Annotated in this window: 55 protein-coding genes and 2 tRNA genes (1 of these 57 running past the window's edge); 26 read left to right on the forward strand and 31 right to left on the reverse strand. The window is 67.0% G+C overall.

Annotation, left to right across the window (positions count from 1 at the left end):
• Positions 1–1,259 carry the 5' portion of a type II secretion system secretin GspD gene (gspD, locus tag ACU5AX_RS04375; RefSeq protein ID WP_446689813.1) on the reverse strand. 979 nt of this gene lie to the left of the window's left edge, so 1,259 of the gene's 2,238 nt are visible here — the first part of the coding sequence; it begins with the start codon at positions 1,257–1,259; the stop codon falls past the left edge of the window.
• Entirely contained in the window at positions 1,256–2,107 is an 852-nt protein-coding gene (locus ACU5AX_RS04380) for a type II secretion system protein N (protein ID WP_446689814.1), read from the reverse strand. Before ACU5AX_RS04380 ends, gspD begins: the two co-directional genes overlap by 4 nt.
• Before the next feature lie 137 nt (positions 2,108–2,244).
• On the opposite strand from ACU5AX_RS04380, the gene ACU5AX_RS04385 reads away from it, so the two are divergent.
• Entirely contained in the window at positions 2,245–2,901 is a 657-nt protein-coding gene (locus ACU5AX_RS04385) for a prolyl hydroxylase family protein (protein WP_446689815.1), read from the forward strand.
• Between the two features lie 43 nt (positions 2,902–2,944).
• Here the strand turns inward: ACU5AX_RS04385 and ACU5AX_RS04390 are convergent, their stop codons facing one another.
• A complete protein-coding gene (locus ACU5AX_RS04390) occupies positions 2,945–5,785 on the reverse strand; it encodes a TonB-dependent receptor domain-containing protein (protein WP_446689816.1) in 2,841 nt (946 codons plus the stop codon).
• Between the two features lie 94 nt (positions 5,786–5,879).
• Complete coding sequence (locus tag ACU5AX_RS04395; RefSeq protein WP_446689817.1) at positions 5,880–7,526, reverse strand: beta-helix domain-containing protein; 1,647 nt, start codon at positions 7,524–7,526, stop codon at positions 5,880–5,882.
• 237 nt (positions 7,527–7,763) lie between these two features.
• Between ACU5AX_RS04395 and ACU5AX_RS04400 the strand changes: the two genes are divergently transcribed.
• Positions 7,764–9,299: a cation:proton antiporter gene (locus ACU5AX_RS04400; protein ID WP_446689818.1), complete on the forward strand. Its 1,536-nt coding sequence runs from the start codon at positions 7,764–7,766 to the stop codon at positions 9,297–9,299.
• A gap of 77 nt (positions 9,300–9,376) precedes the next feature.
• Here ACU5AX_RS04400 and ACU5AX_RS04405 read toward each other — a convergent pair.
• From ACU5AX_RS04405 to lon, 3 genes are all read right to left on the reverse strand, one after another.
• Positions 9,377–9,451 (reverse strand) — tRNA-Val (locus ACU5AX_RS04405).
• A 63-nt stretch (positions 9,452–9,514) separates the two neighbouring features.
• A complete protein-coding gene (locus ACU5AX_RS04410; protein WP_198352581.1) occupies positions 9,515–9,787 on the reverse strand; it encodes an HU family DNA-binding protein in 273 nt (90 codons plus the stop codon).
• A 135-nt stretch (positions 9,788–9,922) separates the two neighbouring features.
• Positions 9,923–12,319 carry an endopeptidase La gene (gene lon / locus ACU5AX_RS04415; RefSeq protein ID WP_446689819.1) on the reverse strand — a complete coding sequence of 799 codons (2,397 nt, stop codon included), beginning with the start codon at positions 12,317–12,319 and terminating at the stop codon, positions 9,923–9,925.
• Between the two features lie 150 nt (positions 12,320–12,469).
• On the opposite strand from lon, the gene ACU5AX_RS04420 reads away from it, so the two are divergent.
• The 4 genes from ACU5AX_RS04420 (at position 12,470) to ACU5AX_RS04435 (ending at position 16,859) form a co-directional block, all read left to right on the forward strand.
• A complete protein-coding gene (locus ACU5AX_RS04420) occupies positions 12,470–14,188 on the forward strand; it encodes a M1 family metallopeptidase (protein WP_446689820.1) in 1,719 nt (572 codons plus the stop codon).
• Positions 14,189–14,329: 141 nt separating this feature from the next.
• Positions 14,330–16,051, forward strand: coding sequence for a M1 family metallopeptidase (locus tag ACU5AX_RS04425; protein WP_446689821.1), 1,722 nt, complete (start codon positions 14,330–14,332; stop codon positions 16,049–16,051).
• Positions 16,048–16,281 (forward strand): hypothetical protein, encoded by a 234-nt coding sequence (locus tag ACU5AX_RS04430; protein WP_198352577.1) that lies wholly within the window; start codon positions 16,048–16,050, stop codon positions 16,279–16,281. Before ACU5AX_RS04425 ends, ACU5AX_RS04430 begins: the two co-directional genes overlap by 4 nt.
• Positions 16,278–16,859, forward strand: coding sequence for a methyltransferase family protein (locus ACU5AX_RS04435; protein ID WP_446689822.1), 582 nt, complete (start codon positions 16,278–16,280; stop codon positions 16,857–16,859). Before ACU5AX_RS04430 ends, ACU5AX_RS04435 begins: the two co-directional genes overlap by 4 nt.
• A gap of 24 nt (positions 16,860–16,883) precedes the next feature.
• Here the strand turns inward: ACU5AX_RS04435 and ACU5AX_RS04440 are convergent, their stop codons facing one another.
• Entirely contained in the window at positions 16,884–17,951 is a 1,068-nt protein-coding gene (locus tag ACU5AX_RS04440) for a calcium:cation antiporter (protein WP_446689823.1), read from the reverse strand.
• Positions 17,952–18,258: 307 nt separating this feature from the next.
• On the opposite strand from ACU5AX_RS04440, the gene ACU5AX_RS04445 reads away from it, so the two are divergent.
• A complete protein-coding gene (locus ACU5AX_RS04445) occupies positions 18,259–19,116 on the forward strand; it encodes a manganese catalase family protein (protein WP_446689824.1) in 858 nt (285 codons plus the stop codon).
• A gap of 46 nt (positions 19,117–19,162) precedes the next feature.
• On the opposite strand, the gene ACU5AX_RS04450 is transcribed toward ACU5AX_RS04445, so the two are convergent.
• A complete protein-coding gene (locus ACU5AX_RS04450) occupies positions 19,163–19,717 on the reverse strand; it encodes a hypothetical protein (RefSeq protein ID WP_446689825.1) in 555 nt (184 codons plus the stop codon).
• A gap of 34 nt (positions 19,718–19,751) precedes the next feature.
• On the opposite strand from ACU5AX_RS04450, the gene ACU5AX_RS04455 reads away from it, so the two are divergent.
• A complete protein-coding gene (locus ACU5AX_RS04455; protein WP_446689826.1) occupies positions 19,752–19,925 on the forward strand; it encodes a hypothetical protein in 174 nt (57 codons plus the stop codon).
• A gap of 126 nt (positions 19,926–20,051) precedes the next feature.
• Here ACU5AX_RS04455 and clpX read toward each other — a convergent pair whose 3' ends face one another.
• The 5 genes from clpX to ACU5AX_RS04480 all read right to left on the reverse strand — a co-directional run bounded on the left by clpX (position 20,052) and on the right by ACU5AX_RS04480 (position 25,281).
• The gene (clpX, locus tag ACU5AX_RS04460; RefSeq protein ID WP_198352572.1) at positions 20,052–21,317 is read right to left on the reverse strand and encodes an ATP-dependent Clp protease ATP-binding subunit ClpX; all 1,266 of its coding nucleotides are present in this window, start codon (positions 21,315–21,317) and stop codon (positions 20,052–20,054) included.
• Between the two features lie 133 nt (positions 21,318–21,450).
• A complete protein-coding gene (locus ACU5AX_RS04465) occupies positions 21,451–22,140 on the reverse strand; it encodes an ATP-dependent Clp protease proteolytic subunit (protein WP_232473799.1) in 690 nt (229 codons plus the stop codon).
• A gap of 55 nt (positions 22,141–22,195) precedes the next feature.
• On the reverse strand, positions 22,196–23,128 hold the full coding sequence (locus tag ACU5AX_RS04470; RefSeq protein WP_446689827.1) for a glycosyltransferase family 2 protein: 933 nt from the start codon (positions 23,126–23,128) through the stop codon (positions 22,196–22,198).
• 306 nt (positions 23,129–23,434) lie between these two features.
• Positions 23,435–25,126, reverse strand: coding sequence for a trigger factor (gene tig, locus ACU5AX_RS04475; protein ID WP_446689828.1), 1,692 nt, complete (start codon positions 25,124–25,126; stop codon positions 23,435–23,437).
• 70 nt (positions 25,127–25,196) lie between these two features.
• Positions 25,197–25,281: transfer RNA gene (locus ACU5AX_RS04480), tRNA-Leu, on the reverse strand.
• A 109-nt stretch (positions 25,282–25,390) separates the two neighbouring features.
• On the opposite strand from ACU5AX_RS04480, the gene ACU5AX_RS04485 reads away from it, so the two are divergent.
• Positions 25,391–25,552, forward strand: a complete 162-nt coding sequence (locus ACU5AX_RS04485; RefSeq protein WP_446689829.1) for a hypothetical protein — start codon at positions 25,391–25,393, stop codon at positions 25,550–25,552.
• Positions 25,553–25,564: 12 nt separating this feature from the next.
• A complete protein-coding gene (locus ACU5AX_RS04490) occupies positions 25,565–25,813 on the forward strand; it encodes a hypothetical protein (protein ID WP_443024691.1) in 249 nt (82 codons plus the stop codon).
• Between the two features lie 219 nt (positions 25,814–26,032).
• On the opposite strand, the gene ACU5AX_RS04495 is transcribed toward ACU5AX_RS04490, so the two are convergent.
• From ACU5AX_RS04495 to ACU5AX_RS04530, 8 genes are all read right to left on the reverse strand, one after another.
• Positions 26,033–26,671 (reverse strand): hypothetical protein, encoded by a 639-nt coding sequence (locus tag ACU5AX_RS04495; RefSeq protein WP_446689830.1) that lies wholly within the window; start codon positions 26,669–26,671, stop codon positions 26,033–26,035.
• A complete protein-coding gene (locus ACU5AX_RS04500) occupies positions 26,668–27,918 on the reverse strand; it encodes a M48 family metallopeptidase (protein ID WP_446689831.1) in 1,251 nt (416 codons plus the stop codon). The genes ACU5AX_RS04495 and ACU5AX_RS04500 overlap by 4 nt, the downstream gene beginning before the upstream one ends.
• Positions 27,915–28,694: a hypothetical protein gene (locus tag ACU5AX_RS04505; RefSeq protein ID WP_446689832.1), complete on the reverse strand. Its 780-nt coding sequence runs from the start codon at positions 28,692–28,694 to the stop codon at positions 27,915–27,917. Before ACU5AX_RS04505 ends, ACU5AX_RS04500 begins: the two co-directional genes overlap by 4 nt.
• A gap of 199 nt (positions 28,695–28,893) precedes the next feature.
• The gene (locus ACU5AX_RS04510; protein ID WP_446690467.1) at positions 28,894–29,514 is read right to left on the reverse strand and encodes a peptidylprolyl isomerase; all 621 of its coding nucleotides are present in this window, start codon (positions 29,512–29,514) and stop codon (positions 28,894–28,896) included.
• Positions 29,515–29,546: 32 nt separating this feature from the next.
• Complete coding sequence (gene gatB, locus ACU5AX_RS04515) at positions 29,547–31,013, reverse strand: Asp-tRNA(Asn)/Glu-tRNA(Gln) amidotransferase subunit GatB (RefSeq protein ID WP_446689833.1); 1,467 nt, start codon at positions 31,011–31,013, stop codon at positions 29,547–29,549.
• A gap of 1 nt (position 31,014) precedes the next feature.
• Positions 31,015–32,499: an Asp-tRNA(Asn)/Glu-tRNA(Gln) amidotransferase subunit GatA gene (gatA, locus tag ACU5AX_RS04520; protein ID WP_446689834.1), complete on the reverse strand. Its 1,485-nt coding sequence runs from the start codon at positions 32,497–32,499 to the stop codon at positions 31,015–31,017.
• A 100-nt stretch (positions 32,500–32,599) separates the two neighbouring features.
• A complete protein-coding gene (gene gatC, locus ACU5AX_RS04525) occupies positions 32,600–32,902 on the reverse strand; it encodes an Asp-tRNA(Asn)/Glu-tRNA(Gln) amidotransferase subunit GatC (RefSeq protein WP_446689835.1) in 303 nt (100 codons plus the stop codon).
• 52 nt (positions 32,903–32,954) lie between these two features.
• Complete coding sequence (locus ACU5AX_RS04530; RefSeq protein WP_446689836.1) at positions 32,955–33,650, reverse strand: HAD family hydrolase; 696 nt, start codon at positions 33,648–33,650, stop codon at positions 32,955–32,957.
• Between the two features lie 103 nt (positions 33,651–33,753).
• Between ACU5AX_RS04530 and ACU5AX_RS04535 the strand changes: the two genes are divergently transcribed.
• The 5 genes from ACU5AX_RS04535 (at position 33,754) to ACU5AX_RS04555 (ending at position 38,956) form a co-directional block, all read left to right on the forward strand.
• Positions 33,754–34,893: a DUF3089 domain-containing protein gene (locus ACU5AX_RS04535; protein WP_446689837.1), complete on the forward strand. Its 1,140-nt coding sequence runs from the start codon at positions 33,754–33,756 to the stop codon at positions 34,891–34,893.
• Positions 34,890–35,351 carry a Holliday junction resolvase RuvX gene (gene ruvX, locus ACU5AX_RS04540; protein WP_446689838.1) on the forward strand — a complete coding sequence of 154 codons (462 nt, stop codon included), beginning with the start codon at positions 34,890–34,892 and terminating at the stop codon, positions 35,349–35,351. The genes ACU5AX_RS04535 and ruvX overlap by 4 nt, the downstream gene beginning before the upstream one ends.
• Positions 35,352–35,497: 146 nt before the next feature.
• Positions 35,498–36,565: an NAD(P)-dependent alcohol dehydrogenase gene (locus ACU5AX_RS04545; RefSeq protein ID WP_446689839.1), complete on the forward strand. Its 1,068-nt coding sequence runs from the start codon at positions 35,498–35,500 to the stop codon at positions 36,563–36,565.
• 190 nt (positions 36,566–36,755) lie between these two features.
• Positions 36,756–37,739 (forward strand): aspartate carbamoyltransferase catalytic subunit, encoded by a 984-nt coding sequence (locus ACU5AX_RS04550; RefSeq protein WP_446689840.1) that lies wholly within the window; start codon positions 36,756–36,758, stop codon positions 37,737–37,739.
• Positions 37,736–38,956 (forward strand): dihydroorotase, encoded by a 1,221-nt coding sequence (locus ACU5AX_RS04555; protein WP_446689841.1) that lies wholly within the window; start codon positions 37,736–37,738, stop codon positions 38,954–38,956. Before ACU5AX_RS04550 ends, ACU5AX_RS04555 begins: the two co-directional genes overlap by 4 nt.
• Before the next feature lie 34 nt (positions 38,957–38,990).
• Here the strand turns inward: ACU5AX_RS04555 and ACU5AX_RS04560 are convergent, their stop codons facing one another.
• The 3 genes from ACU5AX_RS04560 to ACU5AX_RS04570 are packed head-to-tail and all read right to left on the reverse strand — an operon-like array spanning position 38,991 to position 41,667.
• The gene (locus tag ACU5AX_RS04560) at positions 38,991–40,352 is read right to left on the reverse strand and encodes an SPOR domain-containing protein (RefSeq protein ID WP_446689842.1); all 1,362 of its coding nucleotides are present in this window, start codon (positions 40,350–40,352) and stop codon (positions 38,991–38,993) included.
• A gap of 20 nt (positions 40,353–40,372) precedes the next feature.
• Positions 40,373–40,921 (reverse strand): hypothetical protein, encoded by a 549-nt coding sequence (locus ACU5AX_RS04565; RefSeq protein ID WP_446689843.1) that lies wholly within the window; start codon positions 40,919–40,921, stop codon positions 40,373–40,375.
• A gap of 29 nt (positions 40,922–40,950) precedes the next feature.
• Positions 40,951–41,667, reverse strand: a complete 717-nt coding sequence (locus tag ACU5AX_RS04570; protein WP_198352553.1) for an AAA family ATPase — start codon at positions 41,665–41,667, stop codon at positions 40,951–40,953.
• A gap of 162 nt (positions 41,668–41,829) precedes the next feature.
• Here ACU5AX_RS04570 and ACU5AX_RS04575 point away from each other — a divergent pair, with 162 nt between their 5' ends.
• The gene (locus tag ACU5AX_RS04575) at positions 41,830–42,873 is read left to right on the forward strand and encodes an SPOR domain-containing protein (RefSeq protein WP_446689844.1); all 1,044 of its coding nucleotides are present in this window, start codon (positions 41,830–41,832) and stop codon (positions 42,871–42,873) included.
• Between the two features lie 19 nt (positions 42,874–42,892).
• Here ACU5AX_RS04575 and serB read toward each other — a convergent pair whose 3' ends face one another.
• The gene (serB, locus tag ACU5AX_RS04580) at positions 42,893–43,771 is read right to left on the reverse strand and encodes a phosphoserine phosphatase SerB (RefSeq protein ID WP_446690468.1); all 879 of its coding nucleotides are present in this window, start codon (positions 43,769–43,771) and stop codon (positions 42,893–42,895) included.
• Between serB and miaA the strand changes: the two genes are divergently transcribed.
• The 5 genes from miaA (at position 43,752) to ACU5AX_RS04605 (ending at position 48,996) form a co-directional block, all read left to right on the forward strand.
• Complete coding sequence (gene miaA, locus ACU5AX_RS04585; RefSeq protein WP_446689845.1) at positions 43,752–44,699, forward strand: tRNA (adenosine(37)-N6)-dimethylallyltransferase MiaA; 948 nt, start codon at positions 43,752–43,754, stop codon at positions 44,697–44,699. The genes serB and miaA overlap by 20 nt on opposite strands.
• A gap of 62 nt (positions 44,700–44,761) precedes the next feature.
• The gene (locus tag ACU5AX_RS04590; RefSeq protein ID WP_198352528.1) at positions 44,762–46,507 is read left to right on the forward strand and encodes an acetolactate synthase 3 large subunit; all 1,746 of its coding nucleotides are present in this window, start codon (positions 44,762–44,764) and stop codon (positions 46,505–46,507) included.
• A 95-nt stretch (positions 46,508–46,602) separates the two neighbouring features.
• On the forward strand, positions 46,603–47,118 hold the full coding sequence (gene ilvN, locus ACU5AX_RS04595; RefSeq protein ID WP_198352527.1) for an acetolactate synthase small subunit: 516 nt from the start codon (positions 46,603–46,605) through the stop codon (positions 47,116–47,118).
• A 100-nt stretch (positions 47,119–47,218) separates the two neighbouring features.
• Positions 47,219–48,238 (forward strand): ketol-acid reductoisomerase, encoded by a 1,020-nt coding sequence (ilvC, locus tag ACU5AX_RS04600; RefSeq protein WP_446689846.1) that lies wholly within the window; start codon positions 47,219–47,221, stop codon positions 48,236–48,238.
• Between the two features lie 143 nt (positions 48,239–48,381).
• A complete protein-coding gene (locus ACU5AX_RS04605; protein ID WP_198352525.1) occupies positions 48,382–48,996 on the forward strand; it encodes a YceI family protein in 615 nt (204 codons plus the stop codon).
• 27 nt (positions 48,997–49,023) lie between these two features.
• Here the strand turns inward: ACU5AX_RS04605 and ACU5AX_RS04610 are convergent, their stop codons facing one another.
• Entirely contained in the window at positions 49,024–49,416 is a 393-nt protein-coding gene (locus ACU5AX_RS04610) for a BLUF domain-containing protein (RefSeq protein WP_446689847.1), read from the reverse strand.
• A gap of 289 nt (positions 49,417–49,705) precedes the next feature.
• Here ACU5AX_RS04610 and leuA point away from each other — a divergent pair, with 289 nt between their 5' ends.
• Entirely contained in the window at positions 49,706–51,385 is a 1,680-nt protein-coding gene (gene leuA, locus ACU5AX_RS04615) for a 2-isopropylmalate synthase (protein WP_446689848.1), read from the forward strand.
• Between the two features lie 194 nt (positions 51,386–51,579).
• Positions 51,580–51,828, forward strand: a complete 249-nt coding sequence (locus tag ACU5AX_RS04620; RefSeq protein WP_443024690.1) for a DUF6894 family protein — start codon at positions 51,580–51,582, stop codon at positions 51,826–51,828.
• Positions 51,829–51,913: 85 nt separating this feature from the next.
• On the opposite strand, the gene ACU5AX_RS04625 is transcribed toward ACU5AX_RS04620, so the two are convergent.
• The 4 genes from ACU5AX_RS04625 to folE form a co-directional block, all read right to left on the reverse strand.
• Positions 51,914–52,258 (reverse strand): hypothetical protein, encoded by a 345-nt coding sequence (locus ACU5AX_RS04625; protein ID WP_446689849.1) that lies wholly within the window; start codon positions 52,256–52,258, stop codon positions 51,914–51,916.
• Positions 52,259–52,361: 103 nt separating this feature from the next.
• Positions 52,362–52,712: a dihydroneopterin aldolase gene (locus tag ACU5AX_RS04630; RefSeq protein WP_446689850.1), complete on the reverse strand. Its 351-nt coding sequence runs from the start codon at positions 52,710–52,712 to the stop codon at positions 52,362–52,364.
• Positions 52,705–53,490 (reverse strand): SDR family oxidoreductase, encoded by a 786-nt coding sequence (locus ACU5AX_RS04635; RefSeq protein WP_446689851.1) that lies wholly within the window; start codon positions 53,488–53,490, stop codon positions 52,705–52,707. Before ACU5AX_RS04635 ends, ACU5AX_RS04630 begins: the two co-directional genes overlap by 8 nt.
• Positions 53,487–54,116, reverse strand: coding sequence for a GTP cyclohydrolase I FolE (gene folE / locus ACU5AX_RS04640; protein ID WP_446689852.1), 630 nt, complete (start codon positions 54,114–54,116; stop codon positions 53,487–53,489). Before folE ends, ACU5AX_RS04635 begins: the two co-directional genes overlap by 4 nt.
• A gap of 175 nt (positions 54,117–54,291) precedes the next feature.
• Here folE and ACU5AX_RS04645 point away from each other — a divergent pair, with 175 nt between their 5' ends.
• The 3 genes from ACU5AX_RS04645 to ACU5AX_RS04655 all read left to right on the forward strand — a co-directional run bounded on the left by ACU5AX_RS04645 (position 54,292) and on the right by ACU5AX_RS04655 (position 55,178).
• On the forward strand, positions 54,292–54,498 hold the full coding sequence (locus ACU5AX_RS04645; protein ID WP_198352517.1) for a hypervirulence associated TUDOR domain-containing protein: 207 nt from the start codon (positions 54,292–54,294) through the stop codon (positions 54,496–54,498).
• A gap of 47 nt (positions 54,499–54,545) precedes the next feature.
• The gene (locus tag ACU5AX_RS04650) at positions 54,546–54,806 is read left to right on the forward strand and encodes an SWIB/MDM2 domain-containing protein (RefSeq protein ID WP_198352516.1); all 261 of its coding nucleotides are present in this window, start codon (positions 54,546–54,548) and stop codon (positions 54,804–54,806) included.
• Positions 54,807–54,947: 141 nt separating this feature from the next.
• Positions 54,948–55,178: a hypothetical protein gene (locus ACU5AX_RS04655; protein ID WP_446689853.1), complete on the forward strand. Its 231-nt coding sequence runs from the start codon at positions 54,948–54,950 to the stop codon at positions 55,176–55,178.
• Positions 55,179–55,569 lie beyond the last annotated feature (391 nt).

A 55,569-nucleotide genomic window follows, 5' to 3' on the forward strand; every position in this document is an offset into this window, starting at 1 on the left:
AACGCCCCGCCCGACGGATTGGCGAGGATGAACTGCGCGCCGAGCCGATTGACTGTGGCGTCGGACACCTCCGCGATGATGCCCTCGATGACCACCTGTTCACGGCGCGTGTCGAGCTGGCGCACCACTTCGGACAACTGGCGCTGGATGTCGGCGGGCGCGGCGATGACGATCGCATTGGCACCCTGGAAGCGGGTGACCACTGCGGCGGTCCGGCCACCCTGCGTGGTGATGGCGGGCTGACCGGTGCCGTTGCCCCCGGTGTTCGTCGATACCTGCGCGACGAGCGGCTGGGACAGCGACGGGCTGCTGGTCTGGCCCGTCACGCCGTTGGCACCGCTGCCGCTGCTGCTGAGCCCCGAGCCGGGCCGTGAGAATTGCGATGGCTGCGGCTGATCGGGCGTCTGGCCGACGAGCTGTTGCAGAACCGGTAGCAATTGCGCGGCATCGGCATTTTCGAGGAAGACGACCTTGATCTCGGTGCCGTTCTTCGCCTTCTGGTCGAGGTCGGCCGCGACCGCGGCGAGCCGCGCGACGGTCGAGGCATCGCCGCGGATGATGACGCTGTTCGAGCTGTCGACCGAGACCACCGAGGTGCCGACGGCACCCTGCCCCGTGCCGCCGGTGCCGCCCTGCCCGCCGGTCGCCGCGCCCGAGAGCCCCTGCAACGCCGCCGCGATCTCCTTGGCACTGGCATTCTTCAACGCGATGACGCGCGTCGTCGCGGTGTCGGCATCAACCCGGCGCAGGACTTCGCGGATGCGGCGGATATTGTCGGCAAAATCGACGATGACGAGGCTGTTGGCGCCCCGATTGGCGCTGACCGACCCTTGCGCGCTGACCAACGGCCGCACCGTCTCGATCGCCTGTTGCGCGTCGACCGCGCGCAGTCGGACGATCTCGGTCACCAGGCTGTTGCGATTGGCGCCGGCCAGGCCGACGCGGCTCGGCTGCGACGCAGCATTGTCGATCGGCTGGACGCGGAAGGCGCCGTTGCCGGTCGGCACCGCGACCAGTCCGTTGGCGCGCAGCGTCGACAGGAACGCCTCGAAATATTCGGAGCGGCTGAGCGGCCGGTCCGTGACCACCGTCACCTTGCCCTGCACCCGGCTGTCGATGATGAAGGTGCGCCCGGTCACCTTCGCCGCATCGGCGATGAAGGCACGAATGTCCGCGTCGCGCACGTTGAGCGTGGTCTGCGCGAGCAGCGCGGTCGGCGCGGCGAGCGCGAGAGCGGAAGCGAGGAAGACAGTCTTCATGATGCGGGTGCGACCGTGATGGCGAGGGGCAACGTCTGCGTGCCGCGCTCGACGGTGATGGGAATGTTGCCGCCGCGCGCGAAATCGGCGGCGACACGATCGATGTCCTGGGGTCCCGTCACCGGGCGGCCGCCGATCGCGGTGACGACGTCGCCCTCGCGCAGGCCGGCCGCGCGGAACAGCGCGCCGGTGCCCTGCGGCCGGACGACGAGACCGGACAGGCGCCCCGCGTCGATGCGCGGAATGAAGCCGATCTCGTTGCGCAACTGCCCCGCCTGGATCGCCGGAGGAGCCGCTGGGGCACCGATGCCCGCAGGCGGCGGACCGGAGCTGGCCGGGGTGCCGATCTGGGCTGGCGCGCCCGTCGACGGCGCATCGGCTTGGGTTAAAAACAAATCCTCCGCTGCCCCGCCGCGATCGATCGTGATGTGATCGAAGGCGACCGACTGCAGCTTGACGCCAGGCTGAATGTCCTCGCCAACGGAGATGCTCTTCTGGACGCCGTCGGGACCAGCGACGATTGCCGACCCGCGCCCCGATGCCTCGTCAACACGGATGCCGAACAGCGTCAGCTGCAGCGCGGTCACCGTCGCCGGCGCCGCCGCGCCGCCGCCCAGGCGAAAGAACGGATCGAAACTCGCCAGCACGTCCGCCGGCGCGCCCGGCACCATGAGTTCCGCCGGACGCCAATCGCCAAGCGGTGTCACCGGCGTCGCTAGCGTCCAGACGAACCGCGCGGTCTGCACCGCCAATCCGGCGAGCAACGCGAGTTCGGCAACGGAATAGACATTGACGACGGGCAGACGCCTGAACAGGCGGCGCGTGCGCGCGTCGAACTTTAAACGCATAAGGTTTCCCGGTCCCGAACCCTCGCCGTTAGGCATGCCATGTTACGTCGATGCGTCATAGTCCTCATCGCGACGAAACATGCGCAAGCAATGACGCACGGTTTGGCGGCGCCGCCGTAACGCGGTACGACAAGGGCATGGCTACGCAATCCCCGCCCGGCGCCGGCGTCGATCCCCGGCCGATCGCCGCCCATATCCTGTCGCACCCCGGCGTACAGAAGGTGCCCAGTCCCAAGCTCGATCTGTTCGTGGCGCGTGCCTTCCTGCCGGCCGATCTGTGCGCGGCGCTGATCACCCGGATCGACGCCGTGCGTCGCCCTTCGACGATCGCCGATCCCAATGGCGACAGCGCCTTCCGCACCAGCGAGACGGGTGACCTTGCCGCGACTTTGCCCGAGGTTCAGGACGTCGAGACGCGCCTTGCCATCTTCACCGGGCTGGACCCGGCGCACGGCGAGCCGTTGCAGGGACAACGCTATGCGGTGGGTCAGGAGTTCAAAGGCCATACCGACTATTTTGACCCGGACGGCGTCGATTTCGCGCGATACTGCGCGATAGCGGGCAACCGGACATGGACGGTGATGGTCTATCTCAACACGCCTGACGCCGGCGGCGCGACGCGGTTCAAGGCGGTCGACAAGACGATCCAGCCCGAGACCGGCAAACTGGTCGCCTGGAGCAACCGCCGTGCCGACGGCTCGCTCAACCCCGCCACCCTGCATCAGGGCATGAAGGTGCGCGCCGGCGTCAAATATGTGATCACCAAATGGTATCGGGAACGACCCTGGGGCTGATCGCACCCATTCCTCCCCGCTTGGCGGGGAGGATCATTGGCCCCTAAAACGTCGTGCTCACCCCGAGCGAGAACACACGGCCGAGGTTGTAGCGGTTGATGAACACCTCGCGGCCGTTGTCGAACGTCTGGCTCTCGCGATAGCGGGTGCGCGTCAGGTTGCGCGCCTCCGCCTTGAGCTCCCACTTGCCGCCGCCAAGGTCAAAGCCCTGGCGCATCACCATGTCGAGGCGGATGCCGGGATGTTCGACGATGTCGGGCTGGAACGCGTTGCCGCCTAGCAGCGACGGGCCGCGGTTGGTGACGCGGTCGCTGGCATAGTTGAACAGCAACGTGATTTGCGACAGCGAGGCGGTGTCCTCCAGCCCGACCTGGACGTTGACCAGATGGTCCGACTGACCGGTCAGCGGCGCGCCGTCGCGGAACAGCTTCGAGGCGAGGTTGAAGCCGGCGAGACAGCCGTTGACCGGCTGCGCACCCGGTGAAACGTCCGGGACACAGGTGTCGTTCGCGGTGATTTTCGACTTGGTATAGGTGTAGTTGGCGATGAACAGCGCGCGCCGGGTCGCGAAGAAGTCGCCGCCGAACACGTCCGCCAGCTTGACATATTTCTGCAGCTCGACCTCGCCGCCCCACAAGGTCGCCTTGGGCAGATAGGTGAAACCGGTCTGCAGCCGGTCGTCGGCTCCGGTGTAGAAGCCGACTTGCTCGATCGGACGATCGATCCGCTTGTAAAAACCCGCGGCGGTGACGCGCTGGTCGCGCGCAAAGAACCATTCGTAGCGCGCTTCGAGATTGTACAATTCGGAGTCGCGCAGCGCGGTATTGCCGAAGAACAGGCGATCGGAATCGGGATCGCGGAATTGCTGCGGCGCGAGCTCGCGGAACTGCGGGCGCGAGATCGTCTTGGCGAAGCTGGCACGCAGCTGCTGGTCCTGCGCGAAATTCCAGGTCAGCGTCGCGGCCGGCAGGAAATAATCGTTCTTCAGCCGCGTCGTCGCGCTCTTCACCGGCGTCACGCGCTCGTCACCGGTCTCGTAGCGCAGGCCGATCACCGCGCGCAGGCCGTCGAGCGCCTCCGCCTCCGCCTGCACGTAACCGGCATGGACGTCGAGCGACGCGTCGTAGCGATAGGCGCCGAGCGGCGTGTTGAACTGCAACTGGATCGTGCACGGAATCGTGTTCGCCGTCTGCGGACAGGCGTTGTTGATGACGTCCGGGCTCAGCAGATAGTCGGGGCGGTAGAGGTTGTAGGGATATTGCGGCGCAGTGCCGCCGCCCAGCGACGTCTGGTAGTTGAACTGGAGCCGCGACGAGGTGCGGTCCGTACCCTGGTAGAAATAGCCCGTGGACAGCGTGATCGGACGGTCGGCGTCAATCCGGTAGGAGGCATCCGCCTGCCCCGTCCACAGGTCCTCATTGAGTTCGCTGAAGATGATCGATGCGAAGGGCGTGAAGCGCTGCGTCACCTGATAGGCGCCGTCGCACTGGTAGCCGTCCGCCTGCTGTCCGCCGTCGCTGGTGATCGGCAGTCCGGTGGTGGTGCGGTTCGAGCAGAGATAGTCGAACTGCCGCTCGTACGGCGCATTGCGCTTCGAATTGGCGTAGGCGCCGCGCGCGTCGAGCTTGAATGCGTCGGTGATCTTGAACTCGCCAACCAGCTGGCTTTCGATCAGCTGGCGTTCGAACCAGCTGGTGTTCTGCTGGAAGCGCAGGCCCGACGGGTTGTTGTACAAGGTCGCCGCAGACCCGCGCGCCTGCTTCAGCGTGTCGTGGATATAGACATTGGTCCAGCGGATGGTGTTCTCGCCGAACTCGTAGCCAAGACCGATCAGCGCATTCGCCACCGCGCGATTGTCGGTGATCAGCGTACGAAAGTCGTTGCGCAGCGTGCCATCGGCGCTGACGCTGTCCTGCTGAGTGGTCAGGCGGGTGCGCCAGGTATTGCTGGCGCTGAGCGAGGCGATGACGCCGAGGCGCGAGCCGCCGAGGTCATAGACCGAGCCGCCGCTGATCTCTGCCGACCAATTCGCCGGCAGCTGGTTGTTGCGCTGGAGCAAGGTGGTCGACGCGTTGCTGAGCTGCGCGACCTGCGCCGCCGGGATCAGGCCCGATCCGTCCGGCGCGTTGCGGATGAAGGCCGGCACTTTGCGCGCGCCATCGTCATAGCCGATCCAGTCCGCGCCGCCGCCGTAATAGGTGTAGCCGAGCTCGCTGGTCGTCGCGTCGTCCGCCGCGATGCTGGCGCCGCCCGAGATGAAGTTCTTGTCGGGAATCGCCTTGGTGGTCAGGTTGATGACGCCGCCGCCGAATTCGCCAGGATAGTTTACCGAATAGGTCTTTTGAACCAAGGCCGAGCCGACGATCGTCGTCGGGAAGATGTCGAGCGGCACCGACCGGCGCAGCGGCTCCGGCGAGGGCAGCGGCGAACCATTGAGCAGCGACGAGGAATAGCGGTCGCCGAGACCGCGGACGTAGACGAAGCCGCCGCCGACCACCGATAGGCCGGTGACGCGGGTCAGCGCGCCCGCGATATCGCCCTCGCCTGTCCGCGCGATGTCGGCGCTCGACAGGACGGAGACGATCTGCGCGGTGGCGCGCACCGTGTTGGGAATGTTGCGGCCGACGACGACGATGTCGCCGAGATCGGGGGTGCCGCCGGGCACGGATACTTCGACCTGCTCCTGGTCCACCGCGGGATCGGCCGGCGCCTGATCCTGTGCCGTGCCGGTGGTGGAGGTGGTCGCAGGTGCGCTCTGTGCAGGCGGGGGCGTTGCCGGCGTCGGCGAGCCGGCGCCTCCGGCGGTCTGCGCCAGCACCGCCGGCGCCGTTAGAGTGGAAGACAGGAGAAGAAGCGAGGCGAAGGCGAGCCGCTGCTGGCGCATGACCGTGGTTTCCCGGTGCAAGGGGTCTTCAAACAGGCATCCGGGGCAGCGCTGCCGCCGCCCCGGACACCGCGTCGTCGAGGCGTAAGGCGCCTCAGCGGCCGTTGCAGGCGAAGTAGACCGAGTTGAACGACGGCGGACCGAAGTCCTGCAGCACGCTGTCCGCCGGGCGCACCGTCGTGCGGCCACCGCTGGTCTGTTCGCCGGCGATGATGTTGACGCAGGCGACGCTCGACGGCGTCTTCACCACGCCGTTGATGAAGCGCATGTCCGACCCGCCGCGCTGGCGGATCGCCGCCGGCGCGAGCGCGGTCTGGATGAAGGTGAAGTTGGCGTAGGTCGCAAAGGTGCGCGGCAGCAGGTCCTCGGCGTTGTTCGAGTCGATCTCGGTCGAGAAGCTATCGGCGGTCGCGCCGAGCACGCGCTGGGCGGCGACGATGAACTGCATGAAGCCGCGATAGCCATTGTCGATGTCGAAGCCGTCATCGTCGGCGCCGGTCACCGCGAAATATTTGATGTTGGTGGCGCCGCCGAACATCTCGACGCCGTCGTCGGCCGAATTGTGGCTCTGGACGTGGTCGATGATCGTGCCCGAGCCGGTGCCGCCGAGGGTCAGGCCCTGCAGCTCGTTGCCGTCACTGATCGCGATGCCCGAATAGCGGATCTGGACATAGGACATCTGACCCGAGGAATCGGTCGCGGTGGGGCCGCCGTAGAAACGGCCGGTGACGCCCTCGATCGCCTGTTCACAGGTCGTCGACGATCCGGCGGCGTTGTTCGGGCCGGTGCCCTGGCGGCAGACGCCGGTCGGCGCGCGGCCGAGCAGGATGATCCCGCCCCACTGGCCCTGCGTCGCGTCGGACACGCCGTTGGCCGACAAATTCTGCTGCGAGGTGAAGATGATCGGCGCGGTGGCGGTGCCGACCGCCTGGATCCGCGAGCCGCGGTTGACCAGCAGCAGGTCATTGGTCGATTCATTGGCGTTGGCGAAGATCACCACGCCCGGCTCGATCGTCAGCGTCACGCCCGAATTTGTACCAGTGGTGCCGACGTCGGAGCCGACCTCGGTCTGACCGGTGAATCGATAGGCGATACCGGGGATGCGCGGCAGCGTCAGGCTGGTGGTGATCGCCTGCGGGATGTCGCAGACCTTGAAGCCGCCGACGGTGGCGACATTGGCGCTGCCGGTGGTGGTGCCGGTCGGCGTCGCCGTGCCGGTCGGGCACGTCGCGCCCGATGCCAGCGTGCCGACCGCGGGCACCGCGGTGCAGCGCGCGCCGCTGCCGCCGAATTCGGCGGAAGTCGAGTTGCAGGTCCAGCCCTGGAAGCTGGTGTCGCTCGGCCCGTTGAACGCGCCGACGTAGTTGGTCGAGGTGAAGAAGCTGTTGATCGTCGACGGATCGGTCGCGGTGGCGAGCGAGGTCGCGCTGACCGGATAGACGCCGTTGATCGTGCTGCCGGTGCCGTTGACGTTGTTGTTGGTGCCGGTGTTGACGATCGCGAGCTGTTCGTCGGCGGTGACGGAGATGCCGTTGACCGCCGTGACCGCCGCGAATTGCGCGGCGGTGATCGCCGCGCTCGGTGCCGGGGTCGGCGAAGGCGTCGGGGTCGGCGCCGGCTGGATGATGGTGACGCTGCCGGCGCCCGGCGAAGCGACATTGTCGGCACCGCCGCAGCTCGCCAGCGCGGCAGCGGCCGTCGTGATCATCAGGAAATTGCCGAAGCGCGTCTTGCTCGCCATGATCGATAGCTCCCGGGTCGTATGTCGTTGATGGGCGGGCTATGCCCCTGACCGGCGGAAGAACCCCCTGCGCCGATCCCGTCCCGGCGGTTAGGCGTCCTAAATGACGTCAGCATGAGAATGGCGTTACGAAACAGTTGCGATTGCGTGACGTTTCAGTGACGGTGGCGCGGTTCGCTATTGTCCGGGGACCAAGGCACATTGGGTCGTGTGCATAGGTGAAGCGTTAGTCGAGCGATGGACGCCTTCGAATCGATCCTTGCGATGCTGGCAGGCGCGGTGCTGCTGCGCGGCCTGTCGCACCGGAGCGGCGTGCCCTTTCCGACCTTGCTCGCGGTTGCCGGCGCCTTGCTGGCCCTGGTCGCGGTCGAGCTGCCCTTTTCGCTCGACCCGTCGCTGGTGCTGGCGCTGTTCGTCGCGCCGATCCTGCTCGACGCGGCGTTTGACACATCGCCGCGCGACCTCAAGGCGAATTGGCGCGCGGTGCTGCAGCTGGTCGTGGTGGCGGTGGGTTTGACGACCATCGGTGTCGCCGCGGTGGCGCACTGGCTTGTGCCCGATCTATCGTGGGCAGCGGCGATCGCGCTTGGTGCCATCGTCGCGCCCCCCGACGCCGCAGCGGCGACCGCGGCCCTGCGCCAAGTTTCGCCGCCGCACCGGCTCAACGTCATCTTGGAAGGGGAATCGCTGCTCAACGACGCGTCGGCGCTGCTGATTTATCGACTGGCCGTGACCGCCGCAGTGTCGGGCGGGACGATCACCGCCGCGGCCATCGCACCGACCTTCCTCCTGTCCGTCGTCGGCAGCCTGGTCGCCGGCCCAGCAATCGCGCTGGTCTGGAGCCGTTTGACTCGCGACATCAGCGACGCGCCAAGTTCGATCATCCTCCAATTCGTCGCGACCTTCGGCGTCTGGGTAGTGGCGGAGAGCCTGCACCTGTCAGCCATCCTGACAGTCGTCACCTATGCGATGACGATCGCGCGTTCCGCCCCGGCCCGCACCCCGGCGCGGCTGCGCGTGCCGTCCTATGCCGTCTGGGACACGGCGGTCGTCGTCCTCACCGCGCTCGCCTTCGTGCTGATCGGCCTGCAGCTCGGCCCGGTGATCCGCCACGCGCCGCCCGGCGCGGTCGCGGAATGGAGCGTGGTCGCCGCCGCCGTCCTGGCGACCGTCATCGTGCTGCGCCTCATCTGGGTCTTCGGCTACAATCGCTGGCTATGGCTGCGCGGCGCCCGTGTCGCGGACGACAGCCATGCCGATTGGCGCAGTGGGATGATCATCGGCTGGGCGGGAATGCGCGGCATCGTCACCGTCGGCACTGCGCTGGCGCTACCCGCGGGCTTTCCGCATCGCGACCTGCTGCTGTTCGTGGCCTTCGCGGTGACGCTCGGCACCCTCGTCATCCAGGGGCTGACGCTGAAGCCGCTGGTCCGCTGGCTGGCGCTGGAGGACGACGGTCCTGTCGAGCGCGAGGTCCGGCTCGCGCGCGTCGCGCTGGCCGAGACCGGGCTTGCCGCGATCGACGGCGATGACAGCGACGAGGCCCGTGCGTTGCGCGACGAACTCCACATCGAATGCCGGACCGCCGCCGATGCCGAGGAGGGCGATGGTCGGGCGATCCTGCCGGCCAAGGTGCTGCGCCGACGCGTTTCGGAGGAACGGCGCGAGCGGCTACTGGCGCTACGCCGCGACGGCACGATCGGGGACGATGCCTTCCACCGGCTGGAGGAGGAACTCGACTTCGCCGATCTGGCGATCGAACAGCGCATCTGACGTTCTGCGCAGCCCCCGCGCCAGATGACCCAGCCAAACCAAAAAGCCCGCCGGTCCGAAGACCGGGCGGGCTGATATGGTGGGCGCGACAGGGATTGAACCTGTGACCCCACCCGTGTGAAGGGTGTGCTCTACCGCTGAGCTACGCGCCCGAAACTCTCGGGAAGCGGGCCTTTAGGCGGCGGGATGCCGCCTGTCCAGCCCGATCTTGTCGATCAGTTGACCGAATCCTTCAGGCCCTTGCCGGCCTTGAACTTCGGCTGATTCGACGCCTTGATCGTCATCGGCTCCTTGGTGCGCGGGTTGCGCCCGGTCGACGCCTTACGCTTCGACACGGAGAAGGTGCCGAAACCGACCAGGCGTACTTCGTCGCCCTTCTTCAGGCTGGCGGAAATCGCCTCGAATACGGCCTCGACCGCCTTGATCGCGTCGCTCTTGGCCAGGCCGGACGTGTCGGCGACCGTGGCGATCAGCTCCTGCTTGTTCATCGGAAAAACTGCCCCCTTGGAAACGGTAAGAATCGTGCGGCCAGGCCGAAAGACCAGTAAGGCCGTACGTACGGTACGAGTCAATGCCCCACCGGCCCGACGACCGATGGCGGCGATTGACGACAATCGTATTAATTAATGGTGCAATTCCCCTCCCGCGGGTGCGACCCCGGCCGGCGGCAGCGCGGCAAGCTCGTCCGCGTCGGTCCAGTCGATCGCCTCCAGCGGCTCGGTCAGCGCCAGGCGCAGCACCTCGTCGACATGGCTGACCGGCACGATGGTCAGCCCGTCCTTGATGTTCTGCGGAATGTCGGCGAGATCCTTCTCATTCTCCTGCGGGATCAGCACCGTCTCGATACCGCCGCGCAGCGCGGCGAGCAGCTTCTCCTTCAGCCCGCCGATCGGCAGCACACGACCGCGCAACGTCACCTCGCCGGTCATCGCCACATCCTTACGCACCGCGACGCCGGTCAGCGTCGAGACGATCGAGGTGACAAGGCCGATGCCTGCCGACGGGCCATCCTTCGGCACCGCCCCTTCGGGCAGGTGGATGTGGATGTCCTTGCGGTGGAACAGCGACGGCTTGATGCCATAGCTCGGGCTGCGCGCCTGGACGAAGCTGAAGGCGGCCTGGACCGATTCCTTCATCACGTCGCCCAGCTTGCCGGTGGTCTTCACCGCGCCCTTGCCCGGCACCGTCACGCTCTCGATCGTCAGCAGCTCGCCGCCGACCTCGGTCCAGGCGAGCCCGGTAACCGCGCCGATCTGATGCTCGGTCTCCGACAGTCCGTGACGAAACTTCTGCACCCCGGCGAATTCATGGAGGTTGTCGGGCGTGATCGTGACGTGCTCGCTCTTGCCCTCGAGGATCTGGCGCAACGCTTTGCGGGCAAGCTTGGCGATCTCCCGCTCCAGCGTCCGCACGCCGGCCTCGCGGGTATAGCGCTGGATCAGCGCGCGCAGCCCGTCATGGGTCAGCGTGAACTCGCCATCCTTCAGGCCATGCTCGCCGATCACCTTGGGCAGCAGGTGCCGCTCGGCGATCTCGACCTTCTCATCCTCCGTATAGCCCTCCAGCCGGATGATCTCCATCCGGTCGAGCAGCGGCTGCGGCAGGTTGAGCGTGTTGGCGGTGCAGACGAACATCACGTCGGACAGATCGATGTCGATCTCGAGATAATGGTCGTTGAACTTGGCATTCTGTTCGGGATCGAGCACCTCGAGCAGCGCCGACGCCGGGTCGCCGCGGAAATCCTGGCCCAGCTTGTCGATCTCGTCGAGCAGGAACAGAGGGTTACTGGTCCCGGCCTTTTTCAGGTTGGTGACGATCTTGCCTGGCAGCGAGCCGATATAGGTGCGCCGATGGCCGCGGATCTCCGCCTCGTCACGCACGCCGCCCAGGCTTTGGCGGATGAACTCGCGCCCGGTCGCCTTGGCGATCGACTTTCCGAGGCTGGTCTTGCCGACACCCGGCGGGCCGACGAGGCACAGGATCGGCCCCTTCAGCTTGTTCATTCGCGCTTGCACGCCGAGATATTCGACGATCCGGTCCTTGACCTTCTCTAGCGCATAATGGTCCTCGTCCAGCACCGCCTGGGCAGCGGCGATGTCCTTCTTGACCTTGCTCTTCTTGCCCCAGGGCAGGCCGAGCAGCACGTCCAGATAGTTGCGCACCACCGTCGCCTCGGCGCTCATCGGCGCCATGGTCTTGAGCTTCTTCAGCTCGGCGGTCGCCTTGGTCCGCGCCTCCTTCGACAGCTTCAGCGTCGCGATCTTCTGCGTCAGCTCGGCGATCTCGTCGCCGTCGCTCTCGTCGTCGCTGTTGCCCAGCTCGCGCTGGATCGCCTTCAACTGCTCGTTGAGGTAATATTCGCGCTGCGTCTTCTCCATCTGGCGCTTGACGCGGCTCTTGATCTTCTTCTCGACCTGCAGGACGCCGAGCTCGCCCTCCATCAGCGCATAGGCCATCTCCAGCCGCTTGGCCGGATCGGTTTCGACCAGCAGCGCCTGCTTATCGGCCACCTTGACCTGGATATTGGCCATAATCGCGTCGGACAGCTTCGCCGCCTCGACCAATTCGCCGAGCTGCACCGCGGTCTCGGCGGGCAGCTTGCGGTTGAGCTTGGCGTAGTTCTCGAACTGCTCGACCACGGAGCGCATCAGCGCCGTGATCTCCGGCCCTTCGGGCTCGACGTCCTGCATCGCCTCGATCGATGCGACGAGGTGTCCCTCGCCCTCGCTCAGCTCGACCAGCCGGCCGCGCTGCTTGCCTTCGACCAGTACGCGCACGGTACCGTCGGGCAGCTTCAGCAGCTGCAGCACGGTGGCGGTGACGCCGACCTCGTACAGGTCCTCGCGCTGAGGATCGTCTTCGGCCGGGTCGAGCTGCGCGACCAGGAAAATTTCCTTGTCGGCGGCCATCGCGGCTTCCAGCGCCGACACGCTTTTGTCGCGGCCGACGAACAGCGGCACGATCATATGCGGGAAGACGACGATGTCACGCAGCGGCAGGACGGGGAAGGTGGTGTGCATGTAAACTCCGCGGCCGTCGGAACCAGACGGCCTCATCCCATACTATATGGTGAGCCGGCGACATCCATCAATCGTCCTGCGTCACGATTAGCCTCTTGCCAGCGGCGCCACGGCCGTGGAAATCCATGCCCCGTATCAAAGGGGTATACGATGACGTTCCGCCTGTCGCTCGCCGCCGCGCTGCTGCTGTCCACCGCGGCCTACGCTTCCGAGCCGGGCAAGCCGCCGATCACCGCGCAGGTTTCGGCGTCCGGCGGCCCGCTTGATCCGGCGCAGAAGAAGTTGAAGTTCGACACCGCCGACCTGCAGTTCGAGGTCGATCCGGATCGGGAGGTGCTGAACGGCGTCGCGACGCTGACCTTCACCACGCTCGACAAGACCGATCGCATCGTCGTCGACCTCGACAACAATTATACGGTCACCGCCGTGACGGTCGACGGTGTCGCCGCAGGCTTCGAAAATCCGCAGGGGCGGATGACGATCAAGCTCGCCAAGAAGGCGGCGAAGGACGCCAAGCTGGTGGTCAAGATCACTTATGGCGGCCGCCCGCACGTCGCGGTGCGCGCGCCATGGGACGGTGGCTTCGTCTGGGCGAAGACGCCGGACGGCCAGCCGTGGATCGCGACCGCGGTGCAGATGGAGGGCTGCGACCTGTTTTGGCCGTGCATCGACTATCCGACCTACGAGCCGGAGAAGGTGACGCTGCACATCACCGTGCCACGTGGCCTCAAGGCGCCGTCCAACGGCAAGCTGCTCGGCGTCGACCATCTGCAGGACGGCCGCTCGACCTGGAACTGGGAGGTCGCCCATCCGAACCTGTACGGCATCGCGCTCAACGTCGGCCCATACGAGGAGATCAGCGGCACCTACAAGAGCAAGTTCGGCGACACGATCCCGATGTATTATTGGTATCTGCCCGGCGAGAAGGACCAGGCCAAGGCGCTGTTCGACGAATTCGCGCCGACGCTCGACTTCTACGAGGGCGTGATCGGCCCCTACCCGTGGCGGACCGAGAAGGTCGGGGTGGTGGAGACGCCGCACAAAGGCATGGAGCATCAGACGATCAACGCCTACGGCAACGCCTATGCCAAGGCGCCGGAAGGGTTCGACTGGCTGTTCCAGCATGAATTCGGCCACGAATGGTTCGCCAACCAGATGACCGCGGTGAACTGGGACGACTTCTGGCTGCACGAAGGCTTCACCGCCTATATGCAGCCGCTCTACGGCCGCTGGCGCGAAGGCGATGGTCGCTACACCGCGATGATGCTCGCGGCGCGGCCAGGCATCCAGAACAAGTCGCCGCTGGTGACGGGCAAGCCGCAGACCGCCGAGGACGTCTACGAAAAGGCGCCGGGTCGCGGCGGCGACATCTACACCAAGGGCGAGTGGATCCTGCACACGCTGCGCAACGCGATCGGCGATCGCGCCTTCTTCGATGCGACCAAGTTGCTGGTCTACGGCCGGGTCGATCCGGCGCCGGGCAATTTCCAGCCGGTGTTCCGCACCACGCCCGACTTCATCGCCGACGTCAATTCGGTGACGGGGCAGAATTGGCAGTGGTTCTTCGACGTCTACCTCTATCAGGCGGCGTTGCCCAAGCTGGTGACCAACCGCAGTGGGACGCAACTGACGCTGAAATGGCAGACGCCGCTCAACAAGCCCTTCCCGCTGCCGGTCGAGGTGCAGATCGACGACCGCGTCGAGAAGGTGCCGATGACCGGCGGCGTCGCGACGATCACCGTGCCCGCCGGCGCGCATCTCGTGATCGATCCGATGAGCCGGCTGCTCAAGCAGGATGATGCGGTGGACGCCTTCCAGGCTTGGAAAGCCGCGCAAACACCGGCGGCAGGGGCGGCGGCGAAGAAGTGAATCATCCTCCCCGGCACGGGGAGGTGGCACGCCGAAAGGCGTGACGGAGGGGGATCGCCACGCAGCACAGCATTGGTGGAAGCCCCCTCCACCAGCTTTGCTGGCCCCCCTCCCCGTGCCGGGGAGGATAAGGAGAATTCAATGAAATCACTGCTCGCCGCATCTGCCCTCGCCTTGGTCGCCGCGGCCCCCGAATTGCCCAAGAAGGGTGAGCCGCCGATCACCGAACAGACGCAGAAATCGGGCGGCGTCCGTCCTCCCGAACAGATGGCGCTGCAGTTCGACACCGCCGACCTGTCGTTCGAGGTGCTGCCCGACACCGAGACGCTGAACGGCGTCGCCACGCTCGGCTTCACCGCCAAGGCGCCGCTGACGCGGCTGCTGATCGACCTCGACCGCAACCTCCCTGTCACCGCGATCAGCATCGACGGCCGGCCACTCGCTACGGGCGCCTGGAGCAATCCGGAGGGGCAGCTCGCCATCACGCTGCCCCGCCCCCTCGCCGCCGGGCAGAAGGTCAGCGCCAGGATCACCTACGGCGGCCAGCCGCATGTCGCGGTACGCGCGCCGTGGGACGACGGCATGGTCTGGTCGAAAACGCCGTCGGGCCAGACCTGGTTCGCGACCACGGCCGAAGGCTATGGGTGCGACCTGTTCTGGCCGTGCCTCGACTTCCCGACCGGCGAGCCCGGTGTCGTCGACCTCCACATCACCGTGCCCAAAGGCCTCAAGGCGCCGTCCAACGGCAAGCTGATCTCGGTCGACCAGCTGCCCGACGGCCGCACCCGCTGGAACTGGCGGACACGCAATCCCAACACCTATGCGATCGCGCTCAACGTCGGCCCCTATGAGGTGATCGAGGGCAGCCATAAGAGCCGCTTCGGCAACACGATCCCGATGTATTATTGGTATCTGCCCGGCGAAAAGGAAAAGGCGCAGGCGCTGTTCGACGAATTCGGCCCGACGATCGACTTCTTCGAGGCCAATGTCGGCCCCTATCCTTTCGGCGACGAAAAAGTCGGCGTGGTCGAGACGCCGCACAAGGGCATGGAGCATCAGACGATCAACGCCTATGGCAATGACTATGCCAAGGCGATCGAGGGCTTCGACTGGCTGTTCCAGCACGAATTCACCCACGAATGGTTTGCCAACCAGCTGACCGCGGCGAACTGGGACGATTACTGGCTGCACGAAGGCTATGGCAGCTATATGCAGCCGGCCTATGGCCTGTGGCGCGAAGGACGCGCCCGCTACGCCGCGATGATGCAGGGGCAGCGCGGCACGATCATGAACAAGGTGCCGATCGTCCAAGGTCGCGTGCTGACCGAAGAACAGGTCTACGAGCCCGACCATGGCGGCGCCGGCCAGGATATCTACGTCAAGGGCTCGTGGATGCTCCACACGCTGCGCGGCCTGATCGGCGACGACGCCTTCTGGAAGGTGACGACACTCGCCGTCTACGGGCGCGCCGATCCGAAACCGGGCAACTTCCGCCCGCGCTACGGATCGAGCGAGGAATATGAGCGCTTCGTCCGGCAGGTGACCGGCAAGGACTATGGCTGGTTCTTCGACGTCTATCTGCGTCAGGCGAAGCTGCCCGAACTGCTGGAGACGCGCAACGGCGATCGCGTCACGCTGGCATGGAACGTGCCCGGCGGAGGCCCCTTCCCGATGCCGGTCGAGGTCGACGTCGCCGGCAAGCTGACGACCCTGCCGATGTCCGCCGGGCATGGCACGCTGACCATCCCCGCCGGCGCGCATTATGTCGTCGATCCCGACGCCAAGATCCTGCGCCGCAGCGTCGCGGTCGAGGAGGTGCAGGCGTGGCGGGCCGAACAGGCGGCGCGGAAGCCAGCCTCATGAGCGGCCGGCTGCTCCCGCGGGTCGCCGAGATGGCGGCGATCTTCATGGTCGGCGACGGCCTGGTCGGCCTGATCCAGCCGCGCCGCCATGTCGACCTTTGGAAGGAGGACGCGCTCGGCGCCGAAAAGGCGGTGCGGCCGTTCGTCGACCGGCCGGGTCGGCGCCGGGTCTATGCCGCCATTCAGATCGCTGCCGGGCTGGCCCTTGCCGCCCGGCAACGGCCACGATGAGCGGCGTCACCGGCCTGCCGGGACTCGCGGTCACCGCCACCGGCCTGTGCCTATTCGCCGCCGCCGTAGCGCTGGCTCGCAGGGGACGGACCCCGGAAGAGGGGGCGAGGCGCGATAGTGCCTCACTGCTCGGGATCGGCATCCAGGGACTGGGCTTCGGCATCGTCGCGACCGGGCCGATCCGTGTCGCCCTCGATCCTCTCGCCGCGAGCGCGATCGGCAAGGCCATCCTGACCGCCGTCTGTATCGGCGTGGCCTTAACACTCTTCCTCTGGGCGCGGCAGACGATGGGACGGAATTGGAGCATCGTCGCCCGCACACGTATGGATCATGCGCTCGTCACGGCAGGGCCGTTCGCCCACGTCCGCCACCCGATCTACACCGCGATCGGCCTATTGCTGGTCGGCGTCGCCCTCGGCTTGGGTCACGAGCCACGCCTCATCGCGGCGCTTCCCGTCTACGCGCTCGGCACATGGTTGCGCGTCAGGATCGAGGAACGGTTGCTCAGGATGCAGTTTGGCGGAACGTATGACGCCTATGCCGCGCGGGTGAAGCGCTTCGTCCCGCTCGTCTTCTGACGCGGAAACCGCAGGGAGGCCGGGTCACGGCACGACCGTGGTGAAAAGATACGCGGCAAAGATCACGAGATGAACCGCACCTTGCAATACGGTCGTGCGGCCGGTGCCGAGCGACACCGTGGCGATGAACAGTGACAGCGCGAGCAGCGTCATGCCCTTCGCGCCGAGTCCCAGGGCCAGGGGCAGGCCAAGCACGAGGCTGGTCACGGCGACCGCGGGGATGGTCAGGCCGATCGTCGCCAGCGCCGATCCCAAGGCGAGGTTGAGGCTGGTCTGCAACCGGTTGCGCCGGGCCGCCCGCACAGCCGCCAGACTCTCCGGCGCCAGCACCAGCGCCGCGATCACCACCCCGACGATGGCCAGCGGCAGCCCGGCATCGACGATCGCCGCCTCCACTTTCGCCGACAGTCCCTTGGCGAGCAGGACCACCCCGACAAGCGCGACCAGCAGGGTAGCGAACGACAGCCACGCCACCCGATTCCCGGGCGTATCCTCATGCGCATCATCGGCAGCATCGCCCGCGGGCAGGAAATATTCGCGGTGGCGCACGGTCTGGACCAGCACGAACGTGCCGTAGAGCGCGAGGCTGACGACTGCGACGAAGATCAGCTGGGACGGCGCGTAGGTCGGTCCCGGCGCGCTGGTGACGTAATTGGGCAGGATCAGCGACAGCACGACCAGCGCCGCCAGCGTGCACAGCGCCGCGCTCGCCCCGCGCAACGAGAAACGCTGCTCGCCGTGCGCCGCCCCGCCGACGAGCAGGCAGACGCCCAAGATGCCGTTGAGGATGATCATGATTGCGGCGAACACCGTATCGCGCGCCAGACTGGCCGCATCGCCCGCGTCCGACAGCATCAGGCTGACGATCAGCGACACCTCGATCACCGTCACCGCAATGGCGAGCACGAGCGTTCCGAACGGCTCACCGACGCGATGGGCGACCACTTCAGCGTGATGGACCGCCGCGATCACCGTACCGAACAGCACCAGCGCGGCGGCGGCCAAGCCGATCGTCCCCATCGCATAGAGGGAGACCAGCACGGCGACGATCGCCACTGCCGGGAAGACCAGCGACCACAGCGGCAAGGTCACGCCGCTGGTTCTCACGACTTGATCTTGGCGCGCCATCCGATCCCCCTCATACGTCTGTTGCGGTGTTCGGCTAATGCGCGGCCTAGGCAAAGGGTCCGCGTCGCGCGCGTTGCCTAGCCTGGATCAAGGCCGCGCCTCGACCCGTCTCGATCCCGCCACCCTCTACCGACCAAATCGCAAGAACTTCATCTAAGTTACTACGATTACTCCATTTTATTGCGGCATCACAACAAACCCTCGACGTCCCCGCGGGTTGTTGATGCAGTCGGCGCAAGGTCGACGCCGTCCGTCAGCAGGAGACGCAAGCATGTATTACCACGACAAACGGCTGCAATATCCCGTCCGCTGCGAGTCCCCCGACCCGCAATTCGCCCGTCTGCTGCAACAGGCGATCGGCGGCGTGGAGGGCGAGATCCGCGTCTGCATGCAGTATTTCTTTCAAGCCTGGGGCAATCGCGCACCAAGCACCAAATACCGCGACATGCTGCTTAACACCGCGACCGAAGAGATCGGCCATATCGAGATGCTCGCCACCGCGGTCGCGCTCAATCTCGACAAGGCCCCGGCCTCGCTTCAGGAAGAAGGCGCCGCCGACGGCATCGTCGGCGCGGTGATGGGCGGTGAACGGCCCCGTCATGCGATCGAGGGCATCATTCACAAGAACCTGCTGTCGAGCGGCCTTGCCGCGATGCCGATGGATTCGGACGGCGTGCCCTTCGACATGAGCCACATCTACGCCAGCGGCAATATCGCCGCCGACATGTATTGCAACGTCGCCGCAGAGAGCACCGGCCGCGTCCTGGCGGTACGGCTGTTCAACGCCGCGCACGATCAGGGCATGAAGGACATGCTCCACTATATGATCGCGCGCGACACCATGCACCAGAACCAGTGGCTTGCTGTCATTGAGGAGCTCGGCGGCGCGGCCGCCGGCCCGATTCCCAATTCCTTCCCGCAGAGCGACGAGGACAATGGCAACAACTACAATTTCTATGTGACCAGCCTCGACGGCAGCACGCCGGAGGGTCGCTGGACCAGCGGCCCCTCGGTCGACGGCAAGGGCGAGTTTACCACCTTCCGCAACGAACCGCTCGGCGAGGAACCGATCCTCGGCCCCGCCCGGCCAGACAGCGGCGCCCAGTCCGAACAGATCGGCAAGGCCTGACGATCCGCCTTCGCCACCCCGGCCCCCGCCGGGGTGGCGAGGCAGGTCACCGCCCCAGTACGATCGCCGTGGCAGGTCCCGCGTTCTGCAGGATGTGCACCAGCATTACGATCCCGGCCGCCCGCCAGAAGCCGCGTGGCCGCCACGTCATGTACAGCGTCGAGAAGATCAGGAACGGCCACCAGATCACCGCACCCCATAGCGGCGCCATCAGGCTGTGCAGCACACCCCATGTTGCCGCGCTGGCAAGCACGGCCTGCCAGGGTTTCAGCAACCGCCGCAGGATTTCGAGACCGCCGGCCATCAGCAGCGTTTCGGTGATCGGACTGAACAGCGCGATCATGCCCCACAAGACGGCGGGCGGTGCCTCCCCCAGTTCGGGCCCCGCCCCACCGGGCGCGATCCGGGTGAGGATAAAGCCGATCACGACACTGACGCTCAGTGCCAGCAGCCAGGCGACGAGGATCGCCAGCCATGGCCTGCGGTCACGGAACAATGCGGCCGGAAGAAGAAGGGCGAGCGGTCCGCGCCCGGCCTGCCATGCAGGGCTGAGCGGCGCCTCGCCTTCGATCGTCGCGTCGATCATCGCATGCTCCATCATGTGCCCGTCATGGCGCGGCAGGCGTTAATGCGCGATGACGCCCAATCTTTCCCGCCCCGCCACGGTATCGATCGCCTGGCACCGCAAACGGGGCCTCCATGCCGAGGCCGCGATCACCCCCGCCGCGTTGCTAGCCATCGGTGGATTGGTGGCGAGCATCCTGCTCTCCACCGCCGTGCTCGTTGAAGTGGCGGCCCGCGGTCGATAGCCTGGCGTTGGCCACGCGTGACGTCTCACCGGCGGACGACAGCCATTTTCACGCCGAAAATCTTCCGAAAACGAAAAGGGCGCCGCTCGCGCGACGCCCTCAACGATCCCGAGCAAGACGATCGAATCAGGCCGCCGCCCCATCCTTCTTCTTCTCGGCATAGACGCGGATCGGTTCCTTGCGGCCTTCGACCACATCCTTGTCGATCATCACTTCGTCGACACCCTCCATGCCGGGCAGGTCGAACATCGTGTCGAGCAATATGCCCTCTAGGATCGACCGCAGGCCGCGCGCGCCGGTCTTGCGCTCGATCGCCTTCTTAGCGACCGTGGTCAGCGCGTCGTCGGTGAAGTCGAGCTCGACCTGCTCCATCTCGAACAGCTTCTGATACTGTTTGACCAAGGCGTTCTTCGGCTCCGACAGGATCTTGACCAGCGCCGGGATGTCGAGATCCTCCAGCGTCGCGATCACCGGCAGACGGCCGACGAACTCCGGAATTAGGCCGAACTTAAGGAGATCTTCCGGCTCGGTCTGGCGCAGATACTCGCCCGTCCGCTTCTCTTCCGGCGCGGCGACATAGGCGCCGAAGCCGATCGACTTGCCCTGCAGACGGTCGCCGATGATCTTCTCGAGACCCGAGAACGCACCACCGCAGATGAAGAGGATATTGGTCGTGTCGACCTGCAGAAATTCCTGCTGCGGATGTTTGCGGCCGCCCTGCGGCGGCACGCTCGCGGTGGTGCCTTCCATCAGCTTGAGCAACGCCTGCTGCACGCCCTCGCCCGACACGTCGCGGGTGATCGAGGGGTTCTCGGCCTTGCGGCTGATCTTGTCGATCTCGTCGATGTAGACGATGCCGCGCTGCGCGCGCTCGACGTTATAGTCGGACGCCTGGAGCAGCTTGAGGATGATGTTCTCGACATCCTCACCGACATAACCCGCCTCGGTCAGCGTCGTCGCGTCCGCCATGGTGAACGGCACGTCGAGGATGCGCGCCAGCGTCTGCGCGAGCAACGTCTTGCCGCAGCCGGTCGGGCCGACGAGCAGGATGTTGCTCTTCGCCAGCTCGACGTCGGCGCCCTTGGCGCCGTGATTCAGGCGCTTGTAGTGATTGTGCACCGCCACCGACAGCACGCGCTTCGCCTGCTTCTGGCCGATGACGTAATCGTCCAGCACGTCGCAGATTTCCTGCGGCGTCGGCACACCGCCGTCCTTCTTGGCAACCAGCGCGGACTTGGTTTCCTCGCGGATGATATCGTTGCACAGCTCGACGCACTCATCGCAGATGAACACGGTTGGTCCGGCGATCAGCTTGCGGACCTCGTGCTGCGACTTGCCGCAGAACGAGCAATAGAGGGTGCTCTTGGAGTCGCCACCGCTCAATTTCGTCATTCACACTTCCTTGTCGCGGAGGTCATCTCCGCTGGTGAGGCCGGGCATGGTAACCCGGCCGGTACGCAAACCACAACGCCCAAACGTCCCTAACGGTCTCCGGCCGGCGCATGCCCGCCCCGGCCAGACCAGATCAGGCGGCCTGCTGAACCTCTTCGCTCGGCGTCGGACGCTTATCGAACACCTCGTCGACCAGGCCAAATTCCTTCGCCTCGTGCGCCTCGAGGAACGTGTCGCGATCCATGCGCCGCTCGATCTCCTCGAGCGGCTGGCCGGTGTACTGGGCGTACAGATCGTTCATCCGCTTGCGGATACGCAGGATTTCCTTGGCCTGAATCTCGATGTCCGAGGCCATGCCCTGTGCGCCGCCCGACGGCTGGTGGATCATGATCCGGGCGTTGGTCAGCGCGATGCGCATCCCCGGCTCACCCGAGGCCAGCAGGAAGCTGCCCATCGAAGCGGCCTGGCCGATGCAGACCGTGCCGACGCGCGGCCGGATGTACTGCATGGTGTCGTGGATCGCCATGCCCGCCGTGACGACACCGCCCGGCGAGTTGATATACATGAAGATGTCCTTCTTCGGGTTCTCGGACTCGAGGAAGAGCAGCTGCGCGGTGATCAGGCTGGCCATGCCGTCCTCGACACCGCCGGTCACGAAGATGATCCGCTCGCGGAGCAGGCGGCTGAAGATGTCGAACGAACGCTCGCCGCGGTTCGACTGTTCGATGACGATCGGCACGAGCCCAGCCTGGGTCTGCTGCAAGCCAAGGCCTGCGCGCCCCAGATGGTTCGCGAAATCACCGGTCTCGAACGGATTGTGCATGGAAATCTCTCTTATGCCCTTGAGGCCGCCAACATCGGCGCTTGCCCCGGACAGTTCAAGCCCCGTTGCCGGGGGCGGGCAGCGCCAGATAGGCGAGACGTCGCACCTCGCGCCGGCCGCGCACCACGGTGTCGAGGATCAGCCCGGCGAACCAGCAGAGCGCGGCGACGATCATCAGTCCGGTGATCAGGATCGCGGTCGGGAAGCGCGGCACCAGCCCCGTATCGAGGTAGGTGAGCGCCAATGGCACACCAAGCGCGAATGCCACGACAGCCAGCACCGCGGCGATCGCGCCGAAGAACAGCAACGGCCGTTCGATACGGTAGAGGGTCACGATCGTGCGCAGGATGCGCCAGCCGTCGCCATAGGTGCTGAGCTTCGACGCCGAGCCTTCGGGCCGCGCGAAATACGGGGTCTCGATCTCCGCCACGGGCATTTTGAGTTCAAGGGCGTGGACGCTGATCTCCGTCTCGATCTCGAAGCCGGCAGAGAGCGACGGAAAGCTCTTCACGAAGCGCCGCGAGAAGACGCGATAGCCCGACAGGATGTCGGTGAAACTGCGCCCGAACAGGCGCGCCAGCATGCCGGTGAGCAGTGCGTTGCCGAAGCGGTGGCCGCGGCGGTAGCTTTCCTGCACCTGGCTGATCCGGCTGCCGACGATCATGTCGGCCTGTTCCTCGATCAGCCGCGCGACCAGCGCGGGCGCGGAAGCCGCATCATAGGTAGCGTCGCCATCCGCCATGACGTAGACGTCCGCGTCGACGTCGGCGAACATCCGCCTCACGACATTGCCCTTGCCCTGGATGCGCTCGCGGCGGACGACGGCACCGGCCGCGCGCGCAACTTCGACAGTGCGGTCGCGCGAGTTGTTGTCGTAGACGTAGACGGTGGCCCCGGGCAGTGCGGCGCGGAAGCCAGCAACCGTCTGCGCGATCGCGGCTTCCTCGTTATAGCAGGGCAGCAGCACTGCGATCCGTGGCTGCGTCACTTCACTGCCCCCTATTGTCGCCTGGGGGCGCAACGCCCCGCCGCGACCTTAAACGTCATTCCCGCGCAGGCGGGAAGCCAGAAACGCTAACGCCCGATGCCATCGTGAGACCTGCGCGTCTGGATCCCCGCCTTTGCGGGATGACGTGCGGGTTTAACGATGGCCCCAGACACCCGTCATCACGGCGGACGCCGGGCCCCCTGGATACAGACCGACCGTGCCGCTCCGACCGCATGACGCGCGTCCGTGGATCCCGGCTTCTGCCCGGCTGACGAATGGGGAGAGCCCGTGCCCTCCCCTATTTACTCAGCCCTCAGCCTTTGGCGCGGCGGCCTTCTTCGCGCGGGGCTTCTTGGCGGGGGCCGCGTCGGCCGCCTCGGTGCCCTCCGCGGCTTCGGCCGCCACCGGCGATGATTCGGTTACCTGCGTCTCCGCTTCGACCGGTGCGGCGGCCTTCTTGGCGCGCGGCTTCTTGGCCGGAGCGGCTTCCGCCTCGGCCTCGCCAGCCGGAGCCTCCACCGCGCCGGCGTCCTCGCCCTTGGCAACCGGCTTCTTCGCCGCCGCCTTCTTGGCGGGTTTGGCCTCACCCTCGGCAGCGTCCGCCTTCTTCGTCGACTTGCGCGGCTTGGGATTGTCGTGGTCGTGCGTGTGCGTGCCGGTCGCGAAACCGTCCTCGCTCTCGATCGCCGCCTCCAGCTCCTCGCGGGTCGCCTCGCGGTCGGTGATCTCGGCCTTATCGAACAGGAAGTCGACGACCTTGTCCTCATACAGCGGTGCGCGCAGCTGGGCGGCCGCCATCGGCTCCTGCTGGACGTACTGGATGAAGCGCTGGCGGTCTTCCGGGCCGTACTGCTGCGCAGCCTGGGCGATCAGGCGGTTCATCTCCTGATTGCTGATCTCGACGCCGTTCGCCTGGCCGATCTCCGACAGCAGCAGGCCGAGGCGCACGCGACGCTCGGCGATCTTACGATAATCATCGCGCTCGGCTTCCATCTCGGCCAGCGCCGCCTGCGGGTCTTCCTCGTGGCTCGCCTCATGCTCGAGCTGGTGCCAGATCTGCTGGAACTCGGCCTCGACCATCGACGGCGGGACCTCGAAATCGTGGCCCTCCGCCAACTGATCGAGCAGCTTGCGCTTCATGTGCGTGCGGGTGAGACCGTTATGCTCCTGCTCGATCTGCCCCTTGATCAGGCCGCGCAGCTGCTCGAGGCTTTCGAGACCCAGGTTCTTGGCCAGATCCTCGTCGATCGCGCTCTCGCCCGCGGTCTTCACCGACTTGACGGTGATGTCGAACGTCGCCGGCTGGCCGGCCAGGTTGGCGGCGCCGTAATCCTCGGGGAAGGTGACGTGCAGCGTCTTTTCATCACCGGCCTTCACGCCGACGAGCTGGTCCTCGAAACCGGGGATCAGGCGACCCGAGCCGAGCTCGACGCCCATGTCGGTGCCGGTGCCGCCGTCGAACGCGACGCCGTCCGCGGTCTTGCCGACGAAATCGACGGTGACCAGGTCGCCCATCTCGGCCGCCTTGTCGCCGGCATCGTCCCAGCGCTTCGACTGGTCGGCGAACTTCTGCAACTGCTCGTCGACCAACTCCTCACCGACCGGCACGGTCAAACGCTCGAGCTTCAGCGCGTCGATCGCCGGCGCCGGGACGCTCGGCAGCACTTCCAGCTCGACCTTGACCTCGGCATCCTTGCCCGAGGCATAATCCTCGTTCAGCTCGACCGAAGGCTGCATCGCGGGGCGCAGGCCCTTGTCGGCGATCAGCGACTGCACGCCTTGCTGGATCGCGCTGTTCAGCGCGTCGGCGGCGAGCGCCTCGCCGTGCATCTTACGCACGAGATTCGCCGGAACCTTGCCGGGGCGGAAGCCGGGCATCCGCACCTGCGGCGCGACGCGCTTCACTTCGGCGTCGACCTTGGCATCGATGTCCTTGGCGGTGATGGTCAGCGTGTAGGCGCGCTTCAGCCCCTCGTTCAACGTCTCGACAGTCTGCATCTTGGGCCTTCGATCTGGAGAAAATGCGTGAATTCTTTGAGGCTTCCGGTCCCGCCACTGGCGGCGGGACTGGTGCGGGCGAAGGGACTCGAACCCCCACATCTTGCGATACTGGAACCTAAATCCAGCGCGTCTACCAGTTCCGCCACGCCCGCATAAGGACCCGCCGTTGGGCGCGCGTCTATATCAGCATGGCGCAAAGGCGCAAGCGTGAGGCAACTTCGCGCGTTCACGCGGCGTTGCATACGGGAAGGAGAGCATATCATGGCCACGCAGCCGCCGCCCGAAGTCCCCGCCCAGCCCAGCCAGCCGGTGCAGCCCGACAGCCCGCCGCCGGAGATCACGCCGCCCGGTCCCGATATCGATCAGCCCTCGCCAGGCACGCCCGCCGGCGACCCCGGCACGCAAAATCCGGCAGAAATCTGACACGAGGCTATGATGAGCGCCAACGATCCCCATCCCGACAGCTTGCCCGGCGATGCACCCGACGACAATCCGGACAGTCCGCCCGATGCCGGCCGCGAGGACCCGCGCAGCGACATCCAACAGGTCGTCGAAGCGCGTAGCGACGCCGTCGCCCGTGGCGAAGGCGGCGAGGAGCCGTCGCGCTTCACCGACACCGGTGCCTTTGACGGCAACAGCGGAACTGGTGGCGAGGTGAAGAATCAGGACCTGACCCAGCAATGATCATTCGATGGGGAGGCATAGGATGCCTCCCCTTCTGATATCCCGCCTCGCCCGACGTGCGGCGGTTCAATAACCTGGCGAGGGCCGGGACCGTCTACAGACGTGGACGGCCTAGCTGATGTCCACCGCAGTCCGGTCCGTGCTTACAAGCAATGACTTTCAGGTCTTTGCGATTACGGTCTTGCTTTACCGAGTCGGGCCGGCCCACGCTGCGCCGATCTATGACGCGTGCACTTTAACATCAGCCCCCTTCTCCCCCCTGCCCAGCCGGCAGGAGTTGATCAACGCGCGCACATCGCCGATTGATCGGTCAAAGAAATGCAATCGCGGCGCGTCGAACGTGATCATGTAAAGGTGCCGGTCGATGATCGTGGCGATCGCCTCGCCTCGCCTCGGCAGTTCGTCCACGTCGAGATAGGCATAGGAAAATTGCACGGCATCATGGTCGAGAAACCGTGCCGGCGATGATGCGGTGACCGAGAAGCTACCGATCTGCTTGTAGGTTCGATAGGTCCCCTCCAGCAACTCCGGGACATCGGCGAGCAGCATATCGGCGCGGAACAAGGGAAGCGGGTCGCGTCGCCGATTGCGGGCGCGTATGATCGGCTGGCCGGCGGGCACATTGGCGTAGAAGCTAACGTCGTTGAGTTGCGATCCGTCCAACGTCCAGGTTTCTGCATACCGACCGGGCCGGCCGCTGAGGCGGTTCCAATCGCGCGTCGGCGTAACCGACAGTGCCGAGTCGGCCACCTGCACCGTCTTGCCCGCCTCGCGGAGGCTATGCGCCGCCAGGACCGGCGCCCCCGCCAACGCAAGCGCAACCGCGAGGGTCGCCTGCCACCACCGCACGAAGCTCATGCCGTTTCCCCTACCGAGGCCAATACGCTCGCGATCATCCCGGCATCCGGCGCATCGGGACGCATCTGAACGTACCGTCGCAATGCAGCCGCCCCTTCGGTCTTGCGGCCGGTCTTGATCAGCGACAGCCCCAGGCCCCGTTGCGCTTCCGCCAGCGAAGGATCGAGCTTCGCGGCATTGGTGTAGAAATCCACTGCGTTCATCAGATCGCGCGGCTGTCCCCGCAACCGATAGAGGTCTCCCCGCGCCCGCCAGAGCGGTGCCGTCCACCCCGTCTCGGCAAGGTGATTGATGATGAAGTCGCTCGCACCGAAATCATTGAGCTTAATCTGATCGTCGAGGAATTGCGGCAGCCACGGCTTCAGTGCGGCGGCATAACCCACATCGTCCTCGCGACGCCGGTCTCCATCCGGCTCGGCCAACGCATACAGGTAATTGACCCGCTGCCCTTCGGCGGGGTGCGAGGCGAAGAAGGCGCTACGCGAAAAGTCCGGCTTGCGAAGGCCGCGATAGGCCGCCGACGCCTCCTGCTCCAGGATCAACGTCCGCCAGATGCGGGACGCCGCCGTCGCCTTGAGAGGACTGGCGTTCAGATAACCGAGACCGATGAGGTCCGCCTCGCGTTCCTGGTCGCGACTGAATTTCGCCAGGCTACCGAGCACCGACAATTTGAGGTCGCCCAAGCTGCGCCCGGTCTGCCGGCTGCCCATTGAGGCGAGCACCACCGCCCAGCTCAGCACGTCGCTGCCCCGCCGATTTGCCTTCAAGGCATTGAGCGAATGGCGCTTCTCGAAATGGCCGAACTCATGCCCGAGCACCGCCGCGAGTTCGGCATCGGATCGGACACGCAGCAACAGCCCGGAATAGACCTGCATCGTCCCGTTCGGCGCCATGCTGGCATTGAACAGCGGCACCCGCATCACATAGAGGCGCACCGCCTTGCACCGGTCTGCGCCGACCGCCGAACACAGCACGCCACGCACATAGGCGGTCAGCGCCTCGTCACGGATAACGAGCGTCGACTGCGCGAGCCTCGCCTCGTCTTCGTCCGCCTCGTGCCACAGGCCGATCTCGTCCGCCCCCTGCGGCTGGTAGGCACCGGTATAGGGTGGCGGCGGCGGCGCACGCCGGGTCACTGGTCTGGCGACATCCTCCCCTTGCCCCGCCCATACTGGCGTGACGCCCGCCACGGCCGCCGCTGCCGTTAGGGCAACCGTCGCGATCATCGTGAGCGCCGCCTTGGTCATGGCCGCGTTCCCGTGCCGGCCGCCGGCGCTTTCTTTGTCTCCGGCGCAGCATCGGCGACACTGCCCGGAAAATCCTCGAGCAATTGCGCCACGCGCTTGCGTGCGCCGTCGGTATCGCGAACGTCGCCCCCCATCGCGGCATCGGCATTGAGCCACAGCAGGTCACCGGTGCGCAGGTCGACGAGCCCGGCATAGCCTGCGTGTTCGCCCGATTTGACCGCGACGCCCGGTCCGAGCAGCGCCACGACCTGCAGGATCTTGCGACCGGTCGAGCCATAGGCGTCGCGGTCGAAGATGAATAACGCATAGTCCGCGTCTTTGGCACCCGGCAGGTCGCGCACCCCGTCGCCCAGCGACCAGTCGAACACGCCCGCCTTGTTGTCGCGTTTCTTGGTCGGCAAGCGATTGCCGACGAAAAATTGATAGTCGATCACCGCGCGGGACACCGCGGCGAACAGCCGGGCGTATTCGTCGGCGCGTCGGGCATCCTCGCCGAAGCTTTCCGGCGCGGGCACCACCCTGTTGCCGAGCGATGCCTGATGCTCCGCCAGCGCCGCGACGATGTTACGCCGCGCCGTCTCGGTCCAATCGCGGTTCGGTTCGAACAGGCCGCCCATCGACTGGGCGCCGACGCTGACCACCGGCCGCATCAGCAGAATCGTCTTACCGCTCTTGGGTGGGAGATCGAAACCTTGCCGCGTTGCTGTTCGCTCCTGCGCCGTACAGGCCACAGTACAGATCAGCATCGCCACACAAGCGGCGAAACCATAGCGCATCGCAGACGCCCCCCGTCCAAGAATACGCTACAGAATTACAAGACGAGCAATTCTTAGATCAAGATCGGCAGTGCACAGAATGACCGGAATGGGATCGTCAGGCCAGCTTTCGGCCGGCAAGTCTTGGCAGCGACAAGAGTTTATTCTGCTCCGGCGTGGTAGACTCCAACCTTATCGCAGCGGACCGGTTGACGAAAGGTCATGATGTCGCAGGGAGGACGCGGGCGGAGATGACCTTGACCGCCTGCGCCGGCACCTCGCCCTTGAACGAGCCGTTGACGGTGGCGGTCGGCGACACCGGCGCGTCGAGGATCTTCACGATCACGTCCATGCCTTCGACGACATGACCGAAGGCGGCATAGCCCAGATTGTCGCCCGGCTTGCTCGGATCGGCATCGAGCGAAGGGCTCTGATCGCCGACGCTGATCGTGAAGTCGCCACGCGCCGTGCCCGGCGCGAAGCGGGCAACGGAAATGGCCCCCTCGGTATGATGCAGGCCGGTCTGCGTCGTCGGCTCGTGCTTGATCGGCGGCAGCGTCCGCTTGGGATCGCCATTGGTGCCGAACTGCACGAAGCCGAACCGGTCGGCCACCTTCACGGTGCGGTAGAAGACGACGCCGTCGAGCCGCTTGCCCGCGACATATTTCATGAAATTGCCGGCGGTGACCGGCGCATGCCGTGTGTCCACCTCGATCACGATCCGCCCGGCACTGGTGTCGAGCGCCACCCGCGGCAGCGGCGCGGTCGCCTCCTGCGCCTGAACCGCAGTCGGCGCCGCAGACAACACGGCCAACGCGAAGAGGAGCCGAGCCTTGACCATCATCACCGCATCTCCCGTCCTGCGGCCTCGGTTCAGCCGGCCAGCGCCTTCTTGAGCAGGTCGTTGACCACCGCCGGATTGGCCTTGCCGCCCATCGCCTTCATCGTCTGGCCGACGAAGAAGCCGAACAGCGCCTCCTTGCCGCCGCGATACTGTTCCAGCTGGTTGGGGTTCTTCGCCAGCACCTCGGCGATCACCGCCTCGATCGCGCCGGTGTCGCTGGTCTGCTTCAGACCACGATCCTCGACGATCTTGGCGGGGGCATCGCCGGTTTCGAGCATCACCTCGAACACCTGCTTGGCAAGACTGCCCGACAGCGTGCCGTCCGCGACCAGCGCGAGCAATTCGGCCGCCTGCGCCGGCGCCACGGGTGAGTCCGCAATGTCGCGGCCCGTGCGATTGAGCGCCCCGAAAAGTTCCGACGTCGTCCAGTTCGCCGCCGCGACCGGCGCCGCACCGGCATCGAGCAGCGCGTCGAACCAGCGCGCCGCCTCGACCTCCGCGGTCAGCACGCCCGCCTGATAGGGCGAGATGCCCGCCGCCTCGTAGCGATGCCGCTTGGCGTCAGGCAGTTCCGGCAGCGACGCCCGGCACTCCTCGATGAACGCCTCGTCCAGCTCCAGCGGCAGCAGGTCGGGATCGGGGAAGTAGCGATAGTCGTGCGCGTCTTCCTTGGACCGCATCGACCGCGTCTGGCCGGTGTCCGGATTGAACAGCCGCGTCTCCTGGACGATCGCGCCGCCGTCCTCCAGCACCGCGACCTGCCGCTTCGCCTCATGCTCGATCGCCTGCATGACGAAGCGGACGGAGTTGACGTTCTTGGTCTCGGTCCGCGTGCCGAACGGCTCGCCCGGCTTGCGCACGGACACGTTGACGTCGGCGCGCATCGACCCCTGGTCCATATTGCCATCGCACGAGCCGACATAACGCAGGATCGAGCGAAGCTTGGTCAGATAGGCCCCGGCTTCCGCGGGCGAGCGCATGTCCGGCCGGCTGACGATCTCCATCAGCGCGACGCCCGAGCGGTTGAGGTCGACGTAGGAGCGCGTCGGATGCTGGTCGTGCATCAGCTTGCCCGCATCCTGCTCGACGTGGATGCGCTCTATGCCGATCCGCTTGACCGCTTCCGGGTTCTTTTCGTCGGGGCTGACATCGAGATGCCCTTCCCCGACCAGCGGATGATAGAGCTGGCTGATCTGATAGCCCTGCGGCAGATCGGCGTAGAAGTAATTCTTGCGGTCGAAGCGCGACCAGCGATTGATCTGCGCATCGATCGCGATGCCGGTGCGCACCGCCTGGCGGATGCATTCGCGATTCGGCACCGGCAGCATCCCCGGCATCGCCGCGTCGACCAGGCTGACCTGGGTGTTCGGCTCGGCCCCAAACGCGGTCGCCGCGCCCGAGAACAATTTGGCGTTGCTCGTCACCTGCGCATGGACTTCCAGGCCGATCACGACCTCCCATTCGCCGGTGGCGCCCTGGATACGATAGTCGCTCATCTTACCACCACGCCTCCGGCCGTGCCGTGAACCCTGCCCGCTCCTCGATCGCCAGTCCGGCGTTCAGCACGCCCTGCTCATCGAGCGGCCGCCCGATGATCTGCAGGCCGAGCGGCAGCCCCGCGGCGTCGAGCCCGCCCGGCACGCTCATCGCCGGCAGGCCCGCCAGCGACGACGGCACGGTGAAGACGTCGTTGAGGTACATGGCGATCGGATCGGCCGACTTCTCGCCCAGCGCAAACGCCGCTGACGGCGCGGTCGGGGTGAGCAGCACGTCGCACTGTTCGAAGGCGCGCTCGAAATCGCGGGCGATCAGCGCCCGCACCTTCTGCGCCTGCGTGTAATAAGCGTCGTAGAAGCCGGCGGAGAGCACATAGGTGCCGATCATGATGCGCCGCTTCACCTCGGCGCCGAAACCGTCGGCGCGCGTCGCCGCATACATATCCTGCAGCCCCGCCCCGTCGGGAAGGTCGCGCTTGCCGTAGCGGACGCCGTCGTAGCGCGCGAGGTTGGACGACGCTTCAGCCGGCGCGATGATGTAATAGGCCGGCAGCGCATATCTGGTGTGCGGCAGCGACACGTCGACGATCGTCGCCCCCGCATCCTTCAGCCAGGCGATCCCCTGCTGCCACAGCGCCTCGATCTCGGCGGGCATGCCGTCGACCCGATATTCCTTGGGAATACCGACGCGCTTGCCCGTGAGATCGGCGCTGAGGCCTGCTTCCCACTGCGGCACGTCGAGCTGCAGCGAGGTCGCGTCCTTGGCGTCGAAGCCGGCCATCGCCTCCAGCATGATCGCGCAGTCACGAACGTCGCGCGCCATCGGCCCCGCCTGGTCGAGGCTGGAGGCGAAGGCGATCGTTCCCCAGCGCGAACAGCGACCGTAGGTCGGCTTGATGCCCGAAATGCCGGTGAACGCCGCTGGCTGGCGGATCGAGCCGCCGGTGTCCGTCCCTGTCGCCCCCGGCGCGATCCGCGCCGCCACCGCCGCCGAGCTGCCGCCCGACGAACCGCCCGGTGCGAGCGGCGCATTGCCACCGTCGTTGCGACGCCAGGGCGAGATGACGTTGCCGAAGGCGCTAGTCTCGTTGGACGAGCCCATCGCGAACTGGTCCATGTTGAGCTTGCCGAGCATGCCCGCGCCGGCGTTCCACAGATTCTGCGACACCGTCGACTCGTAGGTCGGCGTGAATCCCTCCAGAATGTGGCTCGCCGCGGTGGTCGGCACGCCCTTGGTGCAGAACAGGTCCTTCATGCCGATCGGCACGCCGGCGAGCGGCTTGGGCGCCTCGCCCGCCGCGCGGGCGGCGTCGGCGGCACGGGCCGCGGCAAGCGCGTGGTCCGGCGTCTCGACAAGGAAGGCGTTGAGCGACTTGGCGGCGGCGACCTTGGCGTTGAACGCCTCGGCGACCTCGACCGCGGAAAAGCTGCCGGCGCGCACGCCGTCGCGGAGCGCGGCGATGCCCTGATCGGTCAGGTCGGTCATGCGAGGTCTCCCAAGCGGATAGAGATTCCGGCCTGCAGGGTCGCCGCACAGCTTGCGGGACGCCCCTCCGCCGGGCTGATCGGATGGTGTCGGGCCGTCATCATTCGATCACTTTCGGCACGGTGAAGAAGCCGTGTTCGGCCTGCGGCGCATTGGCCATCAGTTCGTCGCGGATGTCGCCGCCGGTCAGCGGATCGGCGTTGATGACGTCGTCACGCAGACGCAGCGTGTTGGGGATCACCGCGGTCATCGGCTCGATACCGCTGGTGTCGACCTCGCCGAGCTGCTCGATCCAGCCGAGGATGTTGCCGAGTTCGGGCGCCAGCCGCGCCGCTTCCTCGTCAGACGTCGCGAACCGGGCGAGGCTCGCGATCTTCTTCACGGTGTGGGTGTCAACGGACATGCGGCAAGCGGCTAGCGTCTGCGGCGGACCGGTGCAAGCCGGAGGGCGGCAGTCAGTCGATCGCCGCGACCCAGTCCGGAAGATCGGCAAGCGACGCGAGCCAGGTATAGCGCGCATGGCCGACCGGCTCGGTGCCGCTCTCATGCGCCCAGGCCGCCTCTTGCGGGATGAACGCCGCCCAGCCTCCGGCCGCCAGCGCAGGCAGGACGTCGGACCGCATCGAATCGCCGGCCATCACCGCCTCCGCCGCTGCAACGCCGTAGCGGTCGAAAAGACGGCTGAAGGTTTTGGCGGTCTTGTCGCTGACGATCTCGATACCGGCGAACCACGCGCCCAGGCCCGATGCGGCGAGCTTCGCCTCCTGGTGCAGCAGGTCGCCCTTGGTCACCAGTACCAGCCGGCCCAGCGCCGCGAGCCGGTCGAGCGTCGCCTCGACCCCGTCGAGTAAGGTCACCGGATGCGCCAGCAACGCCCGCCCCGCGTCGAGGATCGCTGCGATGGGCGCGGTCGGCAGCGTCGGACCAGCCAATTGCGTCGCCGTCTCGATCATCGACAGCGTGAAGCCCTTCGCGCCATAGCCGTAGAGTGGCAGATTGCGCGCCTCGCACGCCTCCAGCGTCTCGCGTGTCACCTCCGCCACCGCGAACGGCGCGAGCATGGCAAGCAGCGCCCGCTCCGCTTCCTCGAAATGGCGCATATTGTGCCAGAGGGTATCGTCGGCATCGAGACAGATGAGTCGGATCGTCATGACCCGCGCGTCATAGCCGCATCACCGCCCGCGCGACACCGACGCATTGCCTCGCCGCCGCTGCTCGGGCAGGAGGCCGGCATCCCTCGTCCAGGAGCCGTGCTTGGCCCGCAAGTTCCTCTATGTCGTCGCCGCGCTGATCGCGCTCGTGATCGCCGCCGCGATCGCCTACCGTTACTATGGCGCGGAACTGCTGCGCGCGGCGCTGGTGCCGAGCGAACGATTTCAGGCGCAGCGGGGAATCACCGCGGCTTCCTATGCCGAACCGCGGATGTGGATCGCGCGGCCCGACCTGCCGGGCAATCCGGCGCTGTGGACGCCGGCCGGCTTCAGCCCCGCAGAAGCGCCCAAAGCGGCCGTCTTCTTCATCCACCCGACCTCGTATATCGGCCGCGACCACTGGAATGCGACGCTGACCGATCCGGAGACGAACGCCCGCGCCGCGATCTTCCTGCGCGGTCAGGCCAGCGCGTTCAACGAAGCGGGCGACATCTGGGCGCCGCGCTATCGCCAGGCGACGTTCGGCGCCTTCCTGACCAGCGCCGCCGACGCCAACCGCGCGCTCGGCCTCGCCTATCGCGATGTCGCCGCCGCCTTCGACGCCTTCCTGGCGCAGGTCGGGCCCGATCGACCGATCATCCTCGCCGGGCACAGCCAGGGCGCATTGCACCTGACCCGGCTGTTGCGCGAGAAGGTCGCCGGTACGCCGCTCGCCCGTCGTATCGTCGCCGCCTATGTCGTCGGCTGGCCGATATCCAAGACCACCGATCTCGCCGCGCTCGGCCTGCCTCAGTGCGAACGCAGCGATCAGGCCGGCTGCATCTTGTCGTGGCAGAGCTTCGCCGAGCCGGCCGACCCGTCGTTGATCCTTGATACCTATGACAAGACGCGTGGCTTCGACGGCAATCCGCGCAAGGACACGCCGATGGTCTGCACCAATCCGATCACCGGCACCGCCGATGCCGCCGCGCCGGCGGAGGCGAACCTCGGCACGCTCTATCCCAGTGCCGACCTGACCACCGCGACGCTGCAGCCCGGCAAGGTGCCCGCCGCCTGTCAGGGCCGCGGGCTGCTGATCATCGGCGCGCCGCCCGACGTCGGCAACTACGTGCTCCCCGGCAACAATTACCACGTCTACGACTACAGCCTGTTCTGGGCGAACGTCCGTGCCGATGCGGGCCGTCGGCTCGCCGCCTGGACGCCGCCGCGCAAGTCGCGGCGCGCGCGGGTGTCGCGGCGATGATCGTGTCGGACGCCGCGGCGTTTCGCGCCCTCTTGCCCGACGGCGGCCGGCTGCTCGGCCTCGACGTCGGCAGCAAGACGATCGGCACCGCCTTGTGCGACGCCGGCTGGAGCTTCGCCAGCCCGGCGACCTTGATCCGCCGGACCAAGTTCACGCAGGACAAGGCGCAGCTGATCGCGCTGGCGACCGCGCAGGCGGTGCGCGGCATCGTCATCGGCCTGCCGCTCAATCTCGACGGCAGTGAGAGCCCGCGCAGCCAGTCGACCCGCGCCTTCGCCCGTAACATGATCGATACCGGCCTGCCGCTGCTGCTGTGGGACGAGCGCTGGTCGACCGTCGCGGTCGAGCGCGCGATGATCGAACAGGACATGAGCCGCGCCAAGCGCGCTGAACGCATCGACAATCTCGCCGCCGCGCACATCCTGCAAGGCGCGATCGATGCGTTGACAATGGGATAGGCGTTCTCGTTCGGGCGTGATCGACGCGTTCGATCGAGGTGATCGACAGGATTAGTCCGACAAGCGTCTGGCGCTGGCGCGGCAGACGACCATATGGGCGCCCCGGGCGTCCTGCCCGCCAGTTTGCCAGTGCGAGGATCTTCTCCATGCCGACCCCAACCCAAGGCTTCGCCGCCCAAGCGGCCGATGCGCCACTCGCCCCGTTTCGTTTCGAGCGTCGCGATCCCGGCGCCAAGGACGTCGCGATCGACATTCTTTATTGCGGTGTCTGCCACTCCGACCTGCACACGGCCCGTGGCGAATGGGACGGCACGCTCTATCCCTGCGTCCCCGGTCACGAGATCGTCGGCCGCGTCGTCGCGGTCGGGGATGAGGTCACCGCCTTCGCGGTCGGCGACATCGCGGGCGTCGGCTGCATGGTCGACAGCTGCGGTCATTGCGCCTCCTGCCATGACGGCGAGGAGCAATATTGCACCGGCACCGGCTTCGTCGGCACCTACAACGGTCCCGATCCGGTGCTCGGCGGCCATACCTTCGGCGGCTATTCGGACCATATCGTCGTCGACGAAGGCTTCGTGCTGAAGGTCGGCCATGACGAGAAGGATCTCGCCGCCGTCGCGCCGCTGCTCTGCGCCGGCATCACCACCTATTCGCCGCTCCGCCATTGGAAGGTCGGGCCGGGTCAGAAGGTCGGCATCGTCGGTCTCGGCGGCCTCGGCCATATGGGCGTTAAGATCGCCAATGCGATGGGCGCGGAAGTCTATGTCTTCTCGACCTCGCCGAATAAGCGCGAGGATGCACAGCGGCTCGGCGCCAAGGATCTGATCGTGTCCAGGGACGCCGACCAGATGGCGCAGCATCAGGGCACGTTCGACTTCATCCTCAATACCGTCGCCGCGTCGCACGACCTCGACCCGTTGCTGATGCAGCTGAAGCGCGACGGCACGATGTGCCTGGTCGGCGTGCCCGAGGAGCCGCATCCCTCGCCGTCGGTCGGCAACCTCGTCTTCCACCGCCGCGCGCTGGCCGGCTCGCTGATCGGTGGTATTCGCGAGACGCAGGAGATGCTGGACTTCTGCCAGCAGCATGGCCTCACCGCCGACATCGAGATGATCCGCATGGACGAGATCAACACCGCCTACGACCGGATGGTGAAAAGCGACGTCAAATACCGCTTCGTCATCGACATGGCGACGCTCGGCAAGGCGGCGTAACCCAGTTCCCCTCCCGCTTGCGGGAGGGGTCAGGGGAGGGCCGTCGGGACGCCGGCAAATCGCGGCCACCGCCCTCCCCCAGCCCCTCCCGCTTGCGGGAGGGGAGTTGCACGTAGCCCCTCCCGCTTGCGGGAGGGGAGATCAGGCAACAGTTGCCCCCCGCCCCCGGCCGGTCTAACCGGCCCCCTCGATGCACCGCTCCGATCACAGCCCCGCCGCCCAGATTCCGGGCGGCGCCGTCTTCCCGCACCGGCATCTGACCGGCATCGACGGCCTCCAGCCGCACGAGATCACCTTCCTGCTCGACGAGGCGGAACAGTGGATCGGCGCCAATCGTGATCACGCCGCGCCCGACAAGCGGCTCGCCGGACTGACCCAGATCAACGCCTTCTTCGAGAATTCGACGCGGACGCTGCTCAGCTTCGAGATCGCCGGCAAGCGGCTTGGCGCCGACGTCGTCAACATGCACGCCGCCCAGTCGAGCGTGAAGAAGGGCGAGACGTTGATCGACACGGCGCAGACGCTCAACGCGATGCGCGCCGACGTCATCGTCATCCGTCACATGGCGTCCGGCGCGGTGCGGCTGATCGCCGACAAGGTCGATTGCCCGGTGCTCAACGCCGGCGACGGGCGCCACGAGCATCCGACCCAGGCGCTGCTCGACGCGCTGACCATCCGCCGCCGCCGCGGCAGCATCGCCGGCCAGCGCGTCGTGATCTGCGGCGACGTGCTGCACAGCCGCGTCGCCCGCTCCAACATCCTCAGTCTGACCGCGCTCGCCGCCGAAGTGCGCGTCTGCGCGCCGTCGACGCTGATGCCGCCGGCGATCGAGCGGATGGGCGTCACCCCCTTCACCGATTTCGACAGGGCGCTGGTCGGCGCCGACGTCGTCATGATGCTGCGCGTGCAGAACGAGCGGATGGGCGGCGGCTACATCCCATCCACTCGCGAATATCGCCTGCGCTACGGCCTGACGCCGGAACGGCTGGCGCGCCTGCCCGATGCGCTGGTGATGCATCCCGGTCCGATGAACCGCGGCGTCGAGATCGATTCGAGCGTCGCCGACGGCCCGCAGTCGGCGATCACGGAGCAGGTGGAGATGGGGGTGGCGGTACGCATGGCCTGTCTGGACGTGCTGACCCGGCGCGCCCGCAAGGTGGAGGGCTGGGCATGAGCGTAACGGCGTTCCTCAACGCGCATCTGGTCTGCCCGGTCGCCGGTGTCCGCGACGGCGCGCTCCTCGTCCGCGACGGCGCGATCGTCGCCGCAGGGACGGTCGACGTCCCTGCCGATGCGCAGACGATCGACTGCGGTGGCAAGTGGCTGGCGCCCGGCATCATCGACCTCGGCGTCTTCGCGATCGACCGCACCGCGTTCCGCAGCGGCGGCATCGCCCGTGTGGCCCTGATGCCGGACGGCCGCCCGGTGCTCGACGAACCCGGCGTCGTCCAGCGCGCAGCGCTGATCGGCAAGCCCGATCTTTGGATCCATCCGATCGCCGCGGCGACCCAAGGCCTCACCGGGCGCGACATGGCGGAAATGGCGATCTGCGCCTCCGCCGGTGCCAAGGCCGTCGGCACGGGCCGCGGCTGGATCGCCGATTCGGGGGTGATGCGCCGGGTGCTCGCTTATGCCCGCGATCTCGACATCGCCGTGGTCAGCCATGCCGAGGACGGCGGCCTGACCGGCGAGGCTGTGGCAACCGACGGCGAGACGGCGACCCGCCTCGGCCTTCCCTCCGCGCCTGCGGTCGCCGAGGCGCTGGCGGTGGCCCGCGACCTGATGCTGGCCGAGGATACCGGCGCGCGGCTGCACCTGCGCCAGGTCACTACCGCCGCCGCCTTCGACCTGATCCGCGCTGCGAAGCGCCGCGGCGTCGCCGTGACCTGCGGCATCACGCCCGCCCATCTCCATCTGTCGGAGATCGCGGTCAGCGACTTCAGGACCTATGCGCATCTCTCGCCGCCGCTGCGCGGCGAGGCGGATCGCCAGGCGGCGCTCGCCGCCATCGCGGACGGTACGATCGATGTGCTCGGTTCGGGTCACGACCCGCACGGACCGGAGGAGAAACGCCTGCCCTTCGTCGACTCGACGCCTGGCATGGCCGGCGCCGAGACGCTGCTGCCGCTCGCACTGATGCTGGTCCGCGACGGGCAACTGACGCTGGACCGATTGTTCGCGCTGCTCGCCGCCCATCCGGCAAAAATATTAGGCCTCGACGCTGGTACGCTGGAGCTCGGCAAGCCTGCCGACCTCATACTGTTCGATGCCGACACGCCCTGGCAGATCGATGGCACCGCCTTCAGCGGGGGCGCCGCCAACACGCCGTTCGACGGCCTGCCCGTGCAGGGCCGTGTCCTGCGCCTGTGGAAAGGTGGCCGGGAGGTCTGACGATCAGTCCCGGATCGTCAGGCCCGCGACAGCGTCAGCGCGACGCGACCTGCACCGGCGCGCGCAGCCACTGCGCCATCTGGTCGCCGGCCTCGCGGCGGACGAAACAGGCGCCGCCCTTGGCGCGATAGTCGCGGCACATCCGTTCCGCCGAGGCACGGTCGAAGCCGCCGACCGACAGGCGGTAGAGGTTGCCAGCCTTGGCCGCGACCCGTGCGCCGGTCGGCTGATGACCGGACAGCGCAGCGAACCGCTCGGTCGCGCGGGTCCAGCCGGCCTTGGCGATACCGACGTTGCTGAACGCGCCCAGCTGCACGTACCAATCGCCCGATCCGGCGGGCATCGGCTCGACAGCATGCGGTGCGAGGGCGACCTTGATCGGGCCACGCGGACTACGGATCAGCGACGGCGGCGTTGCCGCGTAACGGGCGACGCCCTGCGCCGCGCCGGCATCCTGCGGCAGTGGCTGCACCACCTCCTTGGCAGCGGCGAAGACCGGACGGAATGGCGTTGCCGGCGGGACCGGCACGTCGACCAGCACCGTCTTGGCGACCGGCGCCGCCACGGCGGCGGGTACGGGGACCGGAGCGGCAACCGCCGCCGTTTCGATCACCGGCGCCGGGGGCAGCGGTGCCACCGGCACCGGCGCATTGAGCGCCAGCGCGACCGGCTGGCCGGCATCGGCGACCGGCGTCACGCCCAGCAGGCTGGCGACCTGTTGCGAGGCGGCTTTCGGCTGCGCGAAGGCGGCCCATTGCTCGATCCGCGCGTCGACGTCGGCCGGCGACATGTCCGCCGCGGCGACAACCCGGGCCATCTGCCACTGGCCGGCGAGCGCATAGCTCAACGCCAGATTCTGCCGGGTCTTGGCATTGCCCTGGCCGGAACGGGCGAGTGGGGTGAGGATGGCGATGCCGCCCGCCGGATCGCCCGCCAGCGTCGTGGCGAGACCGAGGTCGACACCGGGAATGGTGTCGCTGTGCGCCGCCAGCGTCGCCCGCGCCGCGACCCAGTCGCCACCGGCGATCTGCGCGAGCGCCAGGTTGAGCGCCGCCTTGCCGTTGCCGGGCGTCAGTTCCAGCACGTCGGCGAAGGCCGCTCGCGCCGAGGCGAAGCGACCGGCGCGCAGATAGCTTTGCGCCAGCACCATCCGATAGCCGGCATCGCGCGGCGTCAGTGCCACCGCCGCCTCGGCGAAGCGGACCGCCGTCGCGCTGTCGTTGTCGGCAAGGGCGCGCACCGCCTTGTCGTTCTGGCGCCGCGCCTGCTTGGCCGCACGCGCCGCATCGTGATCGCCCGCGGAGGCGACATGGCTGCTGCGGTCGGTACAGCCGACCATCGAGCCGCCGAGCAGCAGCGCCGACAGGCTGAGTGAAACTAGTGCACGGCTGTTCATCGAACGTCCCCCCAGGGAAATCAGCGCGTCTTGCGCGCGGGCGGAAGCTGCGCGACCAGCGCATCGACTTCCGGGATCGCGCCGATCAAGGCGTCGAGCGCTTCGGTCACCAGATCCTGCGACGATCGGTTGGTGATCGCCGAGGCGATGCGAAGCCGCAGATGGCGGTTGGCGTCCACGCGCAGCGTAAAGGCGGCCTTGCCGGCATGTTGCGTCTCGCGGCGCAGGCGCGTGGCCGTCGCGACGGACACGGACTTGACCACGGGTGTTGGCGCCACCGCCGCCTCGAGCCGCTCGCGCTCGACCAGCACCGGCGGGATCGTCTCGCTGGCTGATGACGGCGCGTCGACGGCCGGCAACGTCGCGGCGATAGGCGCCGCGGCCGGTGTCGGTGCCGGCGCCGGTTCGGGTGCGACGGGCATCGCCGCCGCAGCGGCATCGCCCATGTCGTTCCAGCCGAGGTCGTCCAGGCCCTGGGCGACGCCGCCGAAGCCGCTGAACCCCTGGCTGCGCATCGCCGGTCGCGCGTGCCCCTTGCGGGCGAGCAGCCCGGACGACAGCGACGCCATCGGTTTCGATCCGTTGCCGAACATCGGGCTCAGCCTCCAACCACGCGGCGGCCGAAGCCGCCGGCCGGCGTACGCCCGGCAAAGCCGTTGCCGGCACTCGGCACCGAAAAGACGGTACGCCGGAAATTCTTCTCCAGCCGGTCGGCGATATAGGTCCACAAGGCGCCGACCTCGGCGGCGGATCGGCCCGACGGGTCGACCTCCATCACCGTACGCCCGTCGATCATCGAGGCGGCAAAATCGGTCCGCTGATGCAGCGTGATCGGCGCGACGGTGCCATGTTGCGACAGCGCGACCGCGGCGTCGCTGGTGATCCTCGCCTTGGGCGTCGCGGCGTTGACGACGAAGATCAGCGGCTTGCCCGCACGGTCGCACAAATCGACGGTGGCGCCGACGGCACGCAGGTCGTGCGGGCTGGGCCGGGTCGGCACCACCACCAGCTCGGCGACGTTGATGACGCTCTGAATGGCCATGGTGATTGCCGGCGGCGTGTCGATCATCGCCAGCTTGAAGCCCTGCTGGCGCAGCACTTCCAGGTCGGCGGCGAGCCGCGCGACGGTGGTCTGGGCGAAGGCCGGAAATTCGGCGGTCCGCTCGTTCCACCAATCCGCCAGCGATCCCTGCGGATCGATGTCGATCAGGACGACCGGGCCGTGGCCCGCCATCTGTGCCTGAACGGCGAGGTGTCCGGACAAGGTCGTCTTGCCCGAACCGCCCTTTTGCGATGCCATCGCGAGAACGCGCATAGGCCCCCTTGGAAAATTGAACCGCGTGAATTTACGCGCCAGAGGTGCCAGAGCCGGGCTAAGAAGCGGTTAATGGCCGAAAAGCAGGGTTACCGCCGTTTTTGCCGCTTTGCCTTCCGTCGCATCGCCGGGCATGGTGGCGGAAAGGGCTCAAGGGGGCGAATGATGCGTTTCGCGAAGATCATGCCGGGAATTGGCGTCGCGGCGGGGCTGATGCTGGCGGTCGCGCCGGCCGCCGCACAGAACGTCAAGGCGGGCGTCGATGCCTGGGGCCGAGGCGACTACAAGACCGCGGTCGACCAGTGGCGCGGGCCGGCGGTGGCGGGCGACCCCGATGCGCAGTTCAACCTGGGTCAGGCCTATAAGCTCGGCCGCGGCGTGCCGCTCGACCCGGTGCTGGCGGAAAGCTGGTTCCGCAAGGCGGCGGTGCAGGGGCATTTCCAGGCCCAGGACAATTACGGCCTCGCGCTGTTCCAGGTCGGCAAGAAGGCCGATGCCGCGCCTTGGCTTGAAAAATCCGCTGCCCGCGGCGAACCGCGCGCGCAGCTCGTCCTCGGCACGATGCTGTTCAACGGCGACGGCCTGCCGGTCAATTATCCGCGCGCCTATGCGCTGATGACCCTGGCGGCCCAGTCGAAGATGGCCGCTGCGGCGGAGCCGGCGGCGCAGACGCTGGCGCAGATGGACCAGTATATCACGCCCGCCGACCGCGAACGCGGCACCGCGCTGGCGCAGCAGATGGCGGCGCAATATCGCATGCCCGCCGGTCCGGCGGCCGGCACGCCGACGCGCGCGGTGGCGAGTGCCGACGTGCCACCGTCGCGCGTCGAGGCCGAACGCCCCCGGCCTCGCCCGGTGCCGCGCACGTCGGCACCCGACCGGCCGGTGCCCGACCGGATCGTCGAACAGCCCGTCCAGACCCGGCCCGCGCCGCATCGCCCTGCCCCGGTCGCCGAGCGTTCGACGCCGGCGCCCGTCGCGGCTCCCACGGCCGGCGGCTGGCGCATCCAGCTCGGCGCGTTCAGCAGCCAGGCCAATGCCGAAGCGCAATGGGTGAAGGTGCGTGGCCGGCTCGGCGCGGCCAAGCCTGTCTACGCCCGCGCCGGCGCCCTGACCCGGTTGCAGGCGGGCGGTTTCGCCAGCAAGGCCGCGGCACAACGGGCGTGCAGCGCATCGGGCGTGTCCTGCGTCGTGGTCGCCCCCTGACGCTCGAGGCTTTGTCGGATCAGGCGATCCAGTCGGCGCGCCTGATCCCCTGCGCGTAGAGCAGCGCCGACAGGTCGCCGTGATCGATCCGCGCCGCCGCCGCCTCGGCGACGATTGGTTTGGCATGATAGGCGACGCCCAGCCCCGCCGCGCGGATCATCGCCAGATCGTTGGCGCCGTCGCCGACCGCCAGGCTGCGCGCGGGATCGATGCCCAGCGTGACGATCGCCTCGCGCAGCGTCGTCTCCTTGGTGGCGGCCCCGACGATCGGCTTGGCGACCGCGCCGGTCAGCCGCCCGTCCTCGATCAGCAGCCGATTGGCGATGGCGCGGTCGAAGCCGATCTCTGCCGCCACCGGCTCAGCGAAGCGGGTGAAGCCGCCCGACACCAGGATCGCCTGCCCGCCCCGCGCCCGCATCGTCCGCACCAGCGCCTTCGCGCCCGGCATGATCGTGACCCGTTCCGCCAGGCACGCCGCGATTACCGCTTCGTCGAGGCTGACGAGCAGCGCGACCCGCGCGTCCAGCGCAGCCTCGAAATCCAATTCGCCGCGCATGGCGCATTCGGTGACCGCCGCCACCTCCGCCTTGATGCCGGCATAATCGGCGAGTTCGTCGATACATTCGACGGTGATCATCGTCGAATCCATGTCGGCCACGAGAAGCGTCTTGGCGCGGCTAGCGGTCGGCTGCACGACGACGTCGATGCCGGCGAAGGCGCCGTCCAGCGCCACGCGCGCCGCAACGGCATCGCCGGCGAAGGGCAGGTCCGCCGCCTGCCCCACGTCGATCCACGTCGGCGCGGACGGGCCGCACCCTGCCTGCGCCAGCCGGTCGGCCGCCGCCGACAAATCGCCTGCATCGAACGTCCCTGCTGCTATGAGCGTCGCCGTGAACACCATCGTCTCCCGTCCCAGGCTGGCGCTCATCGCAGGGCCGACCGCGAGCGGCAAGTCCGCCGCCGCCATCCTGCTCGCCAAGCGACACGACGGTGTCGTCATCAATGCCGATGCCAGCCAAGTCTATGCCGACCTGCGCATCCTCACGGCGCGGCCGAGCGTGACTGAGGCGGCAGCGGCCCCGCATCGCCTGTTCGGCCATGTCGACGCAGCCGACGCCGGCTATTCGGCGGCCCGCTGGGCCGATGAGGCGAAGATCGCGATCGACGCCGCGCATGCTGCGGGCAGGCTGCCCATCCTCGTCGGCGGCACCGGCCTGTATCTTCGCACCCTGCTGGACGGCATCGCGCCGGTGCCGCCGATCGATCCGGCGATCCGCGCCGCCGTCCGCGCCCTGCCCGTGGCGGACGCGCATCGGATGCTCGCCCGGGAGGATCTCGCCGCCGCCGTACGGCTCGCCCCGGCCGACACGACGCGGGTGGCGCGGGCGCTCGAGGTGATCCGGTCGACCGGGCGCCCCCTCGCCGCCTGGCAAAGCGAGCGCGTCGGCGGCATCACCGACGCGGTAACGCTCGCCGCGGCCATCCTGCTGCCCGACCGCGAGCGGCTTGTCGAACGGATCGACCGCCGCTGCGAGCAGATGTTCGCCCAAGGCGCAGAGCAGGAGGTGGCACAGCTGCTCGCCCGCGACGACGTTCCCGCAGACGCGCCGATCCGCCGCGCCATCGGCGTGCCGCCGATCGCCGCCTGGCTGCAGGGCAGGTCGACGCGGGCCGCCGCGCTGGCGCAGGTGCAGATGGACACCCGCCGCTATGCCAAGCGGCAATACACGTGGTTCCGTCACCAACCACCGTCGAATTGGGTTGCAGCGAAAGATTCTGTCGATTTGACCACTGAAATAGATCGTTTGTTGTCGAATCCGGGTTGACCCTGCTTCCGCCGCCCTCTAACCGCCCAGCCCTCACCGGCAGTATACGGACGGAGGTTATCGTGGCGGAGCAAAGCGGAGCGGACATCCTGGTCGAGGCGCTGTGCGATCTCGGCGTGGAGGTCGTGTTCGGCTATCCCGGCGGTGCGGTTTTGCCGATCTACGACGCCATGTTCCGCTCGGGCCGGATCAAGCACATCCTGGTCCGTCACGAGCAGGCGGCGACGCATGCGGCGGAGGGCTATGCCCGCTCGACCGGCAAGCCGGGCGTGGTGCTCGTCACCTCCGGCCCCGGTGCGACCAATGCCGTCACCGGCATTACCGACGCCCTGCTCGATTCGATCCCGATGGTGGTCATCACCGGCCAGGTGCCGACCGGGCTGATCGGCACCGACGCCTTCCAGGAGGCGGACACCGTCGGCATCACCCGCCACTGCACCAAGCACAATTATCTGGTGAAGGACCCGGCGCGGCTCGGCCCGGTGATCCACGAGGCGTTCCATATCGCCACCTCGGGCCGCCCCGGTCCGGTGGTGATCGACATCCCCAAGGATGTGCAGGTCGCCACCGCCCGCTACACCAAGCCCGGTGCGATCCAGCACAAGACCTACCGTCCGCAGGTGAAGGCGCGACCGAGCGAGATCGAGCAGGTCGTCGACATGCTCGCCGCGGCGGAACGGCCGATCCTGTATACCGGCGGCGGCGTGATCAACGCCGGGCCCGCCGCCTCGCAGCTGCTCCGCGAGCTGGCCAAGGTGACGGGCGCGCCGGTCACCTCGACGCTGATGGGCCTCGGCGCCTTTCCGGCCTCGTCGCCCCAGTTCCTCGGCATGCTCGGCATGCATGGCACCTTTGAAGCCAATATGGCGATGAACCAGGCCGATCTGGTGGTCGCGATCGGCAGCCGGTTCGACGATCGCGTCACCGGCCGGCTCGACGCGTTCAGCCCGACGAGCCGCAAGGTACACATCGACATCGACCGGTCGAGCGTGAACAAGAACGTCCGCGTCGACCTGGCGATCATCGCCGACGCCGGCCACGCGATGGAGGACATGATCCGCGTCTGGAAGGCGCGTCAGCACCCGCGGCCGGATACGCGCGAATGGTGGCGCCGGATCGAGGGCTGGCGGGCGGTCAAATGCCTCGACTTTCCGGAAGCGGGCGAGGAGATCATGCCGCAGCGCGCGATCCGTGCGCTGTTCGAGGCGACGCATGCGCGCAACCCGATCATCACTACCGAGGTCGGTCAGCACCAAATGTGGGCGGCGCAGCATTTCGGCTTCGACGCCCCCAACAAATGGCTGACCAGCGGCGGTCTCGGCACGATGGGCTATGGCCTGCCCGCGGCGATCGGCGCGCAGCTCGGCAATCCCAAGGCTTTGGTCATCGACATCGCCGGCGAGGCGTCGATCCAGATGAACATCCAGGAGCTGGCAACGGCGACGCAATATCGGCTGCCGGTCAAGATCTTCATCCTCAACAACGAATATATGGGGATGGTGCGCCAGTGGCAGGAGCTGACCTACGAGAGCCGCTATGCCGAAAGCTATTCGGACAGCCTGCCCGACTTCGTGAAGCTGGGCGAGGCCTATGGCTGGAAGGGCATTCGGATCGAGGCGCGCGACGCTTTGGAGGATGGCATCCAGGCGATGCTCGACCATGATGGACCGGTGATCGTCGACTGCCGCGTCGCGAAGCTCGCCAATTGCTTCCCGATGATCCCGTCGGGCGCGGCGCATACCGACATGATCCTGCAAGCGAACGAGGTGTCGGGCACGATGGACGATGAGGCCAAGGCGCTGGTTTGACATGATCGTCACCCCAGCGAACGCTGGGGACTCAAGCCGCCAGAACCCGCTCAAAGAACAGGGAGACCCCGGCATTCGCCGGGGTGACGATCCGGATGCACATCAAGACCGAAGCCGCCGAACGACATACGCTGTCGGTGATCGTCGACAACGAACCGGGCATCCTCGCCCGGATCGCCGGCCTGTTCACCGCGCGCGGTTACAATATCGAAAGCCTGACCGTGTCGGAGATCACCCACGACAAGGCGGTCAGCCGGATCACCATCGTCACCAGCGCCTCGCCGCCGGTGATGGAGCAGATCATCGCCCAGCTTGACCGGCTGGTACCGGTACATAAAGTTACCGATCTCAGTGCTTTAGGCCCGCACGTTGAGCGCGAGCTGGCCTTGGTCAAGGTGGCGGGCAGCGGCGACCACCGGATCGAGGCGCTGCGCCTGGCGGAGGTCTATCGCGCCCGCGTCGTCGACGCGACGATCGGCTCCTTCGTCTTCGAGGTGACCGGCACAAGCGAGAAGATTGACAAGTTTGTCGAACTGATGGGCGAGGTCGGCCTGGTCGAGGTCGCCCGCACCGGCATCGTCGCCATCGCGCGGGGCAAGGACGCCGCTTAGCTCCACCCCTTTCGTCATCCCCGCCGAGGCGGGTATCCATAACCACTAGCGTCTGCGGGTCTGGATTCCCGCCTTCGCGGGAAGGACAAGGAAGTAGAACATGAAGGTCTATTACGATCGCGACGCCGATCTCAACCTGATCACCGACAAGAAGATCGTGATCCTCGGCTACGGCTCGCAGGGCCATGCCCACGCCCAGAACCTGCGTGATTCGGGGGTCAAGGACGTCGCGATCGCGCTGCGGCCCGGCTCGGCGTCCGCCGCCAAGGCCGAGGCCGCGGGCTTCAAGGTGCTGTCGAACAAGGAAGCTGCGGGCTGGGCCGACATCCTGATGATGCTCGCCCCCGACGAGCATCAGGCGGCGATTTGGGATCAGGACCTGAAGGGCAACATGAAGCCGGGCAGTGCGATCGCCTTCGCCCACGGCCTCAACGTGCATTTCGGCCTGATCGAACCGCCGGCGGACATCGACGTGATCATGATCGCCCCCAAGGGGCCGGGCCATACCGTGCGCAGCGAATATGTCCGCGGCGGCGGCGTCCCCTGCCTGATCGCGATCCACCAGGACGCCAGCGGCAACGCCCATGACATCGCGCTCGCATATGCCAGTGGCGTTGGCGGCGGCCGCTCCGGCATCATCGAGACCAATTTCAAGGAAGAGTGCGAGACCGACCTGTTCGGCGAGCAAGCGGTGCTGTGCGGCGGTATCACCCATCTGATCCAGGCCGGCTTCGAGACGCTGGTCGACGCCGGCTATGCACCGGAGATGGCCTATTTCGAGTGCCTGCACGAGACCAAGCTGATCGTCGACCTGCTCTATGAGGGCGGCATCGCCAACATGCGCTATTCGATCAGCAACACCGCCGAATATGGCGACATCACGACCGGCCCGCGGATCATCACCGACGAGACCAAGAAGGAGATGAAGCGGGTGCTCGCCGACATCCAGTCGGGCCGCTTCGTCAAGAATTTCGTCCTCGACAACCGCGCCGGCCAACCCGAGTTGAAGGCCGCGCGCAAGGCGGCGGAAGCGCATCCGATCGAGAAGACGGGCGCGGAACTGCGCGCCATGATGCCGTGGATCGGCGCCAACAAGCTGGTCGACAGGGCGAAGAACTAAACGAAGCGCCGCCGCCCTCATCTCGCTCCGGTGGTGCGCCGGCGGGATGAGGGCGGCGGCCCGCAACCGATCGTTTCCGTTCCGGCACTTCCCGGCGCGTCGGCGTTATGGTCAAACCGCCCTGTCATTCAGGGAGACCATCCATGCGCCTTATTCTCGCCGCCGCGGTCGCCGCGGTCGCCATTCCTGCCGCCGCGCAGATCATTCCGACCGCCCCCGGACAGCCCGGTCAGCCGGCAACGAAGGTCCCGGCCGGCACCTATCAGGTCGACCCCTTCCACACTCAGGTTTCTTGGGAAGTGAACCACATGGGCTTCTCGATCCTGGAAGGCATGTTCGGCGCGTCGGGCGGCTCGATCACCATCGACCCGGCCAAACCCGCTGCCGCCAAGGTCGAGGTGACGTTCCAGGTCGACCAGCTCAGCACGACCGCGGCCCCGTTTGCCAAGCACCTTCAGTCGAAGGACTTTTTCGACGCCGCAACATATCCGACGGCGCGTTTCGTCTCGACCGGCGTGACGCCGCGCGGCGGCAACAAGGCGACGATCACCGGCAATCTGACGATCAAGGACCAGACCAAGCCGGTGACGATCGACGCGACCTTCATCGGCGCGGGCACCAACCCGATGAACAAGAAGCTGAATTTCGGCTTTGACGGCACCACGACGATCAAGCGCAGCGACTTCGGCGTCGGCGCTTATGCTCCCGTCGTCTCCGATACGGTGAAGCTGCACATCCACGCCGCTTTCACCGCTTAATAAACACGATGCGGGCGCCGGCGCGGCTCAGGCCGCCCGGCGTACCCGCGCGAACCCCTCGAACGTCGCGCGCACCGCGGCGTCGGCGCCCTCCGACAGGCGCAGCACGCGCTCCAGCGCATCCCCGGCCTCACCCGGCTTGGCATAGGCCATCGCCCATTCGCCGAATTCGCGCGCCTCGATCTCGCGGCTCGACAGCAGCACCAGCGCGTGATGGCGAGGATCGGCCTGGATGCGGGCGAAGGTCGCATCGACCGCGGCATCGCTGCCCTCCAGCGCCTGCAGAAAGCGCTTGCCGTCGAAGAACAGCAAACCCGTGACGCGATCGCGCGCATTGTTGCGCCGCGACTGCGCCAGAATCGCATCGGAGTCGGCGACGATACCGCGCCGGATGGTGCTAATATAGACGAGTTGGCGCATGTTCCGGCCCTTTACAACCTGGGTTAATGAGCCCCCGCTCGTACCCGATTGCGCCTAACATCAACCCGTTAACGAACCGGTTCGCGATCATGACCTTTGTCGTGCTGGACAAGTGTCGATGAGGCCGGCATGACGCGGCCAGCATGATCAGCGCGCGCCTTCTTCGACTTATCCGCCCTTGAGGGTGGTCGTGCGCCCGCGCGCCGCCTTCAAGGGCCGACCTCGCACCAGCGCCATCTAACGCCGCGAAGTCCCGACCGTCGCGGCCAGAGCCGGGAAACCCGACGACATGCTCCGCGATCCTTCGACCAAGTACCGCCCCTTCCCCACCGTGCCCCTGCCCGACCGGCAGTGGCCGAGCCGCACCATCACCCACGCTCCCCGCTGGCTGTCGACCGACCTGCGAGATGGCAATCAGGCGCTGATCGACCCGATGGATGCCGACAAGAAAGGCCGGTTCTTCGATCTGATCTGCAAGGTCGGCATCAAGGAGATTGAGGTCGGCTTCCCGAGCGCCGGCGCGACCGAGTTCGACTTCATCAGCGGCCTCGTCCGCCAGGATCGGATTCCGGACGACGTGACGGTGCAGGTGCTCACCCAGTCGCGCCGCGACTTGATCGAAACCAGCTTCGCCGCCCTGGAAGGCGCGCCGCGTGCGATCGTGCACCTGTATAACGCCGTCTCGCCGGCGTGGCGCAAGATCGTGTTCGGGATGAGTCGCGACGAGGTGCGGGCCATCGCGGTCGAAGGTGCCAAGGTGCTGCGCGACCAAGCCGCCCGCTATCCCGGCACCGACTGGCATTTCGAATATAGTCCGGAGACCTTCTCCACCGCCGAACTCGAGTTTTCGGTCGAGGTCTGTGCGGCGGTGATGGATGTGTTGCAGCCGACGACGGACAAGCCGTTGATCCTCAACCTGCCGGCGACGGTCGAATGCGCGACGCCCAATGTCTATGCTGACCAGATCGAATGGTTTGGGCGCCATATCCCGAACCGCGAGACGGTCGTCATCTCGCTGCATACCCACAATGACCGCGGCACCGGCGTCGCGGCGGCGGAGTTGGGCCTGATGGCGGGCGCCGACCGGGTCGAGGGCTGCCTGCTCGGCAACGGTGAGCGCACGGGCAATTGTGACCTCGTCACGGTCGCGCTCAATATGTACACCCAGGGCGTCGACCCCGGCCTCGACCTGTCGGACATCGACGGCATCGTCGACATGGTCGAACATTGCACCAACCTGCCCGTCCATCCGCGCACGCCCTACGCCGGCGAGTTGGTGTTCACCGCCTTTTCGGGATCGCATCAGGACGCGATCAAGAAGGGCTTCGCGGCGCAGGCGGCGCGCAACGACGATATGTGGGAAGTCCCCTATCTGCCGATCGACCCGGCCGATCTCGGACGCAGCTACGAGGCGGTGATCCGCGTCAACTCGCAAAGTGGCAAGGGCGGCGTCGCCTGGATTCTCGAGCAGGACAAGGGATTGAAGCTGCCGAAACGGCTGCAGGCCGATTTCAGCCGCCACGTCCAGGCGCTGGCTGACGAGACCAGTCGCGAGCTTGGCGCCGCCGACATCTGGGGCCGGTTCAAGACGACCTATCTGCCCCGCGACGACGATCGCTTCGTGCTGCGCGACTATGAGGAACGCGGCAGTGCGGGCGACCGGCTGTTCGTCGGACGCGTCGCGGTGGACGGCGAGGAGCGGTCGATCAGCGGGCGCGGCAACGGCCTGATCTCGGGCGTCATCGCCGCGCTGGCGGAGACGACCGGACCGGCGCTCGACGTTGCGGACTTTAGCGAACATGCGATCGGTCATGGTGCCGATGCGCAGGCGGCCGCCTATGTCGAATGCCGGACCGCGGACGGGCGGACGGTATTCGGCGTCGGCATGGACTCGGACATAGCCACGGCGAGTGTCCGCGCCGTGCTCAGCGCAGCGAACCGCGCCCATCTCGCCACTTCCATGTCCTGACCGGGAGAAAGTCTCTGAGGGGCATAACGGCAACGACCGCCTGTCTCGTTGCTGAGAGAAGCGTCTTGGCCGGTCTCAAGACATCACGCGCGATGCCGGCAACACTCATGCAAAAAAACCGGAGATAGACTGACCTAAGTTGCTAACGGTGCTCAAACTCGGGTCTACCGCTTTCGCCTGGCGGAGGAGGCGGTGTGCCGCGATACTATTTTCATGTGCAGGACGGGATCAATCTTCCGGATCTAACGGGCCATGAATGCCGCGACCTTGCGGCAGCACAACGAATGGCGGTGCGACTGGCAGGCGATCTGATCCGAGAGCTCGGCACCGATCTTTGGCTCGATGGTCATTGGCAAATGAACGTCACCGACGACAATCAGCTGACTTTGTTCTGCCTGATGTTCACGGCGATCAATTCGCCCGCCATGGCCCTGCACCGCTAGTCGCCGCCGCGTCGATCAGACGGACGGGGCGGCTGGGCCGGCTCGATCGACCATCGTCCTACTAGGCGCCTCCCGCCGCCCGGCGTCAGGCCGAGCGACGGGTGGACGTCTCTCCTTCCCAACCGCGCCAGTAATCGTGACGCGCCCTGCGGTCCTCGTGCCGCGCAAAACGCGCGTCACGCCGAGCCTGTTCGCGGTGAAAGGAGGCGGCGCGGGCATAGGCATCGGTCGCGCGGTAATCGCCGTAATACGCGGCGGTCCGGGCGTTGCGCTCGTCGTTCCAGGCCTGCTGCGCGCGGACGTCGGCGCCATGATAGGCGCGATCCGCCTGCCAACGGTCGTAGCCTGCCGATTGAGCGCTGGCGCTCGTCGCGGTCAGCGCGGCACCGCCGGCCAGGATGGACAGAAGCGTGATTCGAAATCCTTGCATAACCTCGACTCCAACACGGGTGTGATCCCGATGATCGAGGAAGCGGTCGTCGGCTGAACGGGGACTGGACCTGACGTTTAGAGAGGAGACAGGATCGGCGACGTCACCGACCGCGCACGATCTCGCACCCCACCGCCGCGTCTGGATAGACGTCCATCTTCAGCGACCGGACCCGGACCTGCCGCACGCGCGAATCCTCGAGGCAAAGCGAAGCGATTGCCTCGACCAGCGTCTCCTGCAGTGCGAAGCCGGGACCGGTTGCGAGCGCGTGGATGCCCTCGCGAACGAAATCGTAATCGAGCACCTCCTCGATCCGGTCGGCGCTGGGCGGGGCGGGATAGTCGACGGTCAGCCAGACCGAGATACGCACCCGCTGTGGCAGCGCCTCGTGCGGATGGATGCCGAGGCGCATCGCAACCTCCAGCCCGTCGAGAATCGTCGTATAGTCAGCCATCGCGATCCTCGAACATGATGTCGCCGCCGCTTGGCAGGAAGCGCTGGCCGCAATCGACGTATAGGGTCTGGCCGGTGACGCTGCGCGCGCTGAGCAGATAAACGACCGCTTCCGCCACGGCCTCGGCGCCGACCGGGCGCCGCAGCAGGTTCTTGCGCGCGGCGCGGTCGAACTCGGCGTCGCTTTGATCGCCGCTTTTTAGCGTCAGCCCCGGCGCGACCGCATTGACCCTAACCTGCGGTGCCAGCGCCTGCGCCAGCATTGTTGTCGCGCCGGCGAGCGCGAATTTGGCCATCGAATAGGAAAAGAAGTCGGGATTGGGATTGGCGAGCTTCTGGTCGAGCAGATTGACCACGGCAGCGTCGGCGACGTCCGGCTGGGCAGCGAGCGCGGCGGCAAGCTGCGCCGGTGCCACCGCGTTGATCTGGTGCAAGCGCTGAGCCAGCGCAGCGTCGATCGCCTCCGGCCGGTCGAACTCGAAGCGGGAGGCACTGTTGACCAGGGCGGCAATCGGCGCGCCGGCGGCGGCGCGGGCGCGAGCGAACAGCGTCACCACCGCGGCGCTGTCGGCGAGATCACCCTGCACCGCGACGCCGCGCAATTCCCCGGCCAGCGCCTCCGCCTCCTCCTGCGAGGCACCGTAATGGATGACCGGGCGCCAGCCAGCGGTCGCGCAGGCCCCTGCGATCGCCGCGCCCAGCCGCTTGCCGCCGCCGGTGACGAGCACCCAGCGCTCGGCTGCTCCAGCCGCCGTCTCCCCTGCCGACGCCGCCGTCACGCGTGGGCGAGACCGATCAGCGACAGCACCTCCTTGCGGCTGCGTTCGTCATCGCGGAACACGCCCATCATGCGGCTGGTCACCATCGACACGCCCGGCGTGCGGACACCGCGCGCCGTCATGCAGGCATGGCTCGCCTCGATCACCACCGCGACCCCGACGGGTTTGAGATTGTCCCAGATGCAATCGGCGACTTCCGCCGTCAGCCGCTCCTGCACCTGCAAGCGTCGGGCGAAGCCGTGCAGGACGCGGGCGAGCTTGGAGATGCCGACGACATGGTCCTTGGGCAGATAGGCGATGTGCGCCTTGCCGATGATCGGCGCCATATGGTGTTCGCAATGCGACTGGAACGGAATGTCCTTGAGCAGCACGATCTCGTCATAGCCGCCGACTTCCTCGAACACCCGCGACAGATGATGGGCGGGGTCCTCGCCATAGCCGGCGCAATATTCACGCCACGCCTTGGCGACGCGGCGCGGCGTGTCGATCAGCCCCTCGCGCGTCGGATCGTCGCCGGCCCAGCGGATCAGCGTGCGCACCGCCTCCGCCACGTCCGCCGGAATCTCGCCTGCGGGCGCCGCTGCCACGAGGTCGCCGTCGTCGGGTGTCGCGCGGCTATCGGTCATCGTTGCTCTATCCTCCTGTCGCCGCCGGCCTGCGCGGCGGCGGGCGACCATAGGTGCGAACGCCGGGATCGGCCAGTGGGCTCCCCACCCCGCGCCGCCCGCCCAGCCCCGCCGCACAATGCAACTCTTTGCCGCATTGACGCGCTTTGCGGTGGATCAAGATGAGGAGAGAGACATGGCACAGGACCTGAAGAAAGGCGACGACGTCACCTGGAAGAGCCACGGCGGCACCGCCCATGGCGAGGTCGAGAAGAAGGTGACCAGCGACACCAAGATCAAGGGTCACACGGTCCGCGCTTCGAAGGAGGAGCCGCAGTACATCGTAGAGAGTGACAACGGCGGAAAGGCGGCGCACAAGGCAGGCGCGCTCAAGAAGGCGTGAATCGCTCCGCCCGGCGACACGGACCGGGCGTAACAGGAAGGAATGCGATGGCTACCACTACCAAGACCGGCGGCATCCACGCCCCCGTTCAGCCCTCGGAAGAGCTCGGCGCCGTGGTCGGCAACGAGAAGCTGCCGCGCAGCCAGGTGATCAGCAAGGTGTGGGACTATATCAAGTCCAACAACCTGCAGAACCCGGAGAACAAGCGCGAGATCCTCGCCGACGACAAGCTGAAGAAGGTGTTCGGCAAGGACAAGGTCACGATGTTCGAGATGAACAAGTACATCTCGCAGCATGTGAAGGCCTGATCACCGACACCGGTTTTGGACGAGACGGGGGGCGCGACGAGACGCGGCGCGCCCCCTTATACGATAACGGTGTGTCCCAATGCGGGACGTGGACATCGATAGGCTGCCGCGCCAGGAGCGCGAACGGTCGATCAGCGCGCCTTGCGCAAACTGATGAACGGCATCGCGATCGTCGACGCGATGATCATCAACGCGCCCGCCAGCACGTACATCCAGAAAGAACCCGGCTTCGCCGACATCATACCCGCCCCGAATCTGGCGTCGGACAGCGTTATCGCCGAACCGACCACTAACCCCGCACAAAAGCCGCGTAGCGGCGACCCCATCGTCCCGTCCCTTAGCTGTTCCAGCCGCCGTGCGCAAAATTGCTAGACGCGATTTGTTGCACTGGCTTGTCACGATCGACGGACGAAGTGTCGCAGAGTGTCGCACGCGACCAAGCGGCACTCCGTGGTGGCACGGCGGGAGCACCGGGGGGAGGCCCGCAACCGCCGTACCTTATTATGAGATGGGCCTGACGATTACGGAAAGCAAGGGTACGACCGCATGACCCTCGGCCATGGCATGACGCTCCGACCCCGTAATCCGAACCGGGCTGGCTCGTCCATCCGACCTGGTCATGGCACCGAAGCAGTCGACGCCGTTTGCTCCCCGTGTTGCCCATCGCAGATCCGATGCCGTCGACGGTAGAAACCGCTGAATTGCACAGGCGAACGACGACTAGGTCGCATCACGCCCGATCCGGAGATCATGCGCAGTGCCT

Source organism: Sphingomonas benefaciens, assembly GCF_052907485.1.

Coding starts and splice junctions, on each gene's coding strand:
- ACU5AX_RS04380 (WP_446689814.1), bottom strand. CDS start 2,107: ATGCGTTTAAAGTTCGACGCGCGCACGCGCCGCCTGTTCAGGCGTCTG.
- ACU5AX_RS04385 (WP_446689815.1), top strand. CDS start 2,245: ATGGCTACGCAATCCCCGCCCGGCGCCGGCGTCGATCCCCGGCCGATC.
- ACU5AX_RS04390 (WP_446689816.1), bottom strand. CDS start 5,785: ATGCGCCAGCAGCGGCTCGCCTTCGCCTCGCTTCTTCTCCTGTCTTCC.
- ACU5AX_RS04395 (WP_446689817.1), bottom strand. CDS start 7,526: ATGGCGAGCAAGACGCGCTTCGGCAATTTCCTGATGATCACGACGGCC.
- ACU5AX_RS04400 (WP_446689818.1), top strand. CDS start 7,764: ATGGACGCCTTCGAATCGATCCTTGCGATGCTGGCAGGCGCGGTGCTG.
- ACU5AX_RS04410 (WP_198352581.1), bottom strand. CDS start 9,787: ATGAACAAGCAGGAGCTGATCGCCACGGTCGCCGACACGTCCGGCCTG.
- lon (WP_446689819.1), bottom strand. CDS start 12,319: ATGCACACCACCTTCCCCGTCCTGCCGCTGCGTGACATCGTCGTCTTC.
- ACU5AX_RS04420 (WP_446689820.1), top strand. CDS start 12,470: ATGACGTTCCGCCTGTCGCTCGCCGCCGCGCTGCTGCTGTCCACCGCG.
- ACU5AX_RS04425 (WP_446689821.1), top strand. CDS start 14,330: ATGAAATCACTGCTCGCCGCATCTGCCCTCGCCTTGGTCGCCGCGGCC.
- ACU5AX_RS04430 (WP_198352577.1), top strand. CDS start 16,048: ATGAGCGGCCGGCTGCTCCCGCGGGTCGCCGAGATGGCGGCGATCTTC.
- ACU5AX_RS04435 (WP_446689822.1), top strand. CDS start 16,278: ATGAGCGGCGTCACCGGCCTGCCGGGACTCGCGGTCACCGCCACCGGC.
- ACU5AX_RS04445 (WP_446689824.1), top strand. CDS start 18,259: ATGTATTACCACGACAAACGGCTGCAATATCCCGTCCGCTGCGAGTCC.
- ACU5AX_RS04450 (WP_446689825.1), bottom strand. CDS start 19,717: ATGATGGAGCATGCGATGATCGACGCGACGATCGAAGGCGAGGCGCCG.
- ACU5AX_RS04455 (WP_446689826.1), top strand. CDS start 19,752: ATGACGCCCAATCTTTCCCGCCCCGCCACGGTATCGATCGCCTGGCAC.
- clpX (WP_198352572.1), bottom strand. CDS start 21,317: ATGACGAAATTGAGCGGTGGCGACTCCAAGAGCACCCTCTATTGCTCG.
- ACU5AX_RS04465 (WP_232473799.1), bottom strand. CDS start 22,140: ATGCACAATCCGTTCGAGACCGGTGATTTCGCGAACCATCTGGGGCGC.
- tig (WP_446689828.1), bottom strand. CDS start 25,126: ATGCAGACTGTCGAGACGTTGAACGAGGGGCTGAAGCGCGCCTACACG.
- ACU5AX_RS04485 (WP_446689829.1), top strand. CDS start 25,391: ATGGCCACGCAGCCGCCGCCCGAAGTCCCCGCCCAGCCCAGCCAGCCG.
- ACU5AX_RS04490 (WP_443024691.1), top strand. CDS start 25,565: ATGAGCGCCAACGATCCCCATCCCGACAGCTTGCCCGGCGATGCACCC.
- ACU5AX_RS04495 (WP_446689830.1), bottom strand. CDS start 26,671: ATGAGCTTCGTGCGGTGGTGGCAGGCGACCCTCGCGGTTGCGCTTGCG.
- ACU5AX_RS04500 (WP_446689831.1), bottom strand. CDS start 27,918: ATGACCAAGGCGGCGCTCACGATGATCGCGACGGTTGCCCTAACGGCA.
- ACU5AX_RS04505 (WP_446689832.1), bottom strand. CDS start 28,694: ATGCGCTATGGTTTCGCCGCTTGTGTGGCGATGCTGATCTGTACTGTG.
- ACU5AX_RS04510 (WP_446690467.1), bottom strand. CDS start 29,514: ATGGTCAAGGCTCGGCTCCTCTTCGCGTTGGCCGTGTTGTCTGCGGCG.
- gatB (WP_446689833.1), bottom strand. CDS start 31,013: ATGAGCGACTATCGTATCCAGGGCGCCACCGGCGAATGGGAGGTCGTG.
- gatA (WP_446689834.1), bottom strand. CDS start 32,499: ATGACCGACCTGACCGATCAGGGCATCGCCGCGCTCCGCGACGGCGTG.
- gatC (WP_446689835.1), bottom strand. CDS start 32,902: ATGTCCGTTGACACCCACACCGTGAAGAAGATCGCGAGCCTCGCCCGG.
- ACU5AX_RS04530 (WP_446689836.1), bottom strand. CDS start 33,650: ATGACGATCCGACTCATCTGTCTCGATGCCGACGATACCCTCTGGCAC.
- ruvX (WP_446689838.1), top strand. CDS start 34,890: ATGATCGTGTCGGACGCCGCGGCGTTTCGCGCCCTCTTGCCCGACGGC.
- ACU5AX_RS04545 (WP_446689839.1), top strand. CDS start 35,498: ATGCCGACCCCAACCCAAGGCTTCGCCGCCCAAGCGGCCGATGCGCCA.
- ACU5AX_RS04550 (WP_446689840.1), top strand. CDS start 36,756: ATGCACCGCTCCGATCACAGCCCCGCCGCCCAGATTCCGGGCGGCGCC.
- ACU5AX_RS04555 (WP_446689841.1), top strand. CDS start 37,736: ATGAGCGTAACGGCGTTCCTCAACGCGCATCTGGTCTGCCCGGTCGCC.
- ACU5AX_RS04560 (WP_446689842.1), bottom strand. CDS start 40,352: ATGAACAGCCGTGCACTAGTTTCACTCAGCCTGTCGGCGCTGCTGCTC.
- ACU5AX_RS04565 (WP_446689843.1), bottom strand. CDS start 40,921: ATGGCGTCGCTGTCGTCCGGGCTGCTCGCCCGCAAGGGGCACGCGCGA.
- ACU5AX_RS04570 (WP_198352553.1), bottom strand. CDS start 41,667: ATGCGCGTTCTCGCGATGGCATCGCAAAAGGGCGGTTCGGGCAAGACG.
- ACU5AX_RS04575 (WP_446689844.1), top strand. CDS start 41,830: ATGATGCGTTTCGCGAAGATCATGCCGGGAATTGGCGTCGCGGCGGGG.
- miaA (WP_446689845.1), top strand. CDS start 43,752: ATGAGCGTCGCCGTGAACACCATCGTCTCCCGTCCCAGGCTGGCGCTC.
- ilvN (WP_198352527.1), top strand. CDS start 46,603: ATGCACATCAAGACCGAAGCCGCCGAACGACATACGCTGTCGGTGATC.
- ilvC (WP_446689846.1), top strand. CDS start 47,219: ATGAAGGTCTATTACGATCGCGACGCCGATCTCAACCTGATCACCGAC.
- ACU5AX_RS04605 (WP_198352525.1), top strand. CDS start 48,382: ATGCGCCTTATTCTCGCCGCCGCGGTCGCCGCGGTCGCCATTCCTGCC.
- ACU5AX_RS04610 (WP_446689847.1), bottom strand. CDS start 49,416: ATGCGCCAACTCGTCTATATTAGCACCATCCGGCGCGGTATCGTCGCC.
- leuA (WP_446689848.1), top strand. CDS start 49,706: ATGCTCCGCGATCCTTCGACCAAGTACCGCCCCTTCCCCACCGTGCCC.
- ACU5AX_RS04625 (WP_446689849.1), bottom strand. CDS start 52,258: ATGCAAGGATTTCGAATCACGCTTCTGTCCATCCTGGCCGGCGGTGCC.
- ACU5AX_RS04630 (WP_446689850.1), bottom strand. CDS start 52,712: ATGGCTGACTATACGACGATTCTCGACGGGCTGGAGGTTGCGATGCGC.
- folE (WP_446689852.1), bottom strand. CDS start 54,116: ATGACCGATAGCCGCGCGACACCCGACGACGGCGACCTCGTGGCAGCG.
- ACU5AX_RS04645 (WP_198352517.1), top strand. CDS start 54,292: ATGGCACAGGACCTGAAGAAAGGCGACGACGTCACCTGGAAGAGCCAC.
- ACU5AX_RS04650 (WP_198352516.1), top strand. CDS start 54,546: ATGGCTACCACTACCAAGACCGGCGGCATCCACGCCCCCGTTCAGCCC.